At 67.9% G+C, this 46,931-nt stretch carries 51 protein-coding genes and 1 tRNA gene; 4 read left to right on the forward strand and 48 right to left on the reverse strand.

All coding sequences use genetic code 11. The features are described 5' to 3' along the window. The 4 genes from FV218_RS09935 to FV218_RS09950 all read left to right on the forward strand — a co-directional run. Positions 1-1,803: response regulator (locus tag FV218_RS09935; protein WP_147709604.1), on the forward strand; the 1,803-nt coding region annotated here is incomplete at its 5' end. A gap of 26 nt (positions 1,804-1,829) precedes the next feature. Beyond that, positions 1,830-2,876: a chemotaxis-specific protein-glutamate methyltransferase CheB gene (gene cheB / locus FV218_RS09940; RefSeq protein WP_147709614.1), complete on the forward strand. Its 1,047-nt coding sequence runs from the start codon at positions 1,830-1,832 to the stop codon at positions 2,874-2,876. Continuing rightward, the gene (locus FV218_RS09945) at positions 2,873-4,576 is read left to right on the forward strand and encodes a response regulator (protein ID WP_147709605.1); all 1,704 of its coding nucleotides are present in this window, start codon (positions 2,873-2,875) and stop codon (positions 4,574-4,576) included. The genes cheB and FV218_RS09945 overlap by 4 nt, the downstream gene beginning before the upstream one ends. Before the next feature lie 2 nt (positions 4,577-4,578). Next, positions 4,579-6,462: a response regulator gene (locus tag FV218_RS09950; protein ID WP_147709606.1), complete on the forward strand. Its 1,884-nt coding sequence runs from the start codon at positions 4,579-4,581 to the stop codon at positions 6,460-6,462. Positions 6,463-6,875: 413 nt separating this feature from the next. Here the strand turns inward: FV218_RS09950 and FV218_RS09960 are convergent, their stop codons facing one another. From FV218_RS09960 to tuf (FV218_RS10195), 48 genes are all read right to left on the reverse strand, one after another. Then, positions 6,876-7,148: a hypothetical protein gene (locus tag FV218_RS09960; RefSeq protein WP_246685062.1), complete on the reverse strand. Its 273-nt coding sequence runs from the start codon at positions 7,146-7,148 to the stop codon at positions 6,876-6,878. Positions 7,149-7,292: 144 nt separating this feature from the next. Then, positions 7,293-7,703, reverse strand: a complete 411-nt coding sequence (gene rplQ / locus FV218_RS09965) for a 50S ribosomal protein L17 (RefSeq protein WP_056171325.1) — start codon at positions 7,701-7,703, stop codon at positions 7,293-7,295. A gap of 190 nt (positions 7,704-7,893) precedes the next feature. Then, on the reverse strand, positions 7,894-8,913 hold the full coding sequence (locus tag FV218_RS09970) for a DNA-directed RNA polymerase subunit alpha (RefSeq protein ID WP_056091636.1): 1,020 nt from the start codon (positions 8,911-8,913) through the stop codon (positions 7,894-7,896). Positions 8,914-9,038: 125 nt separating this feature from the next. Further along, on the reverse strand, positions 9,039-9,914 hold the full coding sequence (locus FV218_RS09975; protein ID WP_147709607.1) for an MBL fold metallo-hydrolase: 876 nt from the start codon (positions 9,912-9,914) through the stop codon (positions 9,039-9,041). 73 nt (positions 9,915-9,987) lie between these two features. Then, complete coding sequence (gene rpsK, locus FV218_RS09980) at positions 9,988-10,377, reverse strand: 30S ribosomal protein S11 (RefSeq protein WP_056091630.1); 390 nt, start codon at positions 10,375-10,377, stop codon at positions 9,988-9,990. 168 nt (positions 10,378-10,545) lie between these two features. After that, positions 10,546-10,914, reverse strand: a complete 369-nt coding sequence (rpsM, locus tag FV218_RS09985; protein ID WP_056091776.1) for a 30S ribosomal protein S13 — start codon at positions 10,912-10,914, stop codon at positions 10,546-10,548. A 234-nt stretch (positions 10,915-11,148) separates the two neighbouring features. After that, positions 11,149-11,751 (reverse strand): adenylate kinase, encoded by a 603-nt coding sequence (locus FV218_RS09990; protein WP_147709608.1) that lies wholly within the window; start codon positions 11,749-11,751, stop codon positions 11,149-11,151. Positions 11,752-11,868: 117 nt separating this feature from the next. Next, entirely contained in the window at positions 11,869-13,206 is a 1,338-nt protein-coding gene (secY, locus tag FV218_RS09995) for a preprotein translocase subunit SecY (RefSeq protein WP_056091623.1), read from the reverse strand. Positions 13,207-13,330: 124 nt separating this feature from the next. Further along, a complete protein-coding gene (rplO, locus tag FV218_RS10000; RefSeq protein WP_056091620.1) occupies positions 13,331-13,834 on the reverse strand; it encodes a 50S ribosomal protein L15 in 504 nt (167 codons plus the stop codon). A gap of 11 nt (positions 13,835-13,845) precedes the next feature. After that, positions 13,846-14,037 (reverse strand): 50S ribosomal protein L30, encoded by a 192-nt coding sequence (gene rpmD / locus FV218_RS10005; protein WP_056091618.1) that lies wholly within the window; start codon positions 14,035-14,037, stop codon positions 13,846-13,848. 11 nt (positions 14,038-14,048) lie between these two features. Continuing rightward, on the reverse strand, positions 14,049-14,636 hold the full coding sequence (gene rpsE, locus FV218_RS10010) for a 30S ribosomal protein S5 (protein WP_056091615.1): 588 nt from the start codon (positions 14,634-14,636) through the stop codon (positions 14,049-14,051). 94 nt (positions 14,637-14,730) lie between these two features. After that, positions 14,731-15,093 carry a 50S ribosomal protein L18 gene (gene rplR / locus FV218_RS10015; RefSeq protein ID WP_056091611.1) on the reverse strand — a complete coding sequence of 121 codons (363 nt, stop codon included), beginning with the start codon at positions 15,091-15,093 and terminating at the stop codon, positions 14,731-14,733. Between the two features lie 12 nt (positions 15,094-15,105). Then, complete coding sequence (gene rplF, locus FV218_RS10020) at positions 15,106-15,639, reverse strand: 50S ribosomal protein L6 (protein WP_056091609.1); 534 nt, start codon at positions 15,637-15,639, stop codon at positions 15,106-15,108. A gap of 24 nt (positions 15,640-15,663) precedes the next feature. Continuing rightward, positions 15,664-16,059, reverse strand: a complete 396-nt coding sequence (gene rpsH / locus FV218_RS10025) for a 30S ribosomal protein S8 (protein ID WP_055881679.1) — start codon at positions 16,057-16,059, stop codon at positions 15,664-15,666. Positions 16,060-16,071: 12 nt separating this feature from the next. Next, the gene (gene rpsN, locus FV218_RS10030) at positions 16,072-16,377 is read right to left on the reverse strand and encodes a 30S ribosomal protein S14 (RefSeq protein WP_056091606.1); all 306 of its coding nucleotides are present in this window, start codon (positions 16,375-16,377) and stop codon (positions 16,072-16,074) included. A 39-nt stretch (positions 16,378-16,416) separates the two neighbouring features. Next, on the reverse strand, positions 16,417-16,983 hold the full coding sequence (gene rplE / locus FV218_RS10035; protein ID WP_056091603.1) for a 50S ribosomal protein L5: 567 nt from the start codon (positions 16,981-16,983) through the stop codon (positions 16,417-16,419). Further along, positions 16,976-17,290: a 50S ribosomal protein L24 gene (rplX, locus tag FV218_RS10040; protein ID WP_056091601.1), complete on the reverse strand. Its 315-nt coding sequence runs from the start codon at positions 17,288-17,290 to the stop codon at positions 16,976-16,978. Before rplX ends, rplE begins: the two co-directional genes overlap by 8 nt. Further along, entirely contained in the window at positions 17,290-17,658 is a 369-nt protein-coding gene (gene rplN / locus FV218_RS10045) for a 50S ribosomal protein L14 (protein WP_055949294.1), read from the reverse strand. The genes rplX and rplN overlap by 1 nt, the downstream gene beginning before the upstream one ends. A 407-nt stretch (positions 17,659-18,065) precedes the next feature. Further along, positions 18,066-18,386 (reverse strand): addiction module antidote protein, encoded by a 321-nt coding sequence (locus FV218_RS10050; protein ID WP_147709609.1) that lies wholly within the window; start codon positions 18,384-18,386, stop codon positions 18,066-18,068. Positions 18,387-18,396: 10 nt separating this feature from the next. Next, entirely contained in the window at positions 18,397-18,687 is a 291-nt protein-coding gene (locus tag FV218_RS10055) for a type II toxin-antitoxin system RelE/ParE family toxin (RefSeq protein WP_147709610.1), read from the reverse strand. Between the two features lie 159 nt (positions 18,688-18,846). Then, positions 18,847-19,107: a 30S ribosomal protein S17 gene (gene rpsQ, locus FV218_RS10060; RefSeq protein ID WP_056091596.1), complete on the reverse strand. Its 261-nt coding sequence runs from the start codon at positions 19,105-19,107 to the stop codon at positions 18,847-18,849. A 10-nt stretch (positions 19,108-19,117) separates the two neighbouring features. Beyond that, positions 19,118-19,333, reverse strand: a complete 216-nt coding sequence (gene rpmC, locus FV218_RS10065; protein ID WP_056091594.1) for a 50S ribosomal protein L29 — start codon at positions 19,331-19,333, stop codon at positions 19,118-19,120. 12 nt (positions 19,334-19,345) lie between these two features. After that, positions 19,346-19,759, reverse strand: a complete 414-nt coding sequence (rplP, locus tag FV218_RS10070; protein ID WP_056091591.1) for a 50S ribosomal protein L16 — start codon at positions 19,757-19,759, stop codon at positions 19,346-19,348. A gap of 48 nt (positions 19,760-19,807) precedes the next feature. Beyond that, positions 19,808-20,548 carry a 30S ribosomal protein S3 gene (gene rpsC / locus FV218_RS10075; protein ID WP_055949284.1) on the reverse strand — a complete coding sequence of 247 codons (741 nt, stop codon included), beginning with the start codon at positions 20,546-20,548 and terminating at the stop codon, positions 19,808-19,810. 10 nt (positions 20,549-20,558) lie between these two features. After that, the gene (gene rplV, locus FV218_RS10080) at positions 20,559-20,945 is read right to left on the reverse strand and encodes a 50S ribosomal protein L22 (protein WP_056091586.1); all 387 of its coding nucleotides are present in this window, start codon (positions 20,943-20,945) and stop codon (positions 20,559-20,561) included. A 2-nt stretch (positions 20,946-20,947) separates the two neighbouring features. Further along, complete coding sequence (rpsS, locus tag FV218_RS10085) at positions 20,948-21,226, reverse strand: 30S ribosomal protein S19 (protein ID WP_056091583.1); 279 nt, start codon at positions 21,224-21,226, stop codon at positions 20,948-20,950. 5 nt (positions 21,227-21,231) lie between these two features. Beyond that, positions 21,232-22,068, reverse strand: a complete 837-nt coding sequence (gene rplB / locus FV218_RS10090; RefSeq protein ID WP_056091580.1) for a 50S ribosomal protein L2 — start codon at positions 22,066-22,068, stop codon at positions 21,232-21,234. A gap of 27 nt (positions 22,069-22,095) precedes the next feature. After that, entirely contained in the window at positions 22,096-22,392 is a 297-nt protein-coding gene (locus FV218_RS10095; RefSeq protein WP_056091577.1) for a 50S ribosomal protein L23, read from the reverse strand. After that, a complete protein-coding gene (rplD, locus tag FV218_RS10100; RefSeq protein ID WP_056091573.1) occupies positions 22,389-23,009 on the reverse strand; it encodes a 50S ribosomal protein L4 in 621 nt (206 codons plus the stop codon). Before rplD ends, FV218_RS10095 begins: the two co-directional genes overlap by 4 nt. Continuing rightward, complete coding sequence (gene rplC, locus FV218_RS10105; RefSeq protein WP_056091572.1) at positions 23,009-23,746, reverse strand: 50S ribosomal protein L3; 738 nt, start codon at positions 23,744-23,746, stop codon at positions 23,009-23,011. The genes rplD and rplC overlap by 1 nt, the downstream gene beginning before the upstream one ends. 50 nt (positions 23,747-23,796) lie before the next feature. Further along, complete coding sequence (rpsJ, locus tag FV218_RS10110) at positions 23,797-24,105, reverse strand: 30S ribosomal protein S10 (RefSeq protein WP_018044230.1); 309 nt, start codon at positions 24,103-24,105, stop codon at positions 23,797-23,799. A gap of 88 nt (positions 24,106-24,193) precedes the next feature. Beyond that, on the reverse strand, positions 24,194-25,384 hold the full coding sequence (gene tuf, locus FV218_RS10115) for an elongation factor Tu (RefSeq protein ID WP_147709611.1): 1,191 nt from the start codon (positions 25,382-25,384) through the stop codon (positions 24,194-24,196). Between the two features lie 64 nt (positions 25,385-25,448). Continuing rightward, complete coding sequence (gene fusA / locus FV218_RS10120; protein WP_056092087.1) at positions 25,449-27,524, reverse strand: elongation factor G; 2,076 nt, start codon at positions 27,522-27,524, stop codon at positions 25,449-25,451. A gap of 30 nt (positions 27,525-27,554) precedes the next feature. After that, positions 27,555-28,025 (reverse strand): 30S ribosomal protein S7, encoded by a 471-nt coding sequence (gene rpsG, locus FV218_RS10125; RefSeq protein WP_018044233.1) that lies wholly within the window; start codon positions 28,023-28,025, stop codon positions 27,555-27,557. 117 nt (positions 28,026-28,142) lie between these two features. After that, positions 28,143-28,514: a 30S ribosomal protein S12 gene (rpsL, locus tag FV218_RS10130; protein ID WP_018044234.1), complete on the reverse strand. Its 372-nt coding sequence runs from the start codon at positions 28,512-28,514 to the stop codon at positions 28,143-28,145. Between the two features lie 314 nt (positions 28,515-28,828). Next, positions 28,829-30,031 carry a helix-turn-helix transcriptional regulator gene (locus FV218_RS10135; RefSeq protein ID WP_147709612.1) on the reverse strand — a complete coding sequence of 401 codons (1,203 nt, stop codon included), beginning with the start codon at positions 30,029-30,031 and terminating at the stop codon, positions 28,829-28,831. A gap of 111 nt (positions 30,032-30,142) precedes the next feature. Beyond that, entirely contained in the window at positions 30,143-34,351 is a 4,209-nt protein-coding gene (rpoC, locus tag FV218_RS10140) for a DNA-directed RNA polymerase subunit beta' (RefSeq protein WP_056092081.1), read from the reverse strand. 173 nt (positions 34,352-34,524) lie between these two features. Beyond that, positions 34,525-38,649 carry a DNA-directed RNA polymerase subunit beta gene (gene rpoB / locus FV218_RS10145; protein ID WP_056092078.1) on the reverse strand — a complete coding sequence of 1,375 codons (4,125 nt, stop codon included), beginning with the start codon at positions 38,647-38,649 and terminating at the stop codon, positions 34,525-34,527. A 251-nt stretch (positions 38,650-38,900) separates the two neighbouring features. Next, positions 38,901-39,272 (reverse strand): 50S ribosomal protein L7/L12, encoded by a 372-nt coding sequence (gene rplL, locus FV218_RS10150; RefSeq protein ID WP_056092074.1) that lies wholly within the window; start codon positions 39,270-39,272, stop codon positions 38,901-38,903. 57 nt (positions 39,273-39,329) lie between these two features. Continuing rightward, a complete protein-coding gene (gene rplJ / locus FV218_RS10155; protein ID WP_056092073.1) occupies positions 39,330-39,860 on the reverse strand; it encodes a 50S ribosomal protein L10 in 531 nt (176 codons plus the stop codon). A gap of 559 nt (positions 39,861-40,419) precedes the next feature. Beyond that, on the reverse strand, positions 40,420-42,045 hold the full coding sequence (locus FV218_RS10160) for a B12-binding domain-containing radical SAM protein (protein ID WP_056092070.1): 1,626 nt from the start codon (positions 42,043-42,045) through the stop codon (positions 40,420-40,422). 221 nt (positions 42,046-42,266) lie between these two features. Further along, positions 42,267-42,965: a 50S ribosomal protein L1 gene (rplA, locus tag FV218_RS10165; protein WP_056092068.1), complete on the reverse strand. Its 699-nt coding sequence runs from the start codon at positions 42,963-42,965 to the stop codon at positions 42,267-42,269. Between the two features lie 12 nt (positions 42,966-42,977). Then, positions 42,978-43,430, reverse strand: a complete 453-nt coding sequence (gene rplK / locus FV218_RS10170; protein ID WP_056092066.1) for a 50S ribosomal protein L11 — start codon at positions 43,428-43,430, stop codon at positions 42,978-42,980. Positions 43,431-43,654: 224 nt separating this feature from the next. Further along, positions 43,655-44,188: a transcription termination/antitermination protein NusG gene (gene nusG / locus FV218_RS10175; RefSeq protein ID WP_056092062.1), complete on the reverse strand. Its 534-nt coding sequence runs from the start codon at positions 44,186-44,188 to the stop codon at positions 43,655-43,657. Between the two features lie 59 nt (positions 44,189-44,247). Continuing rightward, the gene (secE, locus tag FV218_RS10180) at positions 44,248-44,553 is read right to left on the reverse strand and encodes a preprotein translocase subunit SecE (protein WP_056092058.1); all 306 of its coding nucleotides are present in this window, start codon (positions 44,551-44,553) and stop codon (positions 44,248-44,250) included. 231 nt (positions 44,554-44,784) lie between these two features. After that, positions 44,785-44,861, reverse strand: a tRNA-Trp gene (locus tag FV218_RS10185). 224 nt (positions 44,862-45,085) lie between these two features. Further along, entirely contained in the window at positions 45,086-45,463 is a 378-nt protein-coding gene (locus tag FV218_RS10190) for a hypothetical protein (RefSeq protein ID WP_187273018.1), read from the reverse strand. Positions 45,464-45,737: 274 nt separating this feature from the next. Further along, positions 45,738-46,928 (reverse strand): elongation factor Tu, encoded by a 1,191-nt coding sequence (gene tuf, locus FV218_RS10195; protein WP_147709611.1) that lies wholly within the window; start codon positions 46,926-46,928, stop codon positions 45,738-45,740. Between the last annotated feature and the right edge of the window lie 3 nt (positions 46,929-46,931).

Raw genomic sequence — 46,931 nt, forward strand, 5'->3', positions numbered from 1 at the left:
CTGGGCCCGCCCTGTAGGGCGCGGGTCCAGCCCGCGCCCTCGCCGGTGCACGAGACCGGCGCGCTCCTGCGCGTCCCGGCCGAGGCCATCGATGCCCTGACCCGGGCCAGCCACGAACTCGCGAGCGCCGTCGGCGGCGAGGCCGCCGTGGCCGAGGGGCTCGCCCGGCTGACCCGGCGGGCGGCCGAGCTCGGCCTCATGGCGGAGCGCCTGCGCGGGACCGCGACGGCCGGCGTGTCGCTCCGGACCCTCGAGACCGACCTCCTGGCCCTCGCCCGCGAGGCGGCGGACCTGTCGCGCCTGCGCCTGACCGTGGCCTCCGCCGTCGAGGCGGCGGCGGCGCGGATCGGGGAGCAGGCCGAGCGCCTCGCCCTGGTGCCGGCCGAGACGGTGTTCGGCGGGTTTCCCCGGGCCCTGCGCGACCTCGCCCGCGAGGGCGGCCAGGACATCGCCGTCCAGACCCTCGGCCTCGACCTGCCCGTGGACCGGGCCATGCTCCAGGCCCTGAAGGACCCGGTGCTGCATGCCCTGCGCAATGCCCTGAGCCACGGCGCCGAGGCGCCGGAGGCGCGCCGGCGGGCGGGCAAGCCGGCGGCCCTCGCCATCGGCCTCGCCGTGGCGGTGCGGGGCGGGCGCCTCGTCGTCACCGTCCACGACGACGGGCGCGGGCCGGACCTCGCCGGGATCGCCGGGGCCGCCCGCCGCCGGGGCCTGACTGTTCAGGACGAAGACCCCGAGGCGATCCTCGCCCTGGTGTTCGAGCCGGGGCTGTCCACGGCCGCCGAGGTCGATACCCTGTCGGGCCGCGGCATCGGCCTCTCGGTGGTGGCCGATGCCGTGCGGCGCCTCGGCGGCCACGTGCGCCTCGGCCCGCGCGAGCCCTGGGGCACCGACCTCGTCATGAGCCTGCCCCTGCAGGCGGCGCGGCGCCCGATGCTCCTTGTCGAGGCGGCGCGCGCCACCTACGCGGTGCCGAGCGCCGCCGTGGAGCGGGTGGTCCACCTCGACCGGGCCGGCCTCGACCGGGCCATGGGCCGCTCCGTCGCGCGGATCGACGCGAAGGACGGCGGTGGGACCCTGCCGGTGGTCGCCCTGCGCGACCTGTTCGGACAGGATCTTTCGGGGCCGGAGGCCGAACGGGCGGACACCGGCGGGCGCCTCCTCGCCCTGCTGCTGCGGGCCGGCGGGCGCCGCGTCCTCCTCAGCGTCGACGCCCTGCGCGAGGTCCGCACCCACCTCGTCCTGCCGGCCCCGCCCATCGGGGCGGATCCGCGCCTCATCTCCGGCACGGTGATCCTCGGCGACCGGCCCGTCCTCGTCCTCGAGCCGGAGGGCCTCATGGCCCGGGCGGCGGAGGCCGGACCGGATGCCGCGGGGGCCACGGGCGGAACGATCGGCCAAACCCCACGTTCGCCGACACGCGCCCCCAGCCCCGCGACCACCATCCTGGTCGTGGACGATTCCATCACCACCCGCACCCTGGAGAAGGGCATCTTGGAAGCGGCCGGCTACCGCGTCGTGGTCTGCGTGGACGGGCAGGATGCCATCGAGCGCCTGCGCGCCGGCATCGAGCCCATCGCCCTCGTCCTCGCCGACGTCGAGATGCCGCGCCTCGACGGGTTCGGCCTGCTGAAAGCCATCCGGGCCGAGGAATCCCTGGCCCGCCTGCCCGTGATCCTGATGACCTCGCGGGGGGATGCCGGGGACGTGGCGCGCGGCCTCGACCTCGGGGCCGACGCCTACCTGACCAAGCAGAGCTTCGACCAGCGCCGTCTCCTCGACACCATCGGGCAATTGCTGTGACCGCAACCGGACCGCGCGTGCGGGTGATGCTCGTCGAGGATTCCCTCGTCGTGCGCCAGCTCCTCATCCACATCGTCGGGCGCGATGCCCGCCTGGAGGTGGTGGCCGCCGTCGCCTCGGGCGAGGAAGCCCTCGCCACCATCGCGGCCGCCCGGCCCGACGTCATCTCCATGGACATCCGCCTGCCGGGCATCGACGGGCTGGAGACCACCCGGCGGATCATGGCCGAGCACCCGACCCCCATCGTGGTGGTGGCCGATGCCATCGAGGATTCGTCCCTGCGCATCTCCATGAACGCCCTCCGGGCCGGCGCCCTCTCGGTGGTGGAGAAGCCGGTGGCCACCACGCATGCGGGCTACGACGCCGTCGCCACGGAGATCTGCACCCAGCTGCGCATCATGGCCGCCGTGCCGGTGATCCGGCGCCGGCCCATCGGGTCGGAATGGGCCGGGCGGCCCCGCGACCTCCGCGCCCTGATCCCCGCCATCGCCGCCGAGGCGCCGAGCGTCGTCGCCATCGCGGCCTCCACCGGCGGGCCGCCGGCCCTGGCCCGGGTCATCGGGGCGCTCCCCGAGACTTTCCCCCTGCCGGTGGTGGTGGTCCAGCACATGGGGCCGGCCTTCATGGAGGGCTTCGCCGCCTGGCTCAACGGCGTCGTCGCCCTGCCCGTCGCCGTGGCGCGCGACGGCGAGCGCGCGGCCGCCGGCCGGGTCTACGTCGCCCCCGGCGACCGCCACCTCGAACTCGCCCCCGGCGGCGGCCTGCGCATCACCGACGCCGACCCCGTGGGCGGGCAGCGCCCGGCCGCCACCGCCCTGTTCCGATCCCTCGCCCGCCATGCCGGCCCGCGCGGCGTCGGCGTGCTCCTCACCGGCATGGGCGAGGACGGGGCCTCCGGCCTCCTCGACATGCGCCGCGCCGGGGCCGCCACCATCGCGGAGGACGAGAGCACGGCGGTGGTGTTCGGCATGCCGGCCGCCGCCATCCGGATGGGGGGCGCCGGCACGGTGCTGCCCCTCGACCGGGTCGGGGCCCACCTCCTGCGCCTCGCCGCCGGGGAGACCGCGCCGTGACCGGCCCGGCCAGCCTCCTCCTGGTGGAGGATTCCGAGACCCAGGCCCTGGAACTGCGCCTGCTGCTCGAATCCCACGGCTTCTCCGTGGAGCGCTGCGCCACGGCGGAGGCGGCCCTCGACCACCTCAACACCCGCCTGCCCGACCTCGTGGTGGCCGACCACCACCTGCCCGGCATGAACGGCGACGAGTTCGCCCGCCAGCTCCGTCTCTCGTTGCGCACCCGCGCCCTGCCCCTGCTCATGCTGACGGGGGCCCGCGACGGCGAGCGCCAGGGCCTCGAGAGCGGGGCCGACGCCTACGTGGCGAAGTCCGCCGACCGCGACATCCTGATCCTGCGCATCCGCGCCCTCCTGCGCGAGCGCCAGGGCGGCGGCTCCGAGGCGCCCGGCGCCTCGGGCTTCCGGCGCGGGCGCGTCCTCGTCGTCGACGGCAGTGCCACCTACCGCACCTTCCTGGCCGGCCTGCTGACGCATGAGGGCCACCTCGTCAGCGTCGCCGACACCGGGGCGGCGGCCCTGGCCGCCCTCGACGCCGACGGGGCCGCCTTCGACTGCGTCACCATCGACCTTCTGGGCACCGCCTATGACGGCCTGGCCCTGTGCCGGGCCGTGGACGCGCGCCGGGCCGCCGACATCGCCGCCCGCGAGGCCGGGGCCCCGACCTTCCACGTGGTCGGCATCAGTGGCAGCACGCCCGCCAAGGACTTCCTCGTCGCCGCCTTCGCCGCCGGGGCCGACGACGTGGTCTCCAAGGTCGACGGCGACGTGCTGGTGATGCGCGTGCGCAGCCTCGTGCGGCGCAAGCTCCTGGAAGAGGACAACCGCCGCATCGCCGGGGAATTCGGCGCCCGCGAGCGCGCCCTGGAGCGGGCCCGGGCCGAAGCGGAGGCGGCCGAGGCCCGCGCCGCCCTGGCCGGGGCCCTGGAGCGGGCCAATTCCGACCTCGCCACCGCCAACCGCAAGCTCACGGACGCCCAGGCCAAGCTCGTCCAGGCCGCCAAGATGGCGTCGCTGGGCGAACTCGTCGCCGGCATCGCCCACGAGATCAACAACCCCCTGGCCTTCATCCTCGCCCACCAGGGCACCGTCGAGCGCCTGCTCGGCGAGGTGGTGGCGACGCCCGACACCGCCGACGCCCCGCGCCTCCTGAAGAAGTGCGGCGACCGCGTCGGCGCCATGCGCATGGGCCTGACCCGCATCCAGGACCTCGTCCTGAACCTGCGCAAGTTCTCGCGCCTCGACGAGGGCGAGCGCACCCTCGTCAACGTGCCGGACGCCATCGACACGGTGCTGGCCCTGATCCAGCACAAGCTCGGCGACCGCATCGCCGTGGTGCGCGAACTGTCCGGCCGCCCCGAGATCCACTGCACCCCGGCCCTGCTGAACCAGGTGGTGATGAACATCCTCGGCAACGCCGCCGACGCCATGCCGGAGGCCGGCACCATCACCATCCTGACGGCGAGCACCGAAAGCCTGGACGAGATCCGCATCTCCGACACCGGCCCCGGAATCCCCGAAAGCCTGCGGGAAAAGATCTTCGAGCCGTTCTTCACCACGAAGCCCGTGGGAGCCGGCACCGGCCTCGGCCTCGCGATTGCGTACTCCGTGGTACAGGCGCATAGCGGCTCCCTCACGGTCGAGGCCGCCCCGGGCGGCGGAGCCTGTTTCGTGATCGGCATTCCACGCCAAACGCGGTGAGCATGTCCAAAGGTACGATCCTGGCCGTCGACGACGAGCCCGACATCCTGATCGCCCTCGAAGACCTGTTCGAGGACGAGTACCGGGTGCTCACCACGAGCCGGCCGGCCGAGGCCCTGGAGATCCTGGCGGCCGAGCCCGACATCGCCGTCATCGTCTCCGACCAGCGCATGCCGGGCATGACCGGCGACGCCATGCTGGCCCAGGCGCGGGGCATGCACGACGCCCAGGCGATCCTGCTCACGGGCTACGCCGACATGAGCGCGGTGATCGCCGCCCTCAACCAGGGCGGCATCACCGGCTACGCCACCAAGCCGTGGGATGCGAGCCTCCTGCGCGGCGCCGTGCGCCAGGCCTACGAGCGCCACCGCCTCGGCCGGGAACTCGCCACCGAGCGCGCCCTGCTCATGGGGCTCCTCGACCATTCCGCCGACGCCATCGCGTTCAAGGACGCGGAAGGCCGGTTCGTGCGCCTCAACGCCCGCAAGGCCGAGCGCCTCGGGCGCAGCGTCGCCGAGTGCCTCGGGCGGACGGAGGACGCGCTCCATCCCGGCGCCGCGGCGGATTCCGGTGTGGCGTCGGCGGATGCCAGTGCGGCGTCGGCGGATGCCGCCGCCATCGCGTCGGGCCGGCCGACGGACATGGAGATCACCGAGGGGCCGGAGGGGGCCGAGCGCTGGAGCCGCGTCGCCCGCGTGCCGATCCGGGACGCGTCGGGCCAAGTGGCCCATCTCGCCATCATCGAGCGCGACGTGACCGACCAGAAGCTCCTGGAATCGCGCCTGCGCCAGTCCGACAAGATGCAGGCCCTCGGCACCCTCGCGGGCGGCATCGCCCACGACTTCAACAACCTGCTCACCGCCATCCTGGGCAGCCTCGAACTCGCCACCCCGAAGATCGCCGACCAGCCGCGGGTGCTGCGCCTCGTCACCAACGCGACCCAGGCGGCCCAGCGCGGCGCGACCCTGACCAAGCGCCTCCTCGGCTTCAGCCGCTCCCGCGACCTCAGGCCCCGGGCCATCGACCTCAACGGGCTCATCGCCGGCATGGGCGAACTCCTGGGCGGAAGTCTCGGCGGCCTCGTCACCCTGACCACGGACCTCGACGCCGCGGCGCCCGCGGCCCGCGTCGATCCCGACCAGCTCGAACTCGCCATCCTCAACCTGTGCATCAACAGCCGCGACGCCATGCCGGAGGGCGGCAGCATCACCGTCTCGACCCGGATCGTGTCCCTCTCGGGCGACCCGGACCTCGCCGACGGCGACTACGCCGCCCTCGCGGTGGCGGATACCGGCACCGGCATCCCGCCGGCGATCCTGCAGCGGGTGTGCGAGCCGTTCTTCACCACCAAGGCCCTGGGCCAGGGCACGGGGCTCGGCCTCGCCATGGTGTTCGGCCTCGCCCAGCAATCGGCCGGGCGCCTGCGCATCACCAGCACGGTCGGCGAGGGCACGCGGGTGGAACTCCTGCTGCCCCGCGCCGAGGCCGAGGCGGAGGGGGACGTCGCGCCCGAACCCGCCGCCGCGGCGCCGGTGCCCGCCGCCCGCATCCTCGTGGTCGACGACGACCCCGAGGTGCGGCACGTGACCGCCTCGTTCCTCAACACCTTCGGCTACCGCGAGAGCGAGGCGCCGGACGGGGCCTCGGCCGTGACCCTGCTGGAACAGACCCGCTTCGACCTCGTGGTGGCGGATCTGGCCATGCCGGGCATGACCGGGGTGGAGCTCGCCGAGATCGTGCGGACCCGCTGGGCCGACGTGCCGGTGCTCATCCTCACGGGCCACGCCGAGGCGATCCCGATCCCGCCCGACCTGCCGGTCCTGCGAAAGCCGTTCGAGTCCGGCGACCTCGCGGCGGAAGTTTCCCGGCTGCTCACCGCCGCCTAAGTTTTTCGGGGATGGAGTGCCTTCCCTCCCCGCAAGGACAGGGCGATCGCAGAGGGGGGCATGCGCTCGGGTCGGCCCTTGCCCCTTCGTGCAGAGCGTCCGCGCGCATCCCCCTCTCCCCGCCTGCGGGGAGAGGGCCGCAGGCACCCCGTCGTGCCTGCGGCGAGCGAAGGCGCAGCCGCAGCGAGGGTGAGGGGGCGATTCCGGAAGAGTCTCATCCGGAGTCGCCCCCTCACCGTCGGCTGCCGCCTCGACGCGCTCCCCGGCAGGGGGGAGACGCGTCCCTCTCCCCGCAGGCGGGGCGAGGGGATGCGCACGAGGGGCGGCGCTTCGTCGACAGCCCTTTCGGCGGCGGCCTCAGACCGCGACCATCAGCTGCGATCGCCCTGCCGCAAGGGAACGGTCAGCGCCCCCTACTCCTCCGAGGGTGGCTTGTTGACGGCGACGCACATCTTCACCGCCTCCTCGAGCTTGATGTCGCCCGGGTTGCCGATGTTGGCGGTCTCTTCCAGGCACTTGATGAAGTAGTTGCGGTCGAGGCCCGGCGCGAGGCTGGAGAACGCCTTGCCCATGCGGGTTGCGAACTCGATCTTCTCGTCCGTGGTCGCGCGGGGCCAGCGCGCCACCTTGGCGTCCATGGTCAGCCGGGCCGCCTCGGCGCTCGTGGCGGCGACCAGGGCCGACAATAAGAAGAGTTTTATAATAGTCCGCATGGCTCGACCAATCTCCGGGGGATGTCTCGGCCGGAATGGTAGCGCAGGCGTCGCCCGAGAAAAGAAAAAGGCGGCCCGAACGGCCGCCTTTTCCCAACATCCGAGCTTAGAAAGCTCTCAGGCAGCGTCGACGACCTGCACCGGGCCGGAATCCTTGCCGCGGGCCTCGACGTCGCGATCGACGAACTCGATGACCGCGAGGGGGGCGTTGTCGCCGTACCGGAAGCCGGCCTTCATGATGCGGCAATAGCCGCCCGGACGGGCGTTGTAGCGCGGGCCGATGACGGCGAAGAGCTTGCGGACCATGTCGTGGTCGCGGATCTGCGACATAGCGAGGCGGCGCGCGTGCAGGGAGTCGGTCTTGCCGAGGGTGATCAGCTTCTCGATGACCGGACGCAGATCTTTCGCCTTGGGCAGGGTGGTGATGATCTGCTCGTGCTTGATCAGCGCGGCGGACATGTTGGCGAACATCGCCTTGCGGTGCTCGGTGGTGCGGTTGAAGCGACGACCGCGAAATCCATGACGCATGATGGCTGGTCCTTATCTGATGGCCGCCGTGCCACGGTACGGCCAAGCGCCCCATGAGCGGGGCTTTTCATTCCGCATGACCCCGCGGCGGGATTCCTTTGGGAGTTCGCGTCAGCGCGAACCCCCCGACGTGTCGGCCAAACAACCGGCGCCGAGACGCGCCGAAACGTTCAGCCCGAGGCGGCTCGCCTCAGTAGTGCTCTTCGAAGCGCTTGGCGAGGTCTTCGATGTTCTCCGGCGGCCAGCCGGGGATGTCCATGCCGAGGTGGAGGCCCATGGCGGCGAGCACTTCCTTGATCTCGTTGAGGGACTTGCGGCCGAAGTTCGGGGTGCGCAGCATCTCGCCCTCGGACTTCTGGATGAGGTCGCCGATGTAGACGATGTTGTCGTTCTTCAAGCAGTTCGCCGAACGCACGGAGAGCTCCAGCTCGTCGACTTTCTTGAGCAGGGCCGGGTTGAACGGGAGCTGCGGCGCGAGCGGCTGCGCCTCCTCCTTGCGGGGCTCCTCGAAGTTCACGAACACCTGGAGCTGGTCCTGGATGATGCGCGCGGCGTAGGCGAGCGCGTCCTCCGGCGTGACCGCGCCGTTGGTCTCGATGGTCATCGTCAGCTTGTCCTTGTCGAGATCCTGACCCTCGCGGGTGGTCTCGATGCGGTAGCTGACCTTGGTGACGGGCGAGAACAGGGCGTCCACGGGGATCAGGCCGATGGGCGCGTCCTCGGGGCGGTTACGCTCGGCCGGGACGTAGCCCTTGCCGGTGGCGACGGTGAATTCCATCCGGATCTCGGCGCCGTCGTCGAGGGTGCAGATGACGAGCTCGGGGTTGAGGATCTGGACGTCGCCCACGGTGCCGATGTCGCCGGCGGTGACGGTGCCGGGGCCGGTCTTGCGCAGGGTGAGGCGCTTGGGGGCCTCGGTCTGCGAGCGGATGGCGATGGTCTTGATGTTGAGGACGATGTCGGTGACGTCCTCGCGCACGCCGGGGATCGACGAGAATTCGTGCAGCACGCCGTCGATCTGCACCGAGGTCACGGCCGCGCCCTGGAGCGACGACAGCAGCACCCGGCGGAGCGAGTTGCCAAGCGTCGTGCCGAAGCCGCGCTCCAGGGGCTCGGCGACGACGGTGGCGACCCGCTTGGGGTCGTGACCGGTCGAGACCTGGAGCTTGTTCGGCTTGATGAGCTCTTGCCAGTTCTTCTGAATGACCACGATGCTACCTCTCGCGAAGATCGGCGCGGCCCACGAGGGTGGTCCACGCTCGAGGGTCCGATGCTGCGCCTCAGCGCCGGACCCCCTTGAAAATGATGGCGCCTGCCGCTCGCGCGGCGGGCGGTTCAGGCGGCCGCGACCCAGAGTTCGGGGACGAAGCCGTAACCGGCCCCGTCCCGGGCGACGTAGCCCAGGGCGGGAAACTCGAGATGGCCGCCGGCGATGAAGCTGCGGTCGGCGGCGACTTCGTCGAGGACGCGGCGGCGGGTCGCCCGCGCCGCGTCGACGTCGACGTCGAACACCATGCCGGCCTCGGGCCGCTTGAACTGGATCGCCGGCAGGTGGACGGTGTCGGCCCACATGAACAGGGACCGGTCGCCCGAGACGATGCGGTAGCCGGAATGACCCGGCGTGTGGCCGGGCAGCGGCACCAGGGTGATCCCCGGCGCGACCTCGCCGCCGGTGACCGTCCGCATCCGGCCGGAATAGGGGGACGTCGCCTTGGCGGCGTTCTCGAAATACGGCTTGGCCGCGTCGGGCGCCCGGGACAGGGCGCCGTCGCCGAGCCAGTGCGCGGCCTCGCCGACGTGCAGCACGAGTTCGGCGTTGGCGAACGCGGCCGATCCATCGGCGGTGATGAGGCCGCCGGCGTGATCGGGATGGAGGTGGGTCAGCAGCACCGTGCCGATCTCGTCGGCCCGGACACCCGCGGCGGCCAGGGCCGCCGGAACGCGCCCGAGGGTGTCGCCACCGAAATGCCCCATGCCGGAATCGATGAGCAGCGGGGTGCGGCCGGGGCCGGTGATGAGGAACGCGTTGAGGGTGATGCGCGGATCGCGCGCGCGAAAGCCGGCGGCCTGAAGCGCGCCGGCCTCGTCCTTCTCGATGCCGACGACGAGATCGAGCGACCCCGGAAGGTAGCCGTCGTTCAGCACCGTGACCGTCAGGTCACCCAAGGTCCACCGCAGCACACCCGGAAGCGGATTCGAACCATCCAACACACGCGTCTCCGTACACACATCCACAACCGGACGGGCCGGGTCCTCTCGGACCGGCCCGTCCGGGATCGCCGGGTCAGACGCGCCGACGCTTGCGCGGGCGGCAGCCGTTGTGGGGGATCGACGTCACGTCGCGGATCGACGTCACGGTGAAGCCGGCGGCCTGGAGGGCGCGCAGAGCCGATTCACGGCCGGAGCCGGGACCGGAGACCTCGACCTCGAGGGTGCGCATGCCGTGCTCGGCGGCCTTGCGGGCGGCGTCCTCGGCGGCGACCTGGGCGGCGTAGGGCGTCGACTTGCGCGAGCCCTTGAAGCCCATGGCGCCGGCGGACGACCACGAGATGGTGTTGCCCTGGGCGTCGGTGATGGTGACCATCGTGTTGTTGAACGACGCGTTCACGTGCGCGACGCCCGAGACGATGTTCTTGCGTTCGCGGCGACGAACGCGGGTTGCTTCCTTGGCCATCTTGGTTCTCGTCCTTCAAGCGCGCCCGTCATGCCAGGCGCTCGGGATTTTTTGGGAGTTTGGCGGCGCGGCTTTGGAAGACCGAGCCACCACACCGGGCCTCCGTGAGGGGCACCCGGCACGACGGTGAGGAGGCCGAGCGAAGCACGGCCTCCCGAAGACAAAAAATTACTTCTTCTTGCCGGCGATGGGCTTGGACTTGCCCTTGCGGGTGCGGGCGTTGGTGTGCGTGCGCTGGCCGCGGACCGGCAGGTTGCGGCGATGGCGCAGGCCACGGTAGCAGCCCAGATCCATCAGGCGCTTGATGTTCATGGAGACTTCGCGGCGCAGGTCGCCCTCGACGAGGTAGTCGCGGTCGATGGTCTCGCGGATCGACAGCACCTCGGCGTCGGTGAGCTGGTTCACGCGGCGCTCGGCCGGGATGCCGACCTTCTCGGCGATCTCCTCGGCCTTCTTGGCGCCGATGCCGTGGATGTACTGGAGCGCGATGACGACGCGCTTGTTGGTCGGGATGTTAACGCCAGCGATACGGGCCAAGGTCTTCTCCATGAGGGCGACGGACCCGATCGGTCCGGCCCGGGTTGTCTTGATACGCGTCCGGTGGAGACCGGCCCCTGCGTACCGTCCAAAACGACAAAGCGGCCCGCAGCAGCCTCTGGCGAGGCGACCCGGACCCGATCCGTCTGAACGAAGACCGGCCCACTAGCGCGGACCGGTCCCGGTGTCAATCCATCGGTGACAAATCGACGGGCGCCCGGAGGCGTCCCGGCGTCAGGACGCCGTCGTCTCGACGTGGCGCTCCAGGGTCTTCATCAGGGCCGCGGTGACGTCGTCGACGGGCTGCATGCCGTCGAGGGTCTCCAGCATGCCGAGGCTGGCGTAGTAGGCCGAGAGCGGCGCCGTCAGGGCGCGGTAGGCCTCGAACCGGGTCTTGAACACCTCGGGGGTGTCGTCCTTGCGCACGGGCTCGCCCCGGGCGGCGGTCTCGGCGGCGCGCTTGGCGATGCGGCCCACCAGGGCGTTCTCGTCGACGACGAACTCGATGACGGTGTCGAGGGCGAGGTTCTTGTCCTGCAACATCCGGTCGAGGGCGGCGGCCTGCTCGACGGTGCGGGGGAAGCCGTCGAGGATGAAGCCGTTGCGGGCGTCCGGCTCCTCGATCCGGTCGGCGACGATGCCAACCACCACGGCGTCGGGCACGAGGCCGCCGCTCTCCATGATCGCCTTGGCCTCCAGGCCCACGGGCGTCCCGGCGGCCACGGCCGCGCGCAGCATGTCCCCGGTGGAAAGCTGCGGAATGCCGAAACGCTCGACGATGCGGGCGGACTGCGTTCCCTTACCCGCTCCCGGCGGTCCGAGCAGAATGATCCGCATGGCGTCGTTTCCTCGAGTCCGTTCTTCTTGGGGACCGGCGGCCCCGGGCGGGGCGCCGCTGCTGGTTGGGCTCGGCCGGTTCGGGCTGGGCCAAAGCCGGCCTCGCCCGACCCGGTCTCAGCGACGCCGGGTGGCGCCGCGCAGCTTGGCCTTCTTGACGAGGCCTTCGTACTGGTGGGCCATCAGGTGTCCGTGGATCTGCGCCACCGTGTCCATCGTCACGGAGACGACGATGAGGAGCGAGGTGCCGCCGAACCCGATGCTGGCCGAAGAGTACGACGCCAGGATTTCCGGCACCAGACAGACGAAGGTCAGATACAGGGCGCCGATGAGGGTGATGCGGGTCAGCACCTTGTCGATGAACGCGGCGGTGCGCTCGCCCGGGCGGATGCCGGGGATGAAGCCGCCATGCTTCTTGAGGTTGTCCGCCGTCTCCTCGGGGTTGAACACCACCGCCGTGTAGAAGAACGCGAAGAAGATGATCAGGGCCGCGTAGAGCACCATGTAGAGCGGCCGGCCGTGGCCGATATAGGTCGTGATCGTGGCCAGGATGCCGGTGCCGCCGTTGTTGGCGGAGAAGCTCGCCACGGTGGCGGGCAGGAGCAGGAGCGACGAGGCGAAGATCGGCGGGATCACGCCGGCGGTGTTGAGCTTCAGCGGCAGGAACGAGGTCTGGCCCTCGTACATCTTATTGCCGACCTGGCGCTTGGGGTAGTTGATCAGGAGCCGGCGCTGGGCACGCTCCATGAACACGATGAAGTACACCAGGGCGATGGCGGCGATGCCCATGCCGAGGATGACGGCGGACGAGAGCGCGCCCGTGCGGCTCAGCTCCAGGGCGCCGACGATGGCGACGGGCAGGTGGGCGACGATACCGGCGAAGATGATGAGCGACGAGCCGTTGCCGATGCCGCGCGAGGTGATCTGCTCGCCGATCCACATGAGGAACAGGGTGCCGCCGGTGAGGGTGATCACCGTGGACAGGATGAAGAACGGGCCGGGCTCGATGGCCGCGCTCGAACTCTGCAGGCCGAAGGCGATGCCCCAGCTCTGGACCAGGGCCAGCACCACCGTGAGGTAGCGGGTGTACTGGTTGATGACCTTGCGGCCGGACTCGCCTTCCTTCTTCAGGGCCTCGAGGGTCGGGATGACCGAGGTCAGAAGCTGGATGATGATCGAGGCCGAGATGTACGGCATGATGTTGAGGGCGAAGATCGCCATGCGCTCGACGGCACCGCCGGAGAACATGTTGAACAGCCCGAGGACGCCGCCGGCCTGTTGCTGGAAGTTGCGGGCGAACTGCTCCGGATCGATGCCGGGGATCGGGATGTAGGTGCCGAGGCGGAACACGATCAGCGCACCCAGGGTGAACCAGATGCGCTTCTTGAGCTCGTCGGCCTTGGCGATGGCCCCGAAGTTGAGGTTCGCGGCAAGCTGCTCGGCGGCTGAGGCCATGGCACCGGTTCCTGAGTATCTTTGTCGTGCGGGAGCGACGGGCTTCCCAAAAAACTGAAACGGCGGCCACGCGCAGGTCGCACGGGCCGCCGCTCAGGGCTTCGACTTAAAGTCGGATCGCCGTCTACGCAACCACGCGGGCGGGCTTGCCACGGGTGGACACGCCGTCGCCGTAGGTCACGGTGACGGTGCCGCCGATCTTCTCGACGGCTTCGATGGCCGACTTCGACGCGCGGGTCACCTCGAAGGAGACCTTCGCGGTCAGCTCGCCGACGCCGAGGAGCTTGACGCCGTCGCGGGCCCGGGCGCAGACGCCGGCCGCGATCAGGGTCTCGACGGTGACGACGGCACCGGCTTCGAGGCGACCGGCATCCAACGCCTGCTGGACGCGGCCGAGGTTCACCTCGTTCAGGTCCGTCGAGTACAGGTTGTTGAAGCCGCGCTTCGGGAGGCGACGATGCAGCGGCATCTGACCGCCCTCGAAGCCCTTGATGGACACGCCGGTCCGGGCCTTCTGGCCCTTGACGCCGCGTCCGGCGGTCTTGCCCTTGCCGGAGCCGATGCCCCGGCCGACGCGCATCCGGTTCTTGGTTGCGCCGGGATTGTCGTGGAGTTCATTCAGTTTCATGATGCCCTCCCTCAGGCCGCGTCGCCAAGGACGCGCACGAGGTGCTGCACCTTGCGGATCATGCCGCGCACGGAGGGGGTATCCTCCAGCTCGGAGACCCGGTGCAGCTTGTTGAGCTTAAGGCCGATCAGCGTCGCACGCTGGTCGCCCTCGCGGCGGATCGGCGAGCCGATCTGCTCGATGCGGACGGTCTTCTGTGCCATCTGACCCTCCCTCAAGCCACTGCGGCTTCGGACAAGTCGGACGGATCGGCGTCACGACGGCGGGCCTGGAGCGCCGAGACCTTGAGACCGCGACGGGCCGCGACGGAGCGCGGGCTGTCCTCGTTCTTCAGGGCGTCGAAGGTGGCGCGCACGAGGTTGTAGGGGTTCGACGAACCGAGGCTCTTCGCCACCACGTCCTGCATGCCGAGCGTCTCGAAGACGGCGCGCATGGGGCCGCCGGCGATGATGCCGGTGCCCTGGGGGGCGGCGCGCAGGATGACCTTGCCGGCGCCGTGACGTCCCTGGACGTCGTGGTGCAGGGTCCGTCCCTCGCGGAGCGCCACGCGGACGAGGCCGCGCTTGGCGGCTTCGGTGGCCTTGCGGATGGCTTCCGGCACTTCGCGGGCCTTGCCGTGGCCGAAGCCGACGCGGCCCTTCTGGTCGCCGACGACCACGAGGGCGGCGAAGCCGAAGCGGCGTCCGCCCTTCACGACCTTGGCGACGCGGTTGATGTGGACGAGCTTGTCCACGAACTCGCTGTCGCGCTCCTCACGGTCGTCGCGGCGGCCGCGGCCCCCGCCTTCACGTTCACGTGCCATGTTTACACTTCCATCTCACTGGCGCGGGCGGCGGGCCCGCTCGCTTGATTCGTCATGAACGAGGGGACGGCGCACCGTCCCCTCCCCGCCGGTCCTAGAACTCGAGGCCACCCTCGCGGGCGGCGTCGGCGAGCGCCTTGACGCGCCCGTGGTAGAGGTAGCCCGAGCGATCGAAGATCACCTTGGTGACGCCGGCCGCCTTGGCGCGCTCGGCGACGAGCTTGCCGACAGCCTGGGCCGCCGCCACGTCCGCGCCGGTCTTGAGACCGCCGCGGAGATCCTTCTCGATGCTGGACGCCGAGGCGAGCGTGGTGCCCGCCGCGTCGTCGATGACCTGAACGTAGATCTGCTTCGAGGAACGGAACACCGAGAGTCTCGGACGTCCGTTGGCCGCCGCCCGCAGCGCGCGGCGCACACGCGCCTTGCGGCGGTCGAGTGCATCGATTTTGCGTGACATGTTGGCCGGCCCTTACTTCTTCTTGCCTTCCTTGCGGAAGATGAACTCACCCGCGTACTTCACGCCCTTGCCCTTGTAGGGCTCGGGGGAGCGGTATTCGCGGATCTCGGCCGCCACCTGACCGACCACCTGCCGGTCGATGCCGGAGACGACGATCTCGGTGGGCTTCGGCACGGCGATGGTGATCCCCGCGGGGATCTCGTATTCCACGTCGTGGCTGTAGCCGAGGGAGAGCTTCAGCGCCTTGCCGGCCATGGCGGCACGATAGCCGACGCCGGTGATCTCGAGCTTCTTCTCGAAGCCCTTGGAGACGCCCTCGACCAGGTTCGCCACCTGGGCACGGGAGGTGCCCCACAGCGAGCGAGCCTGCTTGGTCTGGTTCCGGGGCTGCACCGAGACGGCACCGTCCTCGAACTTCACGTCGACCACGCTGGGGACGACGAACTGGAGCTCACCCTTGGAGCCCTTCATTGTTACCGTTTGACCGGTCACCGTGGCCGTCACACCGGACGGGACGGGAACGGGCTTCTTGCCTACGCGAGACATCGCCTTATTCCTCCAAGTCCGAGATCAGAACACCTTGCAGAGCACTTCACCGCCGACGTTGCGCTCGCGCGCCTCGTGGTCGGCCATGACGCCCTGCGGGGTGGACACGATGGTGACGCCGAGACCGTCGGCGACGCGCGGCAGCTCGCCCACGGACGAGTAGACGCGGCGGCCGGGCTTCGACACGCGCTGGATCGAGCGGATGACGGGCTGGCCGTCGTAGTACTTCAGCTCGATGGCGAACTCGGTGCGGCCGTTGCCGTAATCCGTGGTCGCGTAATCGCGGATGTAGCCCTCGGACTTCAGGACGTCGAGGACGCTGGCGCGCAGACGCGAACCGGGCGTCTGGACGACGTTGCGGCGGCGCTGCTGACCGTTGCGGATGCGGGTGAGCATGTCACCCACGGGATCGTTGACCATGGTGGTTGCTCCTTACCAGCTCGACTTGACGAGACCGGGGATCAGACCCTGGTTGCCGAGTTCGCGCAGCGCGATGCGCGAGATGCCCATCTTGCGATAGAAGGCACGCGGACGGCCGGTCATGCCGCAGCGGTTGCGGACGCGGGTGGGCGACGAGTTGCGGGGCAGTTCCGCGAGCTTGAGGCGCGCCTCGAAGCGCTCCTCCATCTCGAGGGACTGGTCGTTCGCCGTGGCAAGCAAGGCCTTGCGCTTGGGAGCATAGAGCTTGACCAGCGCTTCGCGGTGCTTGTTCTTCTCGATGGAGCTTTTCTTTGCCATTTCTCTCTCCGGTGTCCGCGTATGAGACCTAGACGGGTCTCACTGCCGGAACGGGAATCGGAACTGCGAGAGGAGCGCGCGCGCCTCCGCGTCGGTGCGGGCCGTCGTCTGGATGACGATGTCCATGCCCCAGGTGGCCTCGGCCTTGTCGTACGAGATCTCCGGGAACACGAGGTGCTCCTTGAGGCCGAGGGCGTAGTTGCCGTTGCCGTCGAACGAGCGCGGGTTCAGGCCGCGGAAGTCACGCACGCGGGGAAGCGCGATGGTGATCAGGCGGTCCATGAACTCGTACATGCGCTGGCGGCGAAGGGTCACCTTGCAGCCGATGGGCATGCCTTCGCGGACCTTGAAGGTCGCGATGGCCTTGCGAGCCTTGGTGATGACGGGCTTCTGGCCGGCGATGAGGGCCAGGTCGCCGGCGGCGATGGAGGCCTTCTTCGAATCGGCGGTGGACTCGCCCACACCCATGTTGATGACGATCTTGGAGACCGTCGGAACCTGCATCGGGTTGGCGTAGCCGAACTCTTCGATCAGCTTCTGACGAACGACCTCGTCATAGTGCTTGCGCAGGCGCGGGACGTAATCGTCCTTGTTTGCCTCAGCCATCGATCTGATCCCCCGTGGTCTTGGCGAAGCGAACCTTGCGTCCGTCTTCGAGGATGCGGAAACCCACGCGAGTCGGCTTGCCGTTCGCGTCCTGCAACGCGAGATTCGAGAGCTGGATCGCAGCTTCCTTGGAGACGATACCGCCTTCCTGGTTCTGCGTCTGCTTCTGGTGCTTCTTGACCAGGTTGATCCCACGCACGAAGGCGCGGTCTTCCTTGGGGAGCACCTGGGTGACCTCGCCGGAGCGACCCTTGTCGCGACCGGTGAGAACGACGACCGTGTCGCCCTTCTTGACCTTAGCGGCCATTACAGCACCTCCGGCGCGAGCGAGATGATCTTCATGTGGTTGCGGGCGCGAAGCTCGCGCGGCACCGGTCCGAAGATGCGGGTGCCGATGGGCTCCTTCTGATTGTTGATCAGAACGGCGGCGTTCTTGTCGAAGCGGATCACCGAACCGTCGGGACGCTTCACTTCCTTGGCCGTGCGCACCACGACCGCCTTCATGACGTCGCCCTTCTTCACGCGACCCCGGGGAATCGCTTCCTTGACCGAGACCACGATGATGTCGCCGACGCCGGCATACTTACGCTTCGACCCGCCCAGAACCTTGATGCACATCACACGGCGTGCACCCGAGTTGTCGGCGACGTCCAGATTCGTCTGCATCTGGATCACGGGCAGTGACCTTTCTTTGTTTCAGGCGGGTTTCCGCACGCGGACGGTATTGTCCGGCGGACGACGCCTGAGGGGGATCTGATGTCCCCGGCTCATATGAAGCACCGCGCAATCGGTGCTCTCACACCGGCGCGGTCACCGCGTTCGAAGGATGCGAACACCCTTCTCAACTGTCGCGAAGGCATGCCCACTACACCGGGCGGCGGCGATGCGCAAGGAAAAACGGCCGGGGGATCGTTTCAGGTCCCAGCCGACACGTCGACGGTGCACGCCAGCGCGAGACCGACAGGGAAGAAGCGCGCCGCTTCTTCCGTTTCGAATCCCCGCCCTCCTCGCCGACGCCCACCCCGTTTCGCCAGAAGGCCACCGAGGCGCGCCACACGGGAGTACGGCACGGCGTCGGCGTGCTAGGCGGCGTCCGGAGCCGCAACGGGAACCGCCGTCAATCTGATCTGCAACGCCCCCAGGGCGCGGAAGACCGTATCGAGGCTCGGATTACCCTCCTCGGATAGGGCCTTGTAGAGCCCTTCGCGAGACAGACCCGCATCGCGCGCCACGGCCGTCATGCTGCGTGATCGCGCAACGACGCCGAGAGCCCGCCGGAACTCGGTCGCGTCGCCATCCTCCAGGGCCAAAGCGAGGTAGGCCGCCGCCGCCTCGGGCGTATCGAGATAGTCGGCCACGTCGAAGGCCGTCGTTCCCGTCGTTGCGATGGGGGTCTCGTGCATGGTGGCCTCCTCAAAGGTTCGCCGCCAGAGCCTTGGCCCGGGCGACGTCGCGGACCTGGGAATCCTTGTCCCCGCCACAGAGCAGAACCACGATCCGGCCCTTGGAACGCTCGATGAAGTAAACTCGGTAGCCCGGACCAACGTTGATCTTCATCTCGCTCACACCGCTGCCGACAGGCTCGACACGCCCGGGATTGCCGTGCGCCAGCCGGTCGATCCGCTGCAGGATACGGAGCCGTCCGGCCAAGTCCCGCAGACCTCGAATCCATCGGTCGAACTCGTCGGTCTTCTCGATCCGCATGGTGAAATGTAATCCATGGATTACGGATCTGCCAGATGCAGGGCCCGTCTCAACCTACGACGGGGGGCATGGCGACATCGAACCGAGCTGCCGTCAAACACAAAAAAAACGGGCGCAGAATCCTGCGCCCGTTTCTCAAGGTTGGTCCAGTTGGAACGCTCACGCCTCGGCGGCGGGAGCCTCCGACGTGGCGCCGGAGACCAGCTGCCAGGTCTTGGTCTTCGAGAACGGACGGCACTCCTCGATCGACACGGTCTGGCCGACCTTGGCGACGTTGGTCTCGTCGTGGGCGTGGTAGTTCTTCGAGCGACGGACGGTCTTCTTCATCACCGGGTGGGTGAAGCGACGCTCCACCTTCACGACGATGGTCTTCTCGCCCTTGTCGCTGACGACGACGCCCTGCAATACGCGCTTCGGCATGGTGTACTCCTCAGGCCTGCGCGGACTTCAGCGTCTTCTGACGCTGGAGCGTACGGACGCGGGCGATATCGCGGCGGACTTCACGGACGCGCGCGACGTTCTCGAGCTGGCCGGTGGCGCCCTGGAAGCGCAGGTTGAACTGCTCCTTCTTCAGGCTGAGCAACTCGTCGGTCAGCTGATCGGGCGACAGGGCGGCGAGATCCGACTGTCTCTGTGACGACTTCATGATCCCCTCCCCTCAGTCAGCGATGCGCTGAACGACGCGCGTGCGGATCGGAAGCTTGGCCGCGCCGAGGCGCAGGGCCTCCTTCGCGACGTCTTCGGCCACGCCGTCGACTTCGAACATGATACGACCGGGATGCACGCGGGCAGCCCAGAATTCGGGAGCACCCTTACCGGAGCCCATGCGGACTTCGGTGGGCTTGGCCGTGACCGGAACGTCCGGAAAGATCCGAATCCAGACGCGGCCCTGGCGCTTCATCTCGCGGGTGATCGCGCGGCGGGCCGCCTCGATCTGCCGCGCGGTGATGCGCTCGGGTTCGATGGCCTTCAGGCCGAAGGTCCCGAAGTTGAGGTCGAAGCCGCCCTTGGCCGCACCGTGGATGCGACCCTTGAACTGCTTACGGAACCTGGTCTTCTTGGGTTGCAACATGGCAGCCTCTCAACACCTTTCTAGGGCGACGGGGTCACGAACACGCCGTCAGGCGTGCTCGCGCCGGCCGCGCTCGCGGCCACCCTCGCCATCGCGCTCGCGACGGCCGCCCGAACGGCCACCCTCTTCCTGCGCCTTCTTATCCTGTGCCATCGGGTCGTGCTCGAGGATCTCGCCCTTGAACACCCAGACCTTGATCCCGCACGTCCCGTAGGTCGTGAAGGCGGTGGCGACACCGTAATCGACATCGGCCCGGAGGGTATGCAGGGGCACGCGGCCCTCGCGGTACCACTCCTGACGGGCGATCTCGGCACCGCCGAGACGACCGGAGCAGTTGATCCGGATGCCCTCGGCGCCGAGGCGCATGGCCGACTGCACGGCGCGCTTCATGGCGCGACGGAAGGCGACACGGCGCTCGAGCTGCTGGGCGATCGAGTCGGCCACCAGGGTGGCGTCGATCTCGGGCTTGCGCACCTCGACGATGTTGATGGTCACGTCGGCCTTGGTCAGGGTGCCGACGAGCTTGCGCAGCTTCTCGATGTCCGCGCCCTTCTTGCCGATCACCACGCCCGGACGACCCGAGTGGATGGTGACGCGGCACTTCCGGTGCGGACGCTCGATGACGATCTTCGAGACGGCAGCCTGCTTGAGCTGCTTCATGAGGGCGGCGCGGATGGCGACGTCCTCGTGCATGAGCTTGGCGTATTCACCCTTCTGGGCGAACCAGCGGGAGTCCCAGGTCCGGTTGATACCGAGCCGCAGACCGATCGGATTGACTTTCTGGCCCATCAGGTCCTCCTCACGCCGCTTCGGCGGTCGGGACTTCGCGCACCACGATGGTGAGGTTCGCGAAGGGCTTCAGGATGCGGGCGCCGCGGCCGCGGGCCCGAGCGTGGAAGCGCTTGAGCACGAGGGCCTTGCCGACGAACGCCTGGGCGACGATGAGGTCATCGACGTCCAGATTGTGGTTGTTCTCGGCGTTGGCGATGGCGCTCTCGAGGCACTTCTTGACCTCGCGGGCGATCCGCTTGCGGGAGAATTCGAGATCGGCGAGGGCCGACTCGACCTTCTTGCCGCGAATGAGCTGCGCGACGAGATTGAGCTTCTGCGGGCTGACGCGCAGCATGCGCGCGACGGCCTGAGCCTCGTTCTCGGGGAGCGCGCGGGGAGTGGCGGGCTTGCCCATGTTCAGCGCCTCTTCGACTTCTTGTCGGCCGCGTGACCGTGGAAGGTCCGCGTCGGCGAGAACTCGCCGAACTTGTGGCCGACCATTTCCTCGGACACGTAGACCGGGATGTGCTTCTGCCCGTTGTGCACACCGAAGGTGAGCCCGACGAACTGCGGCAGGATCGTGGAGCGGCGGCTCCAGATCTTGATGACTTCGTTGCGGCTGGATCCGCGCGCGGTCTCAGCCTTCTTGAGGAGGTAGCCGTCGATGAACGGCCCCTTCCAGAGCGAGCGTGCCATGATGGTTACTTCTTGCGGTTGTGACGGCTGGACAGGATGAAGACGTCGGTCCGCTTGTTCGAGCGGGTCTTCTTCCCCTTCGTGGGAACGCCCCAGGGGGTGACCGGGTTACGGCCGCCCGAGGTGCGTCCCTCACCGCCGCCGTGCGGGTGATCGACCGGGTTCATGGCGACGCCGCGGACGTGCGGGCGCTTGCCGAGCCAGCGATTGCGGCCCGCCTTGCCGAGCGAGATGTTCATGTGGTCCGGGTTCGACACCGCGCCGACGCTGGCGAAGCACTGACCGTGGACCAGGCGCTGCTCGCCCGAGTTCAGGCGCAGGGTGACGTAACCCTGGTCGCGCCCGACGATCTGGGCGTAGTTGCCGGCGGAGCGGGCGATGGCGCCGCCCTTGCCGATCTTCAGCTCGACATTGTGCACGATGGTGCCGACGGGCATGTTGCCGACGGGACCGGCATTGCCCGGCTTGATGTCGACCTGCTCGGCCGCGATCACCTTGTCACCCGGCGACAGACGCTGGGGCGCGATGATGTAGCTCTGCGTGCCGTCCGGGAACGCGATCAGCGCGATGAACGCCGTGCGGTTCGGATCGTACTCGATCCGCTCGACGGTGGCGCTCACGCCCATCTGCATGCGACGCTTGAAGTCGACATTGCGCAGGGTGCGCTTGTGACCGCCGCCGCGGAAGCGGACGGTGATGCGGCCGAGGTTGTTGCGGCCGCCGGACGACGACTTGCCCTCGGTGAGCTTCTTGACCGGCTTGCCCTTGTAGAGCTCACGGCGGTCGACGAGCACGAGCTGGCGAAGGCTCGGCGTGACCGGTTTGAATGTCTTCAAGGCCATCGGTGGTAATCCTTAACCCGACTTGTCTCAGAGGCCGGTCGTGACATCGATCGTTTCACCCTCGGCGAGGGTCACGATCGCTTTTTTCACGTCCGAACGCTGTCCGCGAAGCCCGCGGAAAATCTTCTTCTTGCCCTTGGTCACGAGCGTGTTCACGCCCGTCACCTTGACGTCGAACAGCTTCTCGACCGCTTCCTTGATCTGCGGTTTCGTCGCCTTCGGGGCAACCCGGAAAACGACCTTGTTCTGTTCGGTGAGGTTCGTCGCCTTCTCGGTGATGACCGGGGAGACGATGATGTCGTAGTGGCGCGGATCGGCACTCATTTGAAACGCGCCTCCAGCGCATCGATCGCTGCGCGCGTCAGCACGAGCTTGTCGCGGCGCAGGATGTCGTAGACGTTGATGCCCTGGATCGGAAGCACGTCGATCATCGGGATGTTCCGGGCGGCGCGACCGAAGTTTACGTCGACCTCGGACCCGCTGATGAACAGCGCGCTCGACAGACCCATTTTCTCGAAGCGGGCGGCGAGGTTCTTGGTCTTGCCGTCCTCGAGCTTCACGTCGTCGATGACGATGAGGGTGGAGTCCTTCACCTTCGCCGACAGGGCGTGCTTGAGGGCGAGCGCGCGGACCTTCTTGGGCAGGTCGTGGGCATGGGAGCGCACGACCGGACCGAAGGCCCTACCACCGCCGCGGAACTGCGGAGCGGAGGCGGCGCCGTGACGGGCGTTGCCGGTACCCTTCTGCTTGTACAGCTTCTTGCGGGTCCGGTTGACGTCCGAGCGGTTCTTGACCGCATGGGTGCCGGCCTGGCGCTTGGCGAGCTGCCAACGCACCATGCGCTGCAGCAGGTCCACGCGGGGCTCGAGGCCGAAGATGGTCTCGTCGAGCTCGACGGAACCGGCTCCAGCGCCGTCGAGGGTGGTGATATCGAGCTTCATCACGCGTTCTCCTCGGAAGCGGGAGCCTCGGGAGCCGGGGCGTCGGAGACGGGCGCGGCGCCCAGCTCACGGAACTTGCCAGGCTGCGGAACGTCCGCGGGGAGCTTGCGCTTCACCGCGTCGCGGATCTGGATCCAGCCGCCGGCGACGCCGGGAACCGCACCTTCGACCAGGATCAGGCCGCGCTCGACGTCCGTGCGGACGACGCGCAGGTTCTGGGTCGTGACCCGATCGACACCCATGTGACCGGGCATCTTCTTGTTCTTGAAGGTCTTGCCCGGGTCCTGACGGCCGCCGGTCGAACCGATGGAGCGGTGCGACACGGACACGCCGTGGGTGGCGCGCAGACCGCCGAAGTTCCAGCGCTTCATGCCGCCGGCGAACCCCTTACCCGTGGTGGTGCCCGTCACGTCGACGAACTGGCCCGGGATGAAGTGATCGGCGGTGATCTCAGCGCCGACCGGGATCAGCTTGTCCTCGGACACGCGGAACTCGGCGAGCTTCTGCTTGGGCTCGACCTTGGCGACCGCGAACCGGCCGCGCTCGGCAGCCGACACGTTCTTCACCTTGGCCTTGCCGACGCCGACCTGAAGGGCGACGTAGCCGTTCTTCTCGACGGTACGGTGGGCAACCACCTGGCATTGATCGATTTTAAGCACTGTGACCGGGACATGTTCGCCTGCATCCGTAAAGATGCGGGTCATGCCGACCTTCTGTGCGATGACGCCTGAGCGCATAGGTGTCTCCCCTCGCGCGATTTACGGTAAGCTCTAAATCCCCGCGGGACTTAGAGCTTGATCTCCACGTCCACGCCGGCGGCGAGGTCGAGCTTCATCAGCGCGTCCACGGTCTGCGGCGTCGGATCGACGATATCGAGGACGCGCTTGTGGGTGCGCATCTCGAACTGCTCGCGCGACTTCTTGTCGATGTGCGGCGAGCGGTTGACGGTGAACTTCTCGATATGCGTCGGCAGCGGGATCGGACCACGGATGGTGGCGCCGGTGCGCTTGGCCGTCGAGACGATCTCGCGGGTCGATGCATCGAGAATCCGATGATCGAACGCCTTGAGGCGGATGCGAATATTCTGACCGTTCATGACCTGAAACCTTGGCGGGACGAGGATGGGGCGGGCGCGAGGACCCGCCCCTCTGTCGTTCCCTGCAGACGTGACCGTTGACGGAAGACTACTCGTTGATGGCGGCGACGACGCCGGCGCCGACGGTGCGTCCGCCTTCACGGATGGCGAAGCGCAGCTTCTCTTCCATGGCGACGGGCACGATGAGGGTGACGTCCATGGTCACGCTGTCGCCCGGCATCACCATCTCGGTGCCCTCGGGGAGGACGCACACGCCGGTCACGTCCGTGGTGCGGAAGTAGAATTGCGGGCGGTAGTTGGTGAAGAACGGGGTGTGGCGGCCGCCCTCTTCCTTGGTGAGGATGTAGGCCTCGGCCTTGAACTTGGTGTGGGGCTTGACCGAGCCGGGCTTGCACACGACCTGGCCGCGCTCGACGTCCTCGCGCTTGGTGCCGCGCAGGAGCACGCCGACGTTGTCGCCGGCCTGGCCCTGGTCGAGGAGCTTGCGGAACATCTCGACGCCCGTGACCGTGGTGGTCTGGGTGTCGCGGATGCCGACGATCTCCACGGTCTCGCCGACCTTGACGATGCCGCGCTCGACGCGACCCGTCACCACCGTGCCGCGGCCCGAGATCGAGAACACGTCCTCGATGGGCATCAGGAACGGCTTGTCGATGGGACGCTCCGGCTGCGGGATGTAGTCGTCCACGGTCTTCATCAGGGCGATGACGGCGTCGTGGCCGACCTTGGCGTCGCCGTTGTCGAGGGCGACCTTGGCCGAACCCTTGGTGATCGGGATGTCGTCGCCGGGGAAGTCGTACTTGGAGAGGAGCTCGCGCACCTCCATCTCGACGAGCTCGAGGAGCTCCTCGTCGTCGACGAGGTCGACCTTGTTGAGGAACACGACGAGGGCCGGCACGCCGACCTGGCGGGCGAGCAGGATGTGCTCGCGGGTCTGCGGCATCGGGCCGTCGGCAGCCGACACCACCAGGATCGCGCCGTCCATCTGGGCGGCACCCGTGATCATGTTCTTCACGTAGTCGGCGTGGCCGGGGCAGTCGACGTGGGCGTAGTGGCGGTTGGCGGTCTCGTACTCGACGTGGGCCGTCGAGATGGTGATGCCGCGGGCCTTCTCCTCCGGCGCCTTGTCGATCTGGTCGTAGGCCGTGAACGTCGCCCCGCCCGTCTCGGCCAGGACCTTCGTGATCGCCGCCGTCAGCGACGTCTTGCCGTGGTCCACGTGACCGATCGTGCCGATGTTGCAGTGCGGCTTCGTACGAGCGAATTTCTCTTTGGCCATCGTAGCCTCCGTCTATCTCAGTGTTTCAGGTGATGCTGCTGCGGTCCGGAAAAGGCGGGAAGCCTTAAGCGTACTTCGCGACGACCTTCTCGGCCTCGCCGCGCGGCACCTCTTCGTAATGGTCGAACTGCATCGTGAAGTTGGCGCGTCCCTGGGAGAAGGAGCGCAGCTGGTTCACGTAGCCGAACATGTTGGCGAGCGGCACCATCGCGTTGATGACGTTCGCGTTGCCGCGCATGTCCTGGCCCTGGATCTGGCCGCGACGGGAGTTCAGATCGCCGATCACCGAACCGGTATACTCTTCCGGCGAGACGACCTCGACCTTCATCACCGGCTCGAGCAGGACCGATCCACCCTTCTGGAGGGCTTCACGGAGGGCTGCCCGCGACGCGATCTCGAAGGCCAGGGCCGACGAATCGACGTCGTGGTAGGCGCCGTCGATGAGCTCGACCTTGATGTCCACCACGGGGAAGCCCGCAAGGATACCGGCGCCGAGCACCGAGTTGAGGCCCTTCTCGACGCCCGGGATGTACTCCTTGGGCACCGTGCCGCCGATGATCTTCGAGGAGAACTCGAAGCCCTTGCCGGGCTCGTTGGGCTCCACGACGAACTTCACCCGGGCGAACTGACCGGTACCGCCGGTCTGCTTCTTGTGGGTGTAGTCGATCTCGGTGCGCTTCGTGAGTTTCTCACGGTACGCGACCTGCGGCTGGCCGATATTCGCGTCGACCATGTAGGTGCGGCGCAGGATATCGACCTTGATGTCGAGGTGGAGCTCGCCCATCCCGCGAAGGATGGTCTGGCCCGACTCCTGATCCGTCGAGACCCGGAACGAGGGGTCCTCGGCGGCGAGCTTGGCCAGCGCGATGCCGAGCTTCTCCTGATCGGCCTTGGACTTCGGCTCGACGGCGATCTCGATGACGGGCTCGGGGAACTCCATCTTCTCGAGGATCACGGCCTTCTGCGGATCGCAGAGGGTGTCGCCCGTGCGGGTGTCCTTGAGGCCGGCCAGGGCGACGATGTCGCCCGTGAAGGCTTCCTTGACGTCCTCGCGGTTGTTGGCGTGCATGAGAAGCATGCGGCCGACACGCTCCTTCTTGTCGCGCGACGAGTTGATGACGTTGGCGCCGGACTCGGTCTTGCCCGAGTAGACCCGGCAGAACGTGATCGTGCCGACGTGCGGATCGTCCATGATCTTGAAGGCGAGCATGGAGAAGGGATCGCTGTCGGACGGGTGCCGGACGGTCTCTTCCTCGGTCTTGAAGTCGATGCCCTTGATCTCGCCGCGATCGGCGGGGGACGGCAGGTACTCGACCACGGCGTCGAGCAGGGGCTGCACGCCCTTGTTCTTGAAGGCCGAACCGCACAGCACCGGGTGGAAGGCGCGACGCTGGACGGCGGTGCGCACGAGGCGGTGCATGGTCGCGACATCGGGCTCGACGCCGTCGAGGTAGGCCGCCATGGCATCGTCGTCCATCTCGACGCAGGCCTCGACGAGCTTGATGCGGTACTCCGCAGCCTGCTCGGCGAGATCGTCGGGGATCTCGGTCTCGGCGAACTCGGCGCCGAGCTTCTCCGAGGTCCAGACGATGGCCTTCATCTTGATCAGGTCGATGACGCCCTTGAACGAGGTCTCGGCGCCGATGGGCAGCTGCAGGCACACCGGCTTGCCGGCGACGCGGTCGATGATGTCGGCCACGCACTTGAAGAAGTCGGCGCCGATCTTGTCCATCTTGTTGACGAACACGACGCGCGGCACGTCGTACTTGTCGGCTTGGCGCCAGACGGTCTCGGTCTGGGGCTCGACGCCCTGGTTGCCGTCGAGCACGCACACGGCGCCGTCGAGGACGCGGAGCGAGCGCTCCACTTCGATGGTGAAATCCACGTGGCCGGGGGTATCGATGATGTTCAGGCGCTTGTCGCGCCAGAAGCAGGTGGTCGCCGCGGAGGTGATCGTGATGCCACGCTCCTGCTCCTGCGTCATCCAATCCATCGTCGCGGCGCCGTCATGGACTTCGCCGATCTTATGGGACTTGCCGGTGTAGTAGAGGATCCGCTCGGTGGTCGTGGTCTTGCCGGCATCGATGTGAGCCATGATGCCGAAGTTGCGGTAGTCCTCGATCGCGTGCGTGCGGGGCATCGGATTGCTCCTGAAAGGGTCCGGGTCCGCTTACCAGCGGTAGTGCGAGAAGGCGCGGTTGGCTTCCGCCATCCGGTGCGTGTCTTCCCGCTTCTTCACGGCGTTGCCGCGGTTGTTGGCGGCGTCGAGGAGTTCGGCCGAGAGGCGCTCGACCATGGTGCGGTCGTTGCGGCCGCGGGCGGCCTGGATCAGCCAACGGATGGCCAGCGCCTGGCGGCGCTCGGTGCGCACCTCGACGGGGACCTGGTAGGTCGCGCCGCCGACGCGGCGGGAGCGGACCTCGATGGCCGGGGCCACGTTCTCGAGGGCGGCGCGGAACACCTCGATGGGGTTGGCACGGGCGCGGTTCTCGACGATGTCGAACGCGCCGTAGACGATCCCCTCGGCGATGGACTTCTTGCCCTCGTACATGATCGAATTCATGAACTTGGTCAGGACGATATCGCCGTACTTGGCGTCCGGGATGATTTCGCGCTTCTCGGCAGAATGGCGGCGGGACATCGCTCGCTCCGTCTATAATCTAAGATCTTGAAACCACCCCGCGCAGGCCGCCTTGAGCCCATCGGGGCCGGCGACATCCTTGCGGGGTGCGCGAATAGCTTACTTCGGACGCAGTTCTTATTTCGGACGCTTGGCGCCGTACTTGGAGCGGCGCTGCTTACGACCCTTGACGCCCTGCGTGTCGAGCACGCCGCGCAGGATGTGGTAGCGAACGCCGGGAAGATCCTTCACGCGGCCGCCGCGGATCATCACCACGGAGTGCTCCTGAAGGTTGTGACCCTCGCCCGGGATGTAACCGATGACTTCGAAGCCATTGGTCAGACGAACCTTGGCGACCTTGCGGAGCGCCGAGTTCGGCTTCTTGGGCGTCGTCGTGTAGACGCGGGTGCAGACGCCACGCTTCTGCGGGCAGGCGTCGAGCGCCGGCACCTTGTTGCGGCTCTTCTGCGCCTTGCGCGGCTGAGCGATCAGCTGGTTGATCGTCGGCATGCCAATCCTCTCGAAACGCGTCGCCTGCGTCGGCGACCGTCGAAATCCAAATCTCGTTTGGCCCGCCCCGTCGCCGCACGCGCTGTGCGATGAAACGCAAAACCGCGCCCCAGGCTGATTTCAGCCTTTGGCGCGCCGTTGCAAGCAGAGGATCACCTGCATCGAAGCAAGCGATCATGCCGGGCTGACACGTGTTCGTCTGTTGAAGTCGGATGCGTTTAGGAAGCTTGGATCCGAGCGAGACGCTCGTGGATCAGATGCTGCCTACGGCCAGCCGTTCAATGAGGGCCTGATAGAGGTGGATTCGCCCGCCGTCAACCCTTGTGTAAGGAAGCCGTTGGTTTCGCGCTCCTGGTTTTCGCAGTCGGGATCGGGCCGGTCCCCTGCCCTTTCGCCGCGTCGGTGGGCGGGGGGGCGGCCTCCGCCCGGGCGGCGAATCCCCGGGCCCCGGCGAGGAGGGCGACGATTTCGGCCTGGCGGGATGTCCCGGTCTTGCCCATCACGTGCCGGAGCTGGGTCCGCACCGTGGCGAGGGAGGTTCCGGCCGCGGCCGCGATGTGATCGAGGGTCCGGCCCTCGGCCAGACCGCGGGCGACGCGGGCCTCCGCGGGCGTGAGGTCGAACAGGCCGCCGAGGAGGTCGGCATCCGGTGCGGCGCCGCCCGTGAGCGGGGTGACGACCACGAGGGTGTGGGCATTGGCGAAGAGATCGCGCGCCATGCCGCGCATGGGAAGGACGTGGGCGACGGCGGGCGGCCGTTCGTCCAGGGCCGGGAGCGGGATCGACGAGCCGCCGGCGGCCGGGTCCTTTCGCGAGAGGACCGCCTGGAGAAGGGCGTCGGCGGCGGGCTCGTGGAAGCCGAGGCGGCCGAAGGCGCGGGGGATCACCTGGCCCTGGAGGGCGTCCAGGAGGGCGTTGGCCGCCACCACGCGCCCGCTCACGGTGAGGACGGCCGCCGGCAGTCCGATGGTCGCCAGCAGGGCGACGCTCGCGCGGATGCGCTCCAGCTCCAGGCGCGCGGCCATGAGGGCGGCGCGGCCGAGGTGGGGCCGGAGCCTGTCGAGGAACGCCTTGCCGGCCGGACCGATGGGGCCGGCGGCACGGGCCCGCTGGATGTCGAACACGCCGAGATCGCCGCTCGGCAGGAAGATGCCGGTTCCGGCGGCGTGGCCGAGGCCGCGCGGGTGGTAGAACCCGAGATAGTCGGGTTCGCGCAGGAGTTCCTCGGGGGTGTAGATTTCGGCTTCGGTGACCCAGCCGGCCCGCTTCTCGGCGAACATCCGCGCCGGGCGGGTGTTGCGGGCCGGCCAGCCTTCGCGGATCCAGTCCGTGACGATGGGGGCGGCCCCCTCGCACGCCGTCCACCGCGACACCGCCTGGTGGTTGGTCACGAACAGCATGGCGCCGATGCTGCCCGTCCTCCCGGCCATCTGCCCGAGCACCGCCGGCCACAGGTCGGGGATCAGGGCCGCTTCGTAGATCTGATCGACGAGGTCCTCGTCGGCGTGGCTCGGCATCGTCGGCATTCCCGGGTCAGGGCCTGAGTATGGCACGGCGCCGGATAAGGAAAAGGCCGCCCTGCGGCGGCCTTTTCGGATTGCGCGTCGGTGTCCGATGGACTCCCGGGGTCACTCGGCGGCGGGCGGCAGCTCGGCGAGGGGCTTGGCGCCGCTCTCGGCGGCCTTCTGCTGGAGGATCATGGCGTCGCGACGCCGCGCCACGGCGCGGATGTCGGCCGCCATGGAGCCCGTGCCGGCCGGGATGAGCGAGCCGACGATGACGTTCTCCTTCAGGCCCTCGAGGTAGTCGATCTTGCCGTTGACGGCCGCCTCCGTGAGGACGCGGGTGGTCTCCTGGAACGAGGCCGCCGAGATGAACGACTTCGTCTGCAGCGACGCCTTGGTGATGCCGAGCAGCACGGGCACGCCGACGATGGGCTTCTTGCCCTCGGCGAGCAGCTTCTCGTTCATGTCGGCGAGCTCCGTCCGGTCGATCTGGTCACCCGTGAGGATGTCCGAATCGCCGCCATCGGTGATCTCGACCTTCTGCAGCATCTGCCGGACGATGACCTCGATGTGCTTGTCGTTGATGGCCACGCCCTGGAGCCGGTAGACTTCCTGGATCTCGTTGACGAGGTAGGCGGCGAGCTCCTCCACGCCCTTGATCGCCAGGATGTCGTGCGGCGCCGGGTTGCCGTCGACGATGTAGTCGCCGAGCTCCACCACGTCCCCGTCCTGCAGGTGGATGTGCTTGCCCTTGGGGATGAGGTACTCGACGGCGTCCGAGCCGTCGTGCGGGGTCAGGGTCAGGCGACGCTTGTTCTTGTAGTCGCGTCCGAACTGGATGGTGCCGGACTTCTCGGCGATGATCGCCGCATCCTTGGGCCGACGGGCCTCGAACAGCTCCGCCACCCGCGGCAGACCGCCGGTGATGTCGCGGGTCTTGGCCGAGTCGGTGGAGACGCGGGCGAGGATGTCGCCCGCCTTCACCCGCCCGCCCGGATCGTAGCCGATGATGGCGTCGACGGGCAGGAAGTAGCGGGCGTCGGAGCCGCGCGGCAGCTTCATCGGCTTGCCGTCGGCGTCGAGCACCAGCATCGCCGGCTTGAGGTCGGCGGTGCGGGCGGTGCCGCGCCAGTCGATGACCACGCGCTTGGCGATGCCCGTCGACTCGTCGGTGGTCTCCGTGATGGACTGACCGTCGATGAGGTCCTCGTAGGCGACGATGCCGTCCGTCTCGGTGATGATCGGACGGGTGTAGGGGTCCCATTCGGCCACGCGCTGGCCGCGCTTGACCTTGTCGCCCTCGTCCACCCGCAGCTTGGCGCCGTATTGCAGGCGGTGCACCGCGCGCTCGGAGCCGTCAGACCCGACGATGACCACGGCGACGTTGCGGCCCGTGGCGATGAGGTCGCCGTCCGTGTTCCGGGCGAGCGCCCGGTTGCGGATCTTGATGGTGCCCTCGAAGCTCGACTCGATGAACGACGAATCGGCGATCTGCGCCGCACCGCCGATGTGGAAGGTGCGCATGGTGAGCTGGGTGCCCGGCTCGCCGATGGACTGGGCCGCGATGACGCCGACGGCCTCGCCCATGTTGACGGGGGTGCCGCGGGCGAGATCGCGCCCGTAGCAGGTGGCGCAGACGCCGCTGCGGGTCTGGCACACCAGCACCGAACGGATCTTCACCTCCTGGATGCCCGCCGCCTGGATGGCCGGCAGGTGCTTCTCCTCGATGGTCTCGTTGGTCTTGACGATGACCGTGCCGTCCTGGGCGACGAGGTCCTCCGCCGTGGCGCGGCCGAGGATGCGGATGGAGAGCGGGGCCACGACCTGGCCGGCATCGACGATGGCGCGCATGCGGATGCCCGAGGTCGAGCCGCAATCCACCTCGCGGATGACCGCGTCCTGGGCGACGTCGACGAGACGGCGGGTCAGGTAGCCGGAGTTCGCGGTCTTCAGCGCGGTGTCAGCCAAGCCCTTACGGGCGCCGTGGGTCGAGTTAAAGTACTCGAGCACGTCGAGGCCTTCCTTGAAGTTCGAGATGATCGGCGTCTCGATGATCTCGCCCGAGGGCTTGGCCATGAGGCCGCGCATGGCGGCGAGCTGCTTCATCTGCGCCGGCGAACCACGGGCACCGGAATGGCTCATCATGTAGATCGAGTTGATCTGCTTGTCGGCGCCGTTCTCGTCCTTCTGCACCGTGGAGATGCGCAGCATCATCTCGGCGGCGAGCTTGTCCGAGCACTTGGCCCAGGCGTCGACCACCTTGTTGTACTTCTCGCCCTGGGTGATCAGGCCGTCGTTGTACTGCTGCTCGTAGTCCTTCACCAGGGCACGGGTGTCGTCGACGATGGGCCACTTGTTGTCGGGCACCACCATGTCGTCCTTGCCGAACGAGATGCCGGCCTTGAACGCGTGGTTGAAGCCGAGCGCCATGATGCGATCACAGAAGATCACCGACTCCTTCTGACCGCAGTGGCGGTAGACGGTGTCGATCATCGACGAGATCTCCTTCTTGGTCATCAGCTTGTTGACGACGTCGAAGGGGACGTTCTTGTGCAGCGGCAGGGCGCCGGACAGGATCACGCGGCCCGGAGTGGTGTCGTAGGTCTTGGTCAGGGGTTCGCCATCGGGACCGATGCCGTTCCAGCGCCAGCGGATCTTGGTGTGGAGCTTGACGGTCTTGGCCGCGAGCGCGTGCTCGAGCTCGCCGACGTTGCCGAACACGCCCTGCATCGGGTTGGTCTTGCTCGTCGGATCGAACGCGCCGATGGCGCCCTCGGCGACGATGGAGAGGTAGTACAGGCCGAGGACGATGTCCTGCGAGGGCACGATGATCGGCAGGCCGTTGGCGGGGTGCAGGATGTTGTTCGTCGACATCATCAGCACGCGCGCCTCCAACTGAGCCTCCAGGCTCAGGGGGACGTGCACGGCCATCTGATCGCCGTCGAAGTCGGCGTTGAACGCGGCGCAGACCAGCGGGTGGAGCTGGATCGCCTTGCCCTCGATGAGCTTGGGCTCGAACGCCTGGATGCCGAGGCGGTGCAGCGTCGGCGCGCGGTTGAGCATCACCGGGTGCTCGCGGATCACCTCGTCGAGGATGTCCCAGACCTCGGGCTTCTCCTTCTCGACGAGCTTCTTCGCCTGCTTCACCGTCGCGGAAAAACCCTTGGCGTCGAGGCGCGCGTAGATGAACGGCTTGAACAGCTCCAGCGCCATCTTCTTCGGCAGGCCGCACTGGTGCAGCTTCAGCTCGGGGCCGACCACGATGACCGAACGGCCCGAATAGTCGACGCGCTTGCCGAGCAGGTTCTGGCGGAACCGGCCCTGCTTGCCCTTGAGCATGTCGGCGAGCGACTTCAGCGGACGCTTGTTGGCGCCCGTGATGACGCGGCCGCGGCGGCCGTTGTCGAACAGGGCATCGACCGCTTCCTGAAGCATGCGCTTCTCGTTGCGGATGATGATGTCGGGGGCCCGCAGCTCGATCAGCCGCTTGAGGCGGTTGTTGCGGTTGATGACGCGGCGGTAGAGGTCGTTGAGATCGGACGTGGCGAAGCGGCCGCCGTCGAGCGGAACGAGGGGGCGCAGGTCCGGCGGGATGACGGGGACCACGGTGAGGATCATCCACTCGGGCTTGTTGCCCGACATCTGGAAGGCCTCGATGATCTTCAGGCGCTTGAGCAGCTTCTTCGGCTTGAGCTCGGAGGTCGTGGTGGCGATCTCTTCACGCAGCGAATCGGCGATGCCGTCGAGGTCGAGCTCCTGGAGAATGCGCCGGATGGCCTCGGCGCCGATCATGGCGGTGAAGCTGTCCTCGCCGTACTCCTCCTGGGCGCGCAGGTATTCCTCCTCCGACAGGAGCTGACGCTCCTTGAGGGGGGTGAGGCCCGGCTCGATGGTGACGTAGGACTCGAAGTACAGGATCCGCTCGAGGTCCTTGAGGGCCATGTCGAGCAGGAGGCCGATGCGGGACGGCAGCGACTTCAGGAACCAGATGTGGGCGACGGGGGCGGCGAGTTCGATGTGGCCCATGCGGTCGCGCCGCACGCGCGCGAGGGTGACCTCGACGCCGCACTTCTCACAGATGACGCCCTTGTACTTCATGCGCTTGTACTTGCCGCACAGGCACTCGTAGTCCTTGATGGGCCCGAAGATTCGCGCACAGAACAGGCCGTCGCGCTCGGGCTTGAACGTGCGGTAGTTGATCGTCTCGGGCTTCTTGATCTCGCCGAAAGACCACGAGAGGATCTTCTCCGGCGACGAGATCGAAATCTTGATCTGGTCGAAGCTCTGGGGCTGAGCCTGCTGGTTGAAAAGATTCATGACCTCTTGGTTCATGGATCGACTCCTGCTGACGGGGCGCCCCTCCGCCGAGGGGCCACCGCGTGCTGAAAACTGGTCGGCGCCGCGACTGTCTCAGTCGCCGCTGGCCGTCATCATCCGGGAGGCGCTTCCCCTCCCCGCTCGGACCGCGCCGGCAAAAGAGCCGGCGCGGGAGCGTGGTGCGGTGGTTACTCGGCCGCCTCGGCGGGCGGCTCGATCTGGTCGTTGGCCGACTTCTTCGAGGAGGTGAGCTCCACGTTGAGGCCGAGGGAGCGCATCTCCTTGACGAGCACGTTGAACGACTCGGGGATGCCCGCCTCGAAGGTGTCGTCGCCGCGCACGATGGCCTCGTACACCTTGGTGCGGCCGGCGACGTCGTCCGACTTCACCGTCAGCATCTCCTGCAGGGTGTAGGCGGCGCCGTAGGCTTCGAGGGCCCACACCTCCATCTCGCCGAAGCGCTGACCGCCGAACTGCGCCTTGCCGCCCAGGGGCTGCTGGGTGACGAGGGAGTACGGGCCGATGGACCGGGCGTGGATCTTGTCGTCCACGAGGTGGTGCAGCTTCAGCATGTAGATGTAGCCCATGGTGACCTTGCGGTCGAAGGGCTCACCCGTGCGGCCGTCATAGAGGGTCGACTGGGCCGACCGGTCGAGACCGGCCATTTCCAGCATCTGCTCGATGTCGGCTTCCTTGGCGCCGTTGAACACCGGGGTGGCCATCGGCACGCCGCGGCGCACGTTGTTGGCCGCCTCCGCCATGTCCTCGTCCGACAGGCCTTCGAGCTCCGACGGCGAGTAGATCGCCTCCATCTCCGCCTTGAGGGGGGCGATGTCGTTGCTGCGGAGATAGGCGTCCACGGCGAGCCCGACCTTGCGGCCGAGTCCGGCCGCGGCCCAGCCCAGGTGGGTCTCCAGGATCTGACCGACGTTCATGCGCGAGGGCACGCCGAGGGGGTTCAGCACGATGTCGGCATGGGTGCCGTCCTCGAGGAACGGCATGTCCTCGATGGGCACGATGCGCGACACCACGCCCTTGTTGCCGTGGCGGCCGGCCATCTTGTCGCCCGGCTGGATCTTGCGCTTCACCGCGACGAAGACCTTGACCATCTTCATGACGCCGGGGGGCAGCTCGTCACCGCGCTGCAGCTTCTCGACCTTGTCGAGGAAGCGCTGCTCGAGGCGCTTCTTCGACTCGTCGTACTGCTTCTGCATCGCTTCCATCTCGGTCATGAGACGGTCGTCGATGACGGCGAACTGCCACCACTGGGAGCGCGGGTACTCGGAGAGACCCTCGCGGTTGAGCACCGTGTCCTTCCGGAAGCCCTTCGGACCGGCGATGGGCGCCTGACCGATGAGCACGCCGGAGAGGCGGGCGTAGGTGTTGCGGTCGAGGATCGCCTGCTCGTCGTCGCGATCCTTGGCGAGGCGCTCGATCTCCTCGCGCTCGATGGCCTGGGCGCGCTCGTCCTTGTCGACGCCGTGGCGGTTGAACACCCGGACCTCGACGATGGTGCCCGTCACGCCCGGGGGTACCCGGAGCGACGTATCGCGGACGTCCGACGCCTTCTCGCCGAAGATGGCGCGCAGGAGCTTCTCCTCCGGCGTCATCGGGCTCTCGCCCTTCGGGGTGATCTTGCCGCACAGGATGTCGCCGGCGTGGACCTCGGCACCGATGTAGACGATGCCGGCCTCGTCGAGGTTCTTCAGGGCCTCTTCGGAGACGTTGGGGATGTCGCGGGTGATCTCTTCCGGACCGAGCTTGGTGTCCCGGGCCATCACCTCGAACTCCTCGATGTGGATCGAGGTGAACACGTCATCCTTCACGATCCGCTCGGAGAGCAGGATCGAATCCTCGAAGTTGTAGCCGTTCCACGGCATGAACGCGACGAGCACGTTCCGGCCGAGGGCCAGCTCGCCGAACTCCGTCGACGGGCCGTCGGCGATGATCTCGCCTTTCTTGACCTGCTCGCCGACGCGGACCAGGGGCTTCTGCGTGATGCAGGTCGACTGGTTCGAGCGCTGGAATTTCTGGAGGCGGTAGATGTCGACGCCGGGCTTGTTGGCGTCGGCCTCTTCCGTGGCGCGGATGACGATACGGGTGGCGTCCACCTGATCGACGATGCCCGAGCGGCGCGCCGCGATGGCGGCACCGGAATCGCGGGCGACGACGGCCTCCATGCCGGTGCCGACGAAGGGCGCGTCGGCGCGGACCAGGGGCACCGCCTGGCGCTGCATGTTCGAGCCCATGAGGGCGCGGTTCGCGTCGTCGTTCTCGAGGAACGGGATGAGCGCGGCGGCCACGGAGACGAGCTGCTTCGGCGACACATCCATGAGATCGACGCGGTCCGGCGGCACGACGATGACGTCACCGGCGCGGCGGCAGACCACGAGGTCCTCCGTCAGCTTGAAGGCCTCGTCCATCTGGGCGTTGGCCTGGGCGACGTAGTACTTCGCCTCCTCCATGGCCGACAGGTAGGCGACGTCCGTGGTGACGACGCCGTCCTTCACCTTGCGGAACGGGGTCTCGATGAAGCCGTACTTGTTCACGCGGGCGAAGGTCGCCAGGGAGTTGATGAGGCCGATGTTCGGGCCTTCCGGGGTCTCGATGGGGCAGATGCGGCCATAGTGGGTCGGGTGCACGTCGCGCACCTCGAAGCCGGCGCGCTCGCGGGTCAGACCGCCGGGGCCGAGCGCCGAGAGGCGGCGCTTGTGGGTGACCTCCGAGAGCGGGTTGGTCTGATCCATGAACTGCGACAGCTGCGACGAGCCGAAGAACTCGCGCACGGCCGCGGCGGCCGGCTTCGCGTTGATCAGGTCCTGCGGCATCACCGTGTCGATGTCGACGGAGGACATCCGCTCCTTGATGGCGCGCTCCATGCGGAGCAGGCCGAGGCGGTACTGGTTCTCCATGAGCTCGCCGACGGAGCGCACGCGGCGGTTGCCGAGGTGATCGATGTCGTCGATCTCGCCCTTGCCGTCGCGGAGATCCACGAGGGCCTTCACCACGGCGAGCATGTCCTCGCGGCGCAGGGTCCGCACGGTGTCCTCGGCGTCGAGGTCGAGGCGCATGTTCATCTTCACGCGGCCGACGGCCGAGAGGTCGTAGCGCTCCGAATCGAAGAACAGCGAGTGGAACATCGCCTCCGCCGTATCGAGCGTCGGCGGCTCGCCGGGACGCATGACGCGGTAGATGTCGAACAGCGCGCCCTCGCGGGCGGAGTTCTTGTCCACGGCGAGCGTGTTGCGGATATAGGGACCGACGTTGATGTGATCGATGTCGAGCACGGGCAGCTCGGTGATGCCCACCTCTTCGAGGCTCTTCAGGAGCTTGTCGGAGATCTCGTCGCCGGCCTCGGCCCAGATCTCGCCGGTCTTGGCGTTGACCAGGTCCTCGGCGATGTACTGGCCGATGAGGTCCTCGTCCGTGGCCTTGAGGAAGTTCACGCCGCGCTCGGCGATCTGCCGGGCGTTGCGGGCGTTGAGCTTCTTGCCGGCCTCGAGCACGACCTCGCCGGACTCCGCGTCGATGAGATCGACGGAGGCCTTGAAGCCCTTCAGGCGGTCGGCGTCATACGGCACGCGCCACTCGGCGCCGTCACGGTCGTACATGACGCGGTTGTAGAACGTCGACAGGATTTCCTCGCCGTCGAGCCCGAGGGCGAACAGCAGGGAGGTCACCGGCAGCTTGCGCTTGCGGTCGATGCGGACGTGGACGATGTCCTTGGCGTCGAACTCGACGTCGAGCCAGGAGCCGCGATACGGGATGATGCGCGCCGCGAAGAGCAGCTTCCCGCTCGAATGCGTCTTGCCCTTGTCGTGATCGAAGAACACGCCCGGCGAACGGTGCATCTGCGAGACGATGACGCGCTCGGTGCCGTTGACGATGAAGGTGCCGTTCTCCGTCATCAGGGGCATGTCGCCCATGTAGACGTCCTGCTCCTTGATGTCCTTGACCGACTTGGCGCCGGTGTCGGGATCGACGTCGAACACGATGAGGCGGAGCGTCACCTTGAGGGGGGCCGCGTAGGTGATGCCGCGCTGGCGGCACTCGTCGACGTCGTATTTCGGCTGCTCGAACGTGTACTTCACGAATTCGAGCAGGGCCGTGGCCGAGAAGTCGGAGATCGGGAACACCGACTTGAACACGGTCTGCAGGCCTTCGTCGCCCCGCCCGCCTTCCGGCTCGTCCATCATCAGGAACTGGTCGTAGGATGCCTTCTGAACCTCGATGAGGTTCGGCATCTCGGCGACTTCCTTGATCTTGCCGAAGAATTTGCGAATGCGCTTGCGACCGACCAGCGTGTTGGCCATGGGTGACCTCGCTCCTACGTCCCGCGTACCGGATGCCCGGGGAAGGCTCGTGCCTCCCGCGACCAGGCGATGGACGCGCCCCGCCGGACGCCGCCCTCCCGAACTGAAAATCTGGTGGCCCGTCGCCGGGCCGGTCGTGTCGCCGGAAGCGACCTTAGCCCACGGGCGCGAACCCGCGGGCCTTCGGTGCCGTCAGGTCCCGGAGGACCCGACGGAGAGGGTGGGCCTGGAGCGGCCCACGGGGAAGAGTCTTACTTGAGCTCGACCTTGGCGCCAGCCTTCTCGAGCTGAGCCTTGAGCTTCTCGGCCTCTTCCTTGTTGACGGACTCCTTGACGGCCTTCGGGGCGCCCTCGACGAGGTCCTTGGCTTCCTTGAGGCCGAGGCCGGTGATCGCGCGGACCTCCTTGATGACCTCGATCTTCTTGTCGCCGGCGGCGGTGAGCATGACCGTGAACTCGGTCTGCTCCTCGACGACGGCGGCCGGACCGGCGGCGGGGCCGGCGACGGCGACGGCAGCGGCGGCCGAGACGCCCCACTTCTCTTCGAGCAGCTTGGCGAGGTCGGCGGCCTCGAGAACGGTCAGCGAGGACAGGTCGTCGACGAGCTTGGCGAGATCAGCCATGGTTGGTTTCCTTCAGAGATCGGTTTGAACGGATGGGTTTGGGAGGACGATGCGGCGTCAGGCCGCTTCGTCCTGGGCCTCGTCCTTCGTGGCATAGGCTCCGAACACGCGGGCGAGCTTGGCCGCCGGTGCGCTGACAACCTGGGCGATCTTGGTCGCGGGAGCCTGGATGAGGCCCACGATCTTGGCGCGCAGTTCGTCGAGGGACGGGAGCGAGGCCAGGGCCTTCACGCCGTCCGGGTTCAGGGCTGTCGTGCCCATGGCACCGCCGAGGATCACGAGCTTGTCGTTCCCCTTGGCGAAGTCCACCGCCACCTTGGCGGCCGCGACCGGATCGCTCGAATAGGCGAGCAGGGTCGGGCCCTTCAGGAGGGGCTTGATGGAGGCGACGTCCGTGCCATCGAGAGCGATGTTGGCGAGGCGGTTCTTGGTGACCTTCACGGTGGCACCGGCGAGCTTCATCTGCGAGCGCAGCTTCTGCATGTCGGCGACCGTGAGGCCCTTGTAGTGGGCCACGACGACGACGGACGTGTTCGCGAACACGCCGTTGAGCGTCGAGACGAGATCAGCTTTGGCTGTCCTGTCCACTGGGGCTCTCTCCGGTTGGCGGAACCCGAGAATGGGTCCGCCGGTTGCACATGCCGCCCGGGACGGTACTCGGCCACGAAAAGCCGGAACGTCCTGGACGACGCTTCACGGCCCTGTCCCCTGCGATCCCCCGGATGGGTGGACGGCACGGGTGAGATGGTTCAAACCGATGCCCCGTCCCGTCCGCCTGAGCGTCCGGAGCAGGGACTTGAATTTCGGTCTTCCCCGTCTGTGCAGGCTGGGAAATTAAGCCGGGGACCCGGCGCCTGCAGTCTCGGACAGGACATGGCCGGACGAAGCCTGAGCGGGTGTTGGCCCCCTCAAAGCCTTCCGGCCATCACCACCTGGTTGCCCAGGCGATCTCTCAAGTCGAAACCGACCGATCGGCCGATTCCTTTCTCGTGTATGAAAACGTTGAGCGCGGTCTATAGAACCTTGCAAGCGGCCTGCCAAGGCCCCCCGCATGACTATTCCGTCGCAGGCGACGATTTTCCTTGACGGGGTTTGGGCCCCGCCCGCGTGGCGGGAGGGGCCGTTCCGCTCCGTGGGAACGCCGTCGCTACGTCGGCAGGAACCGGCGCGCGGCCTGCCACCACGGGGTGCGCACTTCCTTCGCCTGGTCGGCCTTGGCCGCGTAGAACGAGGCGTTGTGCTCGCCGCGCAGGGCCTCGCGGGTGAAGCGGATGAGGTGGTGGGCGACGAAGCCCATGTTGAACACCGCCTCGATCTGCCCGCGCCGGAGGGCGTGGCCCGCCGCCTTCCAGAACACGCCGCGGTAATCCGACAGCACGCCGACCCGGAGGGCGATGTTGAAGCCGAGGATGAGGCCGCGGCGCAGGTTGGTCCGGGTAAGCTTGCCCTTCAGCGGGGTCTTGATCCGGTGCGGGTAGGTCCGCTCGACCTGATACTTGAAGCGCTCGAACAGGTGGGCCGGCTCGTACGCGTGGGCGATGGCCCGGCGCCAGCTCGCCACCACGTCGTCGTGGGGGCGCTTGAACAGGACGTTGGATTCGAGGGACGCGTCGTGCAGCAGCCGGCCCTCGCGGGTCAGGCGGTCCCATAGGGGCGTCTTGGGCAGGGCCTGCAGCAGGTTCATGGTCAGCACCGGCACCGCCGACTTGTCGACGAAGTCGATGAGCTTCTGCTCCGAACCGTCGGTCTCAGTGTCGAGGCCGAGGATGATGCCCGAGGTGACCTCCAGGCCGAAGCTGTTGAGGGTCTCGATGGCCTCGTACATGGGCACGGCGGCGTTGTGCTTCTTGTCGATGCCGGCGAGCGCGTCCTCCTCCGGCGTCTCGATGCCGACGAAGACGGTCATGAAGTTGGCCTGGCGCATGAGCTCGAGGATGTCGGGCTGCTTCGCCATGTTCAGGGTCGCCTCGCAGGCGAACTGAAGCGGGTAGTGGTTCTTCTTCTGCCACGCCACGAGGTGGGGCAGCATGTCCTTCGTCGCCTTGCGGTTGCCGATGAAGTTGTCGTCGACGAAGTACACCACCGCCGGGTGGCCGGGCTGGGAGATGATGGCGTCGAGCTCGCCCAGCATCTGCTCGGGGCTCTTCAGGCGGGGCTGGCGGCCGTAGAGCTGCGGGATGTCGCAGAACTCGCAGCGATACGGGCAGCCCGACGAGAACTGCAGGGAGCCGATGAGGTAGCGCTTGAGCGGGGCGGCCTCGTAGGCCGGCGCCGGGAAGTCGGAGAGCGGCAGGCGCTCCTTCGTCTCCAGGCGCACCTGGGCCGCCGGGATCGACACGTCGCGGTCGAGGATCGCCACGAGCTCGTCGGTGGCGTCGCCGATCTCGCCGACATGGAGGTAGTCGAACTCGGGGTACTGCTCGGGCGAGCCCGACACCGAGGGTCCGCCCAGCGCCGTGACCTTACCGGCGGCGTGCGCCCGCGCGTAGATGTCGCGGATCTGCGGCGCCTGGATGTGCATGCCCGACACGAACACCGCGTCGGCCCAGGCGAAGTCGTCCGGCCCGGCCCGCTTGATGTTCTCGTCGACGAACCGGTACTCCCAGGTCTCGGGCATGTACGCCGCGATGAGCAGCAGCCCCTGGGGCGGCATGAACGCCTTGACGCCGCCCATCAACGGATAGGCGTGCGCGAACGTCCCGAAGGACGGCGTGTAGGCGGGGAAGACGCACAGGATGCGTCGCTTGGAGGAGACGGAGAGGGTGCATCGCATGGCTGCGTATCTAGCACACGCATCCGCGAAGGCGTCCCCCTCGCCTGTCGATTTCTCAAGCGGCGTTTGCGGGCCCGCAGGCGGTATCCGATGCGTTCACGGGGGTTTGAACGGTGCGTCACCCGAACCCCGACCGCCCGGCGCCTGCGTGGGCCCCCCCAAACGAAAACGCCCGGCCGTGGGGCCGGGCGTTTCCAGACGTGCGGGCGGGGCTGCGGGCGCTAGGCCGGCAGAACCGTCGAGGGCTCGACCTTGACGCCCGGACCCATGGAGGAGGTCACGGCGACGCGCTGGACGTACTGGCCCTTGGCGCCGGCGGGCTTGGCCTTGGAGACCGCGTCGGCGAACGCCTTGATGTTCTCGACGAGCTTGTCGGCGTCGAACGAGACCTTGCCGATGCCGGCATGGACGATGCCGGCCTTCTCGACGCGGAACTCGACCGAACCGCCCTTGGCGCCGGCCACCGCGGACTTCACGTCCATGGTGACGGTGCCGACCTTCGGGTTCGGCATCAGGCCGCGCGGGCCCAGCACCTTGCCGAGACGGCCGACGAGGGGCATCAGGTCCGGGGTGGCGATGCAGCGATCGAACTCGATCTTGCCGCCCTGGACGATCTCGAGGAGGTCCTCGGCACCGACGATGTCGGCGCCGGCTTCGCGGGCCTCGTCGGCCTTGGCGCCGCGGGCGAACACCGCGACCCGCACCGTCCGGCCGGAGCCGTTGGGCAGGTTGCAGACGCCGCGGACCATCTGGTCGGCATGGCGCGGGTCGACGCCGAGGTTCATGGAGACCTCGACGGTCTCGTCGAACTTGGCGCTGGCCTTCTCCTTAACGAGCTGGATCGCCTCGTCGATGGTGTAGAGCTTGAGCGCGTCGATGCCCTCGCGGGCGGCGCGGATGCGCTTGCCTTCGTGTGCCATGGTGCCCTCCCCTTAAGCGACGATGTCGAGACCCATGGCCCGCGCGGAGCCACGGATCATCGCGACGGCGGCATCCACCGAATCGCAGTTCAGGTCGGGCATCTTGCGCTCGGCGATCTCGCGCAGCTGTGCCTCGGTGACCTTGCCGACGTTCGAGCCGGGCTTGCCCGGGGTCTTGGAGCCGGAAGCCGGCTTCTTGCCGATCTTCAGGCCGGCGGCCTTCTTCAGGAAGAAGGTCACCGGGGGCTGCTTCATCTCGAAGGTGAAGGAGCGATCCTGGTAGGCCGTGATCACGACCGGGATCGGGGTGCCCTTCTCGATCTGCGAGGTCTTCGCGTTGAAGGCCTTGCAGAATTCCATGATGTTGAGGCCGCGCTGACCGAGCGCGGGGCCGATGGGCGGCGACGGGTTCGCGGCGCCGGCCGGAACCTGAAGCTTCACGTAGCCCGTGATCTTCTTTGCCATAGGGACTGCTCCCAAAGAATGCCCGGCACCCGGCTGGCCTCAGCGCGGATGGAGCGGGCGGTTGCAGGTCGCGGTGCGGCCCGTGGACCCCGGCGGCGAACCGGGCGGACCTTCCGCGTGTGATGCCGAGGGGGCTTTGCCACCCACGGCGTTCTCACGACCGGCGTGACGCCGATCGGGAAAGGGACGGACGAATCAACGTTGATTCATCGAAGATCGCGAAACTAGAGCTTCTCGACCTGGGCGTATTCGAGTTCCACCGGGGTGGCGCGGCCGAAGATCGACACGGCGACCTTGAGGCGCGAGCGGCTCTCGTCGATCTCTTCCACGGTGCCGTTGAACGACGCGAACGGGCCGTCGGAGACGCGCACGGTCTCGCCGATCTCGAAGGAGATCGAGGGTTTGGGGCGATCGACGCCCTCGGCGACCTGGCCCTTGATGCGCTCGGCCTCCGAATCCGGGATCGGCACGGGCTTCGACTTGTCGGCCCCGAGGAAGCCGGTGACCTTGGGGGTGTTCTTGATGAGGTGGTAGACCTCGTCGGTCAGGTCGCACTTCACCAGGACGTAGCCGGGGAAGAACTTGCGCTCGGCATCGACCTTGCGGCCGCGGCGGACCTCGACGACCTTCTCGGTCGGGACCATGACCTCGTCGAACAGCTCCATCAGGCCACGCTGGGCCGCCTGATCCTTGATGGATTGCGCGACCTTGTTCTCGAAATTCGAGTAGGCGTGGACGATGTACCAGCGCTTCGACACGTTCTCACCAAATCCTGACGTCGGTCGGCCGGTCGCGAAAGCGCGCCCGGACCGAGAAACTAGTTGGTCCCGACCCCGAGGATCAGGGTCACGAGGTAACGCATGGCCTGATCGACCACGGTAAAGAACAGGCTCGCGGCGACCACCATGATGAACACCATCACGGTGGTGACCACGGTCTCCTTGCGGGTCGGCCACGTGACCTTGCGGCCCTCGTCGCGGACCTGGCCCAGGAACTCCACGGGGCCGACGCGCTTCGGCGCGGGCCGCACGGGGGGCGTCGCCCGGGCCGGACCCGGCGTGACGGAACCGCGCTGCGGGGTGCGCGCGAGGTCCGTTTTCTTCGATGCTTCGTTCGATGCCATGGCGCCAACAAACAGGGAGAACGGTCCGGGGATCGGGAAAGCGCGATGCGTGGGCCTGGAACCAAGCCTGCCGCGACGGCCTTCATCGATCTCGGAAGGCGACCGCTCTAGCGCAAGTCCCCGTGCTTGTCGACTGCACCGGGCAACGACTCGCGGGGAAGTCCAGCCTTGCCGAGAAGCGGCCAGATGGGGGATGTCGCGACGTGGTCTTGACTTGGAGCAGCCGCCAAGTGGCAGGAGTGGAGGGACTCGAACCCGCAACCTCCGGTTTTGGAGACCGGCGCTCTGACCAGTTGAGCTACACTCCTAGGCGCAGCGCTCCTTGCCCGATCCTCGGGTCCCGCGCAAGGGGGTGAGGTGCCGAAGCCGGCAAAATCCGGCGTCCGAACTGTCGGGGCCGGCGGGCGAACCCGGCCCTTCACCCCTCCCCCCGATCATCGTCCGGAACACGGTATCCCGGACGATGCCCTCGGTCCTTGTTTTGGCATCGGCCTTTTCCCGAAAGCCCATGCCCACCTTTCGGACCGATGTCCTAGCGGCCGTGCTGAGAGAGTTCGAACGGGGTAAGTGGACGTACGCCGGCCGCGTAGTAAGCGAAAAGCTCCGTGCTGCGGCTGTAGGGACCGCGATGCATGTAATCGACCACGGTCCGGGCGAGTGACTGCTTGGCCTCACTGTCGGGTGTCCAGGCGATGAGGACGTCCCGGGTGGGGACCGCGACGACGATGCTGGGCGTGCCGAGGCCCTCGCGGATCTGGTCCATTACCATGGGGACCATCGGCTCCGCGCCCGTCGGGCCGGCGACCTGGGCATCCAGGTTGTCGAGGAACAGGGGGCCGATGCGGATCTGCCTCGGGTCGGCGTCGAGGGTGACCGCGACATCCGGGACGTCGCTGCGCAGGATTTCCACGACTTCGTCCCAGAGGACGCCGCTGTGCAGATCGTCGCCACCCGCGCGGTCCGGGACGATGCCCGCGAGAGTTGCAATTCCTGCCGCCGCGAAGCGTCGCCGGGTGAGGGAATTCGAGGGTCCATCCACGAATCAGCCCCCCGATCCACAACTCAGGGTTATGAAACGCCAAGGCCCGCGCGCCGTCAAGACGGAGCGCGGGCCTCATGGAATCAGGCCTTATGGGGTCGACGGAACGACGACCCGGCGCGGCGGGGCCGCGCCGGACGGAAGACTACTCGTTGATGGCGGCGACGACGCCGGCGCCGACGGTGCGTCCGCCTTCACGGATGGCGAAGCGCAGCTTCTCTTCCATGGCGACGGGCACGATGAGGGTGACGTCCATGGTCACGCTGTCGCCCGGCATCACCATCTCGGTGCCCTCGGGGAGGACGCACACGCCGGTCACGTCCGTGGTGCGGAAGTAGAATTGCGGGCGGTAGTTGGTGAAGAACGGGGTGTGGCGGCCGCCCTCTTCCTTGGTGAGGATGTAGGCCTCGGCCTTGAACTTGGTGTGGGGCTTGACCGAGCCGGGCTTGCACACGACCTGGCCGCGCTCGACGTCCTCGCGCTTGGTGCCGCGCAGGAGCACGCCGACGTTGTCGCCGGCCTGGCCCTGGTCGAGGAGCTTGCGGAACATCTCGACGCCCGTGACCGTGGTGGTCTGGGTGTCGCGGATGCCGACGATCTCCACGGTCTCGCCGACCTTGACGATGCCGCGCTCGACGCGACCCGTCACCACCGTGCCGCGGCCCGAGATCGAGAACACGTCCTCGATGGGCATCAGGAACGGCTTGTCGATGGGACGCTCCGGCTGCGGGATGTAGTCGTCCACGGTCTTCATCAGGGCGATGACGGCGTCGTGGCCGACCTTGGCGTCGCCGTTGTCGAGGGCGACCTTGGCCGAACCCTTGGTGATCGGGATGTCGTCGCCGGGGAAGTCGTACTTGGAGAGGAGCTCGCGCACCTCCATCTCGACGAGCTCGAGGAGCTCCTCGTCGTCGACGAGGTCGACCTTGTTGAGGAACACGACGAGGGCCGGCACGCCGACCTGGCGGGCGAGCAGGATGTGCTCGCGGGTCTGCGGCATCGGGCCGTCGGCAGCCGACACCACCAGGATCGCGCCGTCCATCTGGGCGGCACCCGTGATCATGTTCTTCACGTAGTCGGCGTGGCCGGGGCAGTCGACGTGGGCGTAGTGGCGGTTGGCGGTCTCGTACTCGACGTGGGCCGTCGAGATGGTGATGCCGCGGGCCTTCTCCTCCGGCGCCTTGTCGATCTGGTCGTAGGCCGTGAACGTCGCCCCGCCCGTCTCGGCCAGGACCTTCGTGATCGCCGCCGTCAGCGACGTCTTGCCGTGGTCCACGTGACCGATCGTGCCGATGTTGCAGTGCGGCTTCGTACGAGCGAATTTCTCTTTGGCCATCGT

The sequence above is a fragment of the Methylobacterium sp. WL69 genome (assembly GCF_008039485.1).
Lineage (GTDB): Bacteria > Pseudomonadota > Alphaproteobacteria > Rhizobiales > Beijerinckiaceae > Methylobacterium.

Coding starts and splice junctions, on each gene's coding strand:
- cheB (WP_147709614.1), top strand. CDS start 1,830: ATGCTCGTCGAGGATTCCCTCGTCGTGCGCCAGCTCCTCATCCACATC.
- FV218_RS09950 (WP_147709606.1), top strand. CDS start 4,579: ATGTCCAAAGGTACGATCCTGGCCGTCGACGACGAGCCCGACATCCTG.
- rplQ (WP_056171325.1), bottom strand. CDS start 7,703: ATGCGTCATGGATTTCGCGGTCGTCGCTTCAACCGCACCACCGAGCAC.
- rpsK (WP_056091630.1), bottom strand. CDS start 10,377: ATGGCCAAGGAAGCAACCCGCGTTCGTCGCCGCGAACGCAAGAACATC.
- FV218_RS09990 (WP_147709608.1), bottom strand. CDS start 11,751: ATGCGGATCATTCTGCTCGGACCGCCGGGAGCGGGTAAGGGAACGCAG.
- secY (WP_056091623.1), bottom strand. CDS start 13,206: ATGGCCTCAGCCGCCGAGCAGCTTGCCGCGAACCTCAACTTCGGGGCC.
- rplO (WP_056091620.1), bottom strand. CDS start 13,834: ATGAAACTGAATGAACTCCACGACAATCCCGGCGCAACCAAGAACCGG.
- rpmD (WP_056091618.1), bottom strand. CDS start 14,037: ATGGCACAGAAGACCGTCCGCATCGAGCAGATCGGCTCGCCGATCCGC.
- rpsE (WP_056091615.1), bottom strand. CDS start 14,636: ATGGCACGTGAACGTGAAGGCGGGGGCCGCGGCCGCCGCGACGACCGT.
- rplR (WP_056091611.1), bottom strand. CDS start 15,093: ATGTCACGCAAAATCGATGCACTCGACCGCCGCAAGGCGCGTGTGCGC.
- rplF (WP_056091609.1), bottom strand. CDS start 15,639: ATGTCTCGCGTAGGCAAGAAGCCCGTTCCCGTCCCGTCCGGTGTGACG.
- rpsH (WP_055881679.1), bottom strand. CDS start 16,059: ATGGTCAACGATCCCGTGGGTGACATGCTCACCCGCATCCGCAACGGT.
- rpsN (WP_056091606.1), bottom strand. CDS start 16,377: ATGGCAAAGAAAAGCTCCATCGAGAAGAACAAGCACCGCGAAGCGCTG.
- rplE (WP_056091603.1), bottom strand. CDS start 16,983: ATGGCTGAGGCAAACAAGGACGATTACGTCCCGCGCCTGCGCAAGCAC.
- rplX (WP_056091601.1), bottom strand. CDS start 17,290: ATGGCCGCTAAGGTCAAGAAGGGCGACACGGTCGTCGTTCTCACCGGT.
- FV218_RS10050 (WP_147709609.1), bottom strand. CDS start 18,386: ATGCACGAGACCCCCATCGCAACGACGGGAACGACGGCCTTCGACGTG.
- FV218_RS10055 (WP_147709610.1), bottom strand. CDS start 18,687: ATGCGGATCGAGAAGACCGACGAGTTCGACCGATGGATTCGAGGTCTG.
- rpsQ (WP_056091596.1), bottom strand. CDS start 19,107: ATGCCGAAGCGCGTATTGCAGGGCGTCGTCGTCAGCGACAAGGGCGAG.
- rpmC (WP_056091594.1), bottom strand. CDS start 19,333: ATGAAGTCGTCACAGAGACAGTCGGATCTCGCCGCCCTGTCGCCCGAT.
- rplP (WP_056091591.1), bottom strand. CDS start 19,759: ATGTTGCAACCCAAGAAGACCAGGTTCCGTAAGCAGTTCAAGGGTCGC.
- rpsC (WP_055949284.1), bottom strand. CDS start 20,548: ATGGGCCAGAAAGTCAATCCGATCGGTCTGCGGCTCGGTATCAACCGG.
- rplV (WP_056091586.1), bottom strand. CDS start 20,945: ATGGGCAAGCCCGCCACTCCCCGCGCGCTCCCCGAGAACGAGGCTCAG.
- rpsS (WP_056091583.1), bottom strand. CDS start 21,226: ATGGCACGCTCGCTCTGGAAGGGGCCGTTCATCGACGGCTACCTCCTC.
- rplB (WP_056091580.1), bottom strand. CDS start 22,068: ATGGCCTTGAAGACATTCAAACCGGTCACGCCGAGCCTTCGCCAGCTC.
- FV218_RS10095 (WP_056091577.1), bottom strand. CDS start 22,392: ATGAGTGCCGATCCGCGCCACTACGACATCATCGTCTCCCCGGTCATC.
- rplD (WP_056091573.1), bottom strand. CDS start 23,009: ATGAAGCTCGATATCACCACCCTCGACGGCGCTGGAGCCGGTTCCGTC.
- rplC (WP_056091572.1), bottom strand. CDS start 23,746: ATGCGCTCAGGCGTCATCGCACAGAAGGTCGGCATGACCCGCATCTTT.
- rpsJ (WP_018044230.1), bottom strand. CDS start 24,105: ATGAACGGTCAGAATATTCGCATCCGCCTCAAGGCGTTCGATCATCGG.
- tuf (WP_147709611.1), bottom strand. CDS start 25,384: ATGGCCAAAGAGAAATTCGCTCGTACGAAGCCGCACTGCAACATCGGC.
- fusA (WP_056092087.1), bottom strand. CDS start 27,524: ATGCCCCGCACGCACGCGATCGAGGACTACCGCAACTTCGGCATCATG.
- rpsG (WP_018044233.1), bottom strand. CDS start 28,025: ATGTCCCGCCGCCATTCTGCCGAGAAGCGCGAAATCATCCCGGACGCC.
- rpsL (WP_018044234.1), bottom strand. CDS start 28,514: ATGCCGACGATCAACCAGCTGATCGCTCAGCCGCGCAAGGCGCAGAAG.
- FV218_RS10135 (WP_147709612.1), bottom strand. CDS start 30,031: ATGCCGAGCCACGCCGACGAGGACCTCGTCGATCAGATCTACGAAGCG.
- rpoC (WP_056092081.1), bottom strand. CDS start 34,351: ATGAACCAAGAGGTCATGAATCTTTTCAACCAGCAGGCTCAGCCCCAG.
- rpoB (WP_056092078.1), bottom strand. CDS start 38,649: ATGGCCAACACGCTGGTCGGTCGCAAGCGCATTCGCAAATTCTTCGGC.
- rplL (WP_056092074.1), bottom strand. CDS start 39,272: ATGGCTGATCTCGCCAAGCTCGTCGACGACCTGTCCTCGCTGACCGTT.
- FV218_RS10160 (WP_056092070.1), bottom strand. CDS start 42,045: ATGCGATGCACCCTCTCCGTCTCCTCCAAGCGACGCATCCTGTGCGTC.
- rplA (WP_056092068.1), bottom strand. CDS start 42,965: ATGGCACACGAAGGCAAGCGCATCCGCGCCGCCCGCGAGGGCATCGAC.
- rplK (WP_056092066.1), bottom strand. CDS start 43,430: ATGGCAAAGAAGATCACGGGCTACGTGAAGCTTCAGGTTCCGGCCGGC.
- secE (WP_056092058.1), bottom strand. CDS start 44,553: ATGGCATCGAACGAAGCATCGAAGAAAACGGACCTCGCGCGCACCCCG.
- tuf (WP_147709611.1), bottom strand. CDS start 46,928: ATGGCCAAAGAGAAATTCGCTCGTACGAAGCCGCACTGCAACATCGGC.